A 57671-nucleotide genomic window follows, 5' to 3' on the forward strand; every position below is an offset into this window, starting at 1 on the left:
GCTTTCGCGGCTTCGAGCGCTCGACGAGCAGATCACACGGATCGAGCAGCGCATTCTCGAATGGCGTCGCAACGATGAGGCATGCAGACGCATCTCCGAAATTCCCGGCGTCGGGGTGCTCACCGCAACAGCCGCTGTCTCCGTCATCGGACAGGCAAAGACGTTCCGCTCCGGACGGGAATTTGCTGCGTATCTGGGCCTTGTGCCACGACAGAACAGCTCGGGAGGCAAGGTAAAGCTCGGTGGCATCAGCAAACGCGGCGACGTGTATTTGCGCACGCTACTGATCCACGGCGCGCGATCGGTTATCTCGAGTTCGAAGCATTTGCCAGAGCGATTGCGCCTGCTGCTGACCCGGCGGCCAACGAACGTCGTCGCTGTCGCGCTAGCCAACAAAATGGCCCGCACGATCTGGGCACTCCTTGCGTATGGACGAACCTACCAGGCCGCACCGGCATAGCACTAGCGGTCCACGGCCTTTAACTGTTCACGGTTGCACAGGCGTATTGAACGATGGCAAGACAGGTTGGACCGCGCAAGGGCAAGCCTGAGACATTACTCGGACCTCGAGTCCGCTATTTAGATTAGGACCTTTGCGGCGAAATCCATCGGGGCCGGCGGGCACGCCCGCGATTGAGTCCGGATATAAGTCCGCAACCACCCTCCTCGCCACTCGCAATATCGCCTTGCAAATGGGAGGCGACCATATAAGTAATGTCTGGTTCTGGCTCATTAGAAATGTCCGGTTTCCTGCTTCGGGCTGGGCTGCCGTGGCGCATGCTGCGGCATCACAGCCAGCCCGGAGCCAGACCATGAACGGACGTGGATTCATCACGATCAGCATGCACGAGCTCGAGCGCGTGAAGATCATCGAGGCGGTCGTCCAGCATCGCCTGACGATCGTACTGGCGGCTGAACGGCTGGTGCTGCGCTATCGCGCGACAGCGATACTCGGCAATTGTTCTACCGTCTCAGGCGCGAACTGCTGAAACACCGAATCTCGTTCCTCCGCGTCCGGCTTATGCATCCGCTCAATGCTCCATGCCATTTGGCACGCCAAAACTACCGCCCCGCCCTCACGAATCCGCTCGACAATCACCGGTTCACGTTCATCGCCCGGAAGTATCTCGACTAGATGGTGCACCAACCAATACGCTTGGATTTCTGAGCGGATGCTGAAAAACTGGTGAAGTGCGTTTCGCGGGTCAGCAAGAAACTGATCTCCCACTTGAAAAAACGCCTGAAGACATGCCTTCGCGAACGCTGCATCAACGACCCGGAGAGGCGCCTCACGATGCACACTGCGACAAACAAGAGTGCGCAGTTCAATGAATTCGCGAAATGGCTGATGTTCAGCGGGGACGTCATCGCGGAGAACCTGCGGCACGAGCAGCGGAAGGTCATCAAGTACAACCAGCTCGTTGCAAACATGGTCGTCCTCTACAACGTGCAGTGGATGTCCAGGAAGCTCAAGGAGTTGCAGGCGAAGCGCCATCCGGTCGACGCCGATGTGCTTGACGCTCTCGCCATACCGCAGGGATCACACTAACCGGCTCGGATCCTATTTGCTCGACCTCCAGCGGAAGATACCGCCGCCCGATCCGACAATCGACTTTGATCTAGCTTTTAAATCCGCAGCTTCAGGCAATTCTGGCGAAAATTTTACGAATCCCGGCCGAACCTCAAGATCTCGCTCCGCGAGGACAGATTCTGTGCGTCGAGCGTAATGCAGTCCACGTCTTCGGACGGAAGAAGCGACTGCCTCTTCCCTGCCGCCGCATCCTCCTCGCGCGCCGCTTCGCGGCTTACCGCATACTCACGCGGCGTCATGTCGTAGCGTTTCTTGAATTCTCGACTAAAGTGGGACGGATCCCTAAAGCCGCACCGGTACGCAATTTCCAGGACCGCCCGTTCAGGTTCACTGGCGAGCAGCTGCGCTGCATGCTCAAGGCGTAATGACCACGCGTATCGCATCGCCGACATCCCGTTGGCTCGCAGCGCGCGCGTGAGGGTTCGAATTGACATGTTTAGCTCGGTGGCAATGCTTGCGACGCTCAGATCGGGGTCATCTATGCGACGTGCAATTACTTGCGTCGCACGCAGCGCGGTGGTTGAACTCGTGTGGCGCGGGGCAGGCCTGCCGCGGCCGTCGAACAGCGCGTGCATCAGATCCAGACAATAGTTGCCAAGCCGTTCGAGCACCGCGTCGCTGACGTTACCGATCTGTGAGGTCAAATAGACCACGAACTCACGTAGCGCACAGACATCCGGCGATTCCAGATCCGGACGGTAGATCAGCGGAAAGCGGTCGGGTAGCCCACGCTCACGCAATGCCGACCTTTGGACATAGAGTAACGACTGACGCGCCGACTCGCGAACAGACTCGTCGAAGCCGGACAGCGGGTCGAGCACGGCGATCTCCCCGGGTCGAAGACTCATCACTTCCCCCCGGTGTTTGATCGAGTACGTGCCACCTGTCACTATCTTCACGTACACGTGTTCGTCGTTCCAACGGTGGGCGTGCGTGAACGGCGAAACCGTCTGCCACATCGAATCAACCTTCGCGATTTCGGTTCCGCCAGCGCGAGCGGTGTACTTCGTGGACCTACCTCCTGAGGAATCGAATCGGCACCACAAGCCTTGCCTTGACATTGCCTCAATCCAGGCGTCGCGGCACATCGGCGCGCCATTCCAAATGTTCTCGTAAAGACAATCGCTCACAACCGTTCATTTCCCTTTCGAAACGTTATGCAGTGTGTCTGCTAGCAATGTTGCGACTTCGAACGTAGCTGGTCCGGCAAACATTCGCGGGACGTCGTGCTCTGTTTCGAACCACGGCCATTCCACTAGTAGTGCAAGACGGAACCTTGCTGACCTGCGCCCGACGCGAACTGGCCCTCATCTGCGCGGCCCTTAAAAACACATTACTCTATGTTTAATAAAATCTTATTAAACTTTAAAAATATCTTGCTTAGTTCTATAAATGATTCGGTTACCTATGTTAGATAGTACTGTACAACGCCGCAATTCACTTAAAGATGAGAAATCGCATTCGATCGGATGCGGTGACGAAATCTGATGTCGCTTTCCTATCCAGTCAACACAAATGACCATCTGGTCGTACGTGATTTGCGGATACTAACGGTATATTTGGTCAGCGGGCCCTGCATGTAGCAGGAGAGGCAATTTACCCGCGAGCGACGGTCTTCAAAGGGCGGCGAGTTCATTTACGGCAGGCTCGCGCATGCCTAGCGATCAGCGCGGCGGTAGATGCCTTCGGCTGAATACTGCATGCGTATTCGAGTCTTCCCGTGGTGGGAAACGGCATAGCCAAATTAGCTTTGTTCACGCGGAAAGGTCAGCCCCGCCGCAGGACCTAATGGTGGGCGTGTTACGGTGCTACAAAGTTGAAGACATATTTGCACGATGAAAAAAACTTTCCCCCTTTCTTTTTCAAGGCACCCGATGATTGCAAGCACACAATCTGCCAACGTGGCCGCCGTAGGTGGTTGTTCCGACGCGCATATTTTTATGAATAGGAAATCTTATCAAATCGCGTTGACAAAGATTCACTAAGTTAATCTCAACCATTGGAGCGTTGTTTGTTTATGTATAGGAACATAACTCGAGTTTACTCACGGAAATACCATCCGGAAGCACGAAACCCCGCATCCAAGCCGTCCGTCGACCGGTTTTCTGCCCCACGCGTTACGTAGCAGGCGCAGCCCTAGAGCTATGCCGATCTCACCTTTTCGAAGACCGCCTCCGCTGCTTGATTCATGACCCTCGTGGGGCTTTTCCATACCGCTGAAGCACTTTTTCTGCTCAACGGAGAGTCTGTCCCCGACAGGTAACCTTTCCTCCATTCTTATCATTGGGATTTCGAAACAATGAAGATAAATCTTACTACCGTCCCTCTAATCACGTTTGTAACGATGCTTTGTAATATTCCGGCTTACGCCATTACCTGTTCGACAGAAAAGAGGGACGGTGATGCGAGCACGATTGCTAGCAAGGCGAGTAGCGCAAAGTCCAACGGAGCCAGCGCAGGTAAGCAACATTCAAAAAATTGTCGCCAAGGCAAAGAGGAAAAAACACACGGCACTTCAGTCAGCGTATGGGACTACAACTGAGTGGGCTCTTCTCGCTGCAGTGTCTACGATAGCAGCATAAGCAGATAGGCGCCGCGCCTAAGTTGCTCCGAGACCAGCCTGACCTGCCCCCGGTTTTAGTCCGGACTGCAGCTAGAGTCCGAGGCTAAAGACTGCGGGGTTGCTTCATGCACCCGGGCGAACTGCTCGGGTGCAAGATAGCCGAGCGAGCTGTGAGGCCGCTCGGTGTTGTACTCGATACGCCAGTCCTCAATGAGCCGCTTGGCGTGACGCATCGAGACGAACCAGTGCTCGTTCAGGCATTCATCGCGGAACCACCCGTTGAAACTCCCGATATAAGCATTTTCCTCGGGCTTGCCAGGCCGAATGAACGAATGAACGACAGCGTGACGCCTGCTTCGTAGTCCCATGCGTCCAACGCTTTACCAGCGAACTCCGGTCCGTTGTCCACTGTAATAGACGCGGGCAAGTCTCGCATCTCCTTCAGCCGTTCAAGCACTTGCTTGACCTGTAACCCCGGAAGCGAGCTGTCAACCTCGATGGCCTGGCATTCGCGCGTGTAATCGTCGACCACGTTCAAGCATCGAAACCGCCGACCATAGGCTAGCCTGTCGGAAACGAAGTCCATCGACCAGCGCTGATTCGGGCCGGTTGGTAACGGCGGCGGCGTACGTTCGGACAGCCGCAATACGCTTGCACGCCGCTTACGAACCGCTAAGCCCTGCGTTGCTGTAGAGCCGCCAGACGAGCTTGTGGTTGGCCAGCCAGCCCTCGCGCGATGCACGTGAATTCGATGGCAGCCGTAGCGGCGCTTCTGCGCTGCGATGAGCATCATTCGCCCAGTCCACGCTTCGTCCGCAATCCGTTGAGCGATTGCAGCGCGGCCAGATTCGCGCCGCTCCTGTCAATCGTGATGGTATGGGGTTCGCCGTTGAGCCTGATGGCCCGCTCGAAGAAGCGCCGCACCGCGGCCTGGTCGCGATGCGCACGCAGCAGGAAATCGACCGTGTTGCCGTCCCGGTCCACCGCCCGGTACAGGTACTTCCACTGTGCGCCACGCCCGGCCATCATCTCTTCAAGGTTACGCAGGCTCAGCGAATACGCCGCGTACCAGTGCACCGACAGCAGGATCACCTTCAGCCGATAGTGCAGCCCCTTCAACGCGCCTTCCCAATCCCGGCCGGCAGCGTCCTGCGCGGTGTTTTCGTCGTCTCTGCCATCGGGTTCGTTCACATGTTCGGTCTTCTCAATCCTACCCAATCGCGCTAATGCGACAGAACCCATCAATTGTCTAAAGCCTGTTCTGTGCCTCACGCCTCAATGCCGCGAGCGGGCTTCGTAAGACCGACTTCGGCATCTGAATCAAAAGGCCGAACGGGCCGGGCCGCCGTCCACCCATATGGTGGCTCCGGTCACGTAGTCGGCATGCACACTCGACAAATAGGCGACGGCTGCGGCGACTTCTTCAGGGCGTCCGAGACGGCCCACATCATTGGGGACCATGTCACGCGCGCAACCGACCTCGATCTCGTCCCGCGCGTCGCCCCGTCCATATTGCGGGGCGACTTCTTCCAGAAGTTCCTTGGATCCTGGAACCAGAATTGCACCCGGCGCCACGATATTCGATGTCACGCCAGTGTTCTTCAAATCAAGCGCTAGCGAAACAGCAACGTTGTGCCGCGCGGCGACTGCTGCGCAGCTGTCCGGGTAGATGGGACCTGGACGGACCGGGCTGCCCGCGCCAATCTGAATGACGCGTCCCCAGCCACGCTCGCGCATGGCAGGGACGAACCGCTTAATCATTCGCACCGCTGATAAAACGTTAGCCTGATACGTTTTGATCCAGCTGCTGGCCGAGGCTGTCGTCCATCTCAGGTGGTGATAATCGCCCGCATGGTTGACAAGAATATCGATTGCGCCGCCTTGCCGGGCCTTTGCCGCTACGGTATCGGCGCCTGCACCGGTAGCCAGATCGCCTGGCGCGATGTCGGCTGCGCCGCCCGCCGCGATGATTGCTTCCGCGACGGCCGTCGCCCGCCCCTGGTCGCGTCCGTGCACGATCACCGTCGCGCCCTCAGAGGCCAGCAGACAGGCAATTGCCTCGCCGAGTCCCGCTGTCGAGCCCGTAACAAGCGCTCGCTTGCCCTTCAATTTCAGATCCATGGGTATTCTTGGCTTACTCAAAACATCGACATTGCTGGCCGGCGCATCGCAACGGGCCTGCGGCTTGCCCGGCGCAAGCGCCGCCCGAACGGCAGCACGATCGAGCTGTATGCCGGCACACGATGCGGCATATGAAAGCCCTGTCAGATTTTCTGAGGTTAGATCGCACACGTAGTTAAGGTTAACGGGTAAGCAGTCGGCGCAAAACCGCGCAATGCTTGTCGAAACGACCGCGCGACTGATGCGCGCGGCACCGATCGCAGGTAGGTCGCGTGCTTAAAATATCGCCGCTCGCATGCACCCTCAGCGATTTGGCTGTTCACGACTTTTCAGTGCCTGGCATGTCGCGCAGCTGCATCTGTTCACCGCGTCGCGGCGCGCCGTCTTGTGGCTTTCCATATAGTCACGGGGCGTCATGTCATAGCGTGCCTTGAACACGCGGGCGAAGTGGGCAGGGCTCGCAAACCCGCACTGATGTGCAAGGGTCTTAATGTCCCCTCGCGACGCGCCGACGAGCAACCGCGCCGCATGCTCAAGGCGCACCGACCACACATAGCGCATCGGTGACAACCCACCCGCTTGCAAGACGAACGTGAGGTTACGGGGCGTCATGTTCAGCTCGGCAGCGATACTCGCGACGCACAGATCGTGGTCACCAATGCGGCGCGCAATCAGCTGTTTCGCACGCAGCACTGTCACGGCGTTCGAGCGCTTCGGAGCGGGGCGGCTACGGTCGCTGACCAGCACATCCGCCAGATCCATGCACTGCTCAGAAAGCTGGACAAGCATTGCGTTGCTTGCCTTGCCTGCCTGCGAGGTCATGTACAGAATGAAGTCGCGTACCGCACGGACGTCGGGATTCGCCGGATCTGGACAACAGATCACGGGAAACTCGCCGTGCAGTCCGCGCTCCCGCAATGCCGACCTCGGAATGCGCAATATCGACATGGATGTCTGTGCGTGGACTGTCGCCTTGTACCAGTACAGTGGATCGACCACAGCCACGTCGCCGCAGCTGCATTTCATCCCCTGTTCACCCCGCTGCTCCATCCATCTCGTGCCGTCCCTCACGACTTGCACGATCAGAGATCCGTCGTTCCAGCGGTTCGGGATTGGCGTGGCCGTTTGCCAGGCGATATCGAGGTTCACGATAATGATCTGGCCGACGTACGCATCTTGGAGCCTTGATGCACCAGCATGAGGAGAATTGAACCGGTATTGCAGGCCTATTAACGACATCTCTTCAATCCATTGATCACAGCACATCGGTGTACCGTTCCGGATATGCTCGTAGCGATCACCCACTGCGATCTACCTCCTGTCAGAAACCAGTGCAACGCGTTTGCGTGCAACGTTCGGGACTAGTGCTGGCTGCCTACAAAGCCATTCACTGACGTCATGCGTCGCGGCAACGTGCGACTCCTGCGAGCGACGACCAGACGACCTCACTCGCATTCATCGACGGTCAACAAAACATGTGCTCTTCGAATACAAATTCCGCTTATCGATGTCACATGCATCGTCCGTGTCGATGAAATCTACGCTCAATAATGCAGGTCGTGTATGACCCGATGGCCACTTTCATTGATCAAAAAGGAAAACGACCTCAGGTATCGTCGAGTGACAAAATTATTTCATAGTGCAAAATAATAATTTGTAAGGACCAGAGAATAAATATTTCAATAATTTGGAAGCAAATTTTAATGTCGGAGCGGGCATCGAGCAGAATGGCACCAATGTTACCGGTGCGAACTCAAACGGCGTGATTACGCGACTGGGCGTGCGGCCCGACCGGACGTTCATTCGCGACGATGGTCGCAAGGTGCGACCTTATGTCACGCTGAACGGGTGGCATACGACCGCCAATAGCAGCGTCTCATTCGACCCGTTACCGATTGGCAGTCTCTATCCCGCCAACCGGTATGAGGTGAAGCTGGGACTTAACACGGACCTCGGCAAGGACTGGACCGGCTGGGCCAACGTAGCCGGGACATCGGGCGAGCAAAGCTGTCACGACTACACTGCCCGCGTCGGCACGAAATACACCTGGTAACGCGCGAGTACGGTGATGTTCGTGCCCGGGTTGTCCGCGGCGTCGGCCAGCCAGTCTCGGTGGCCGCCAGATCTCCGATGGTCACCCAGCTTGTCGCACCTGCGGTATACCCCGCTTGAATTTAACTAACTCGACAATTAGACTGCGGCCGGTGAACAGGAAACGTCCCTTCGCCAAGCCGCGCGGCCGCCGCCCTGTCGTCGAGAATTTCGACGTCCGCGAGCATCTGCTCGACAACGCCACGCGCCTCTTCTCCGAGCGCGGCATCGCGGCCACCACCGTCGCGCAGATCGCCGCGGGCGCGGGTGTTACGTCCGCGCTCGTGCATTACTACTTCACCAATCGCGAGACGCTCCTCGATGCAATTGTCGACGAACGGCTTGCGCCATCGGTAGGATTTGTGTGGAGCGCCGCCGGGGACGAGTCGAACGACGACCCGTTCGTTATGGTCGGCGAGTTCGTCGCGCGGCTGTTCGACGTGACGGGCCGCATGCCTTGGCTTGCGCCGCTGTGGCTGCGCGAAGTCGTCAACGAAGGAGGCATGCTGCGCGACAGGATGATCACGCGCATCCCGTTCGACAACATCAAGCGTTTCGGCACCCGCATCAGGGACGCGCAGCACGCGGACGCGGTGAATCCCGAACTCGATCCGCTTCTGATGTTCAACTCGATCATCGCGCTCGTGATGCTGCCGCAGGCGTCCGCCACGTTGTGGAACAGCATCCGCGGCTTCGAACCGGTCGAGCGCGACACGTTGCGGCGGCACGTCACGGCGCTACTGCTGGGCGGCATGAATCCGCCGGCGGCGCGCAAGACCACGCGCCGCTCACGCACAAGGCCCAGTTCATGAAGCGCTCCCGTTTCCTGGCGTACGCCATGCGGCTCGCCATCCCGCTCGTCGCATGCGGCGCGCTCGGCGCATGCTCCGACCGCGCCGCTCCTACGTGGCAAGGCTATGTCGAAGGCGAATTCGTGTATCTCAGTTCGTCGCAATCGGGCAAGCTGGAGCAACTTGACGTCGCGCGCGGCCAGGAAATCACGGCGAATGCGCCCGTGTTCGCGCTCGAATCGGTCTATGAAGCAGCGGCGCTGCAACAGGCTCAGCAACAGCTTGCCGCTGCCCGCGCGCAACTCGCGGACATCCGGACGGGCAAGCGCCCGCCCGAAATCGACGTGACGAAGGCGCAGCTTGCACAGGCCGTTGCGAATGCACGCAAGGCCGCGCAGCAACTAACGCGCGACGAGATGCAGTATCGCGTGGGCGGCATTCCCAAGGGGCAGCTCGACGATTCGCGCGCCGCCGCCGATGCCGCCAACGCGCAGGTGCGTGAACTCACGCACGAGGTCGACGTCGCCCGCTTGCCGGGCCGTTCGCAACAGTTGCTCGCGCAGGCCGCGCAGGTCGAAGCGGCGCAGGCCGCAGTCGCTCAGGCGCAATGGAGGCTCGACCAGAAGCGCGTGAACGCGCCCGCCAACGGGCGCGTCTACGACACGCTGTTCCGGGTCGGCGAATGGGTGCAGGCGGGCAGTCCCGTCGTGCAGATGCTGCCGCCGCAAAACATCAAGGTGCGCTTTTTCGTGCCGGAGACGGCCGTCGGCTCGCTCGCGCCGGGCCGCTCGCTGACGATTCATTGCGATGGCTGCGCGTCGGACGTGAAGGCGAAGATCACTTACCTATCAGTCTCGGCGGAATACACGCCGCCCGTCATCTACAGCAACGAGAGCCGCGCGAAGCTCGTGTTCATGATCGAAGCGCATCCTTCCGTCGACGACGCGCCGCGCTTGCATCCCGGCCAGCCGGTCTCGGTGACGCTGCAATGACTACGCGAAACACCTCACGCGGCGGCAAGCCGCAAGACACGCCGGATGGTTCGCCGGAAAGCCCGCTCGCAATCGACGTGCACCACCTCAACAAGCATTTCGGCGACAGGCACGTGGTCAACGACGTCTCGCTGCAGGTCTCGCGTGGCGAGATCTTCGGCTTCCTCGGGCCGAACGGCAGCGGCAAGACGACGTCGATCCGCCTGATGTGCGGCCTGCTCACGCCGGATTCCGGCAGCGGCACCTGCCTCGGCTACGACATCGTGCGAGACAGCGTGCAGATCAAGCGCAACGTCGGCTATATGACGCAGCGCTTCTCGTACTGGGAAGACATGACGATCCGCGAGAACCTCGATTTCGTCGCGCGCATCTATCAGATGCGCGACCGCAAGGAGAAGGTGGAACGCGCGCTCGAGAATCTCGGATTGCAGACGCGCGCGGGCCAGATGACGGGCGCGTTGTCGGGTGGCTGGAAGCAGCGGCTCGCGCTCGCCGCGTGCATGCTGCACGAGCCGAAGCTGCTGCTGCTCGACGAGCCGACAGCGGGCGTCGATCCCACCGCGCGCCGCGACTTCTGGGAAGAGCTGCATCGGCTCGCGGCGCAAGGCATTTCGGTGCTGGTCAGCACGCACTACATGGACGAAGCGGAGCGCTGCCACAAGCTCGCGTACATCGCATACGGCAAGCTGCTCGCGCAGGGCACCGCGCAGCAGGTCATCGATTCGCAGGCGCTCGCCACGTGGTCAATACACGGCAACCGTCTGACCGATCTGTCCGAACAGCTACGCAAGACGCCCGGGGTAGATCAGACCGTCGTGTTTGGCTCTGCACTGCACGCGAGCGGCCACGATCACGCCGCGCTCGAACAAGCAATCAGAGAGGTGACCTCCGGCCTGCCTGTGCGGACCGAGCCGATCGAAACCGGGCTCGAAGACGTCTTTATCTACATGATGAGCCGCTCGACCGACAACTACGGGAAACCATTGTGAATCGGTTCTTTTCCCGATTTTTTTCCGTTGAGCGCTGGTGGGGCATTGTCCTCAAGGAGTTCATCCAGTTGCGCCGGGACCGCATCACATTCGGCATGATCGTCGGCTTGCCGATCGTTCAGCTCGCGCTGTTCGGCTTCGCGATCAACACTGATCCAAAGCACTTGCGCACCGCCGTCGTGATCAGCGATCAAAGCCCGTTCTCGCGCAGCTTTATCGCCGCGATGAAGAACTCCGAGTACTTTCATATCGTCGAGACCCTGCCCGACGACGAAGCGGGACGCCGCGCGCTCGCGCGCGGTGACGTAACGTTCGTCGTGTCGATTCCCGTCGATTTTTCGCGGCGGCTATTGCGCGGCGAACGGCCCGCGCTGCTCGTCGAAGCCGACGCGACCGATCCGACCGCGACGCAGGCGCCGCTCGCCGCGCTGCCGGGCATCGCGCAGGCGGTCGCAGACAAGGACATCACGGGACCGCTTGCGCATCTGAATGGCACGCCGGCCGCTTTCGACGTGCAGATCCACAAGTTGTACAACCCCGAGGGCATTACGCAATACAACGTCGTGCCGGGTCTGATGGGCACGATCCTGACGCTGACGATGGTGATGATGACGGGCCTCGCGATGACGCGCGAACGTGAGCGCGGCACGATGGAGAATCTGCTCGCCACCCCCGTGCTGCCGCTCGAGGTGATCGCGGGAAAGCTGGTGCCGTATATCGCGATCGGGCTCGTGCAGTCGTCGATCATTCTGGGCGCGGCGCTACGTCTTCCAGGTGCCGTTCGTCGGCAGTCTGATCGCCCTGTATATCGCCGCGCTGCTTTTCATCGCGGCGAACCTGACTGTCGGCATCACGTTGTCGTCGATCGCGCAGAACCAGCTGCAGGCGATGCAGCTCACCATCTTCTATTTTCTGCCGAGCCTGTTGCTGTCGGGCTTCATGTTTCCGTTCGCGGGCATGCCTGTCTGGGCACAATGGATCGGCAACCTGCTGCCGCTCACCTACTTCAACCGGCTCGTACGCGGCATACTTCTGAAGGGCAACGGCTGGGTGGACCTGTGGCCATCGGTGTGGCCCGTCGCGATCTTTACCGTCGTCGTCATGGCCGTTGCCGTGCGCTTCTACCGGCGCACGCTGGATTAGAAGGGAGTGACGATGAAACGCTTCGTTCCGCTGTTCGCATTCATTCTATGCGGCTGCGCGGTGGGCCCCGAATTTCGCTCGCCCGCTGCGCCCGACGCGTCGTCTTACACGCGCGAAACCTTGCCCGCCACGACGCACGCCGCAGGCGCCACGCAAACGCTTGCCGCTGCGGACAATGCGCTGCCGGCGTGGTGGACACAGTTTCGCTCCGACGCGTTGAACCGTCTGGTCGACACGGCACTGCAACAGAGCCCGACGCTCGCCGAAGCTCGCGCGAAACTCATTGAAGCGCGCGAAAACTATGTCGCGCAAGCGGGCGCGACAGCGTTCCCCGCCATCGACGCGAAGCTCTCGGGTACGCGGCAGAAGGTCAATCCCGCCGCGTTCGGCGTTCCGAACGTGCCGAACCCGGGGCCGTTCACACTGCTCAATGCGTCGGTGAGCGTTTCGTATGCGCTCGATGTGTTTGGCGGCAACCGGCGCGCGCTCGAAGCACTGCTTGCACAAGTCGATTACCAGACCTACGAACTCGACGCCGGGCGCCTCACGTTGGCGGGCAATGTCGTCTCTATCGCGATCCGGCGCGCGTCGCTGCAACAGCAGCTTGCGCTGACGCAGCAACTCGCCGACGCGCAGGCGCGGCAACTGGCGATCATCGAAGGACGCCATGCGGCGGGCGGCGTCGCGCAACTCGACGTGCGCACGCAGCGAACGCTGCTCGCGCAGACCCGGGCACAATTGCCGCCGCTGACGACGCAACTATCGCAGGCCGATCATCAGTTTGCGATACTGCTCGGCGTCGAGCCATCGAAAGCGGACTTCAGCGACGTCACGCTCGACGCGCTGCATCTACCCGATACCGTGCCCGTCACGCTGCCGTCGACGCTCGCTCGTGAACGCCCCGACATCCGTGCATCGGAGGCGCTGCTGCATCAGGCGAGCGCGAATGTCGGCGTCGCGACGGCGAACCTCTATCCGCAGTTTGTGGTATCAGCGGGTATCGGTTCGCAGCGCACGCGCATCGAGGATGTCGTCAATGGCCTGAACATCTGGAATATCGGCCTGAATCTGACGCAACCGCTCTTTCATGGCGGTGAACTGCGCGCGAAGAAGCGCGCCGCGCAGGCCGCTTATGACGCCGCGTTCGCATCGTATCGGCAAACTGTGCTGCAAGCGCTCCAGCAGGTCGCCGATACGCTGCACGCATTGAACGACGACGCGCGCGAATTGCAGGCGCGTGAGGATGCGGCCTCGGAAGCGCAGGCGAGCGTGCAGATCGCTCAGGCGCAATATGCGGCCGGCGGCGTCAGTCAGTTCGGCCTGATCGACTCGCAGCGACAGGTGTTACAGACGGCCATCGACAGGACGCGCGCGCAGGCCGATCGCCTCGCGGATACGGCGGCTCTGTTTCAGGCGTTGGGCGGGATGACGCCCGCCGAGTCGGTGGAGCAGACAGTGAAGCGGTAAGGTCCGCTGCAAAGCGGCGGACGAAAACGACAAACCAGGCCGTGGCCGCGTTTGTCTCGCCGTTCCCAGGCTTGTTCTGACGCGAAGAACCGGATTCGCCCACGCCACCGGTCTCCTTCACCGCCCTCTCCGTCCGCCGTTCCAAGTACGGTGGGTCGCAGGCGCGCTTAACGTCACCACCGAGTTGAGCGCGCCTGATCACAACGCATCGACTTGACGTATCAGCGCGCGGATTTCGACAGCCGGTGTGCGAGCCCAAGGTCGGTCACGATCTGCCAGACATAGACACGCGAATAGTGCACGCCGAAACGCGCACCGATGAGTTCTCTCAGACGTCCGTTGGTCCATGCTTCGCTCGGGAAGCCATGGTCTTTGGCGGAGCCTCGTAATGCCTGCGCGATCCATTCTCGCGCCGAGTTGTCGAGTAATGACGTACGTCCACCGATGCTGATGCACCGTAGCGCATTAAGACCGCCGTCATCGACAATGCTCTTATAGCGCCGCACCGTAAACGCCGATAAATGCAAGGCGTCCGCGACGGCGCTAATCGTTGCCCCTTCAGTCAGCATCCTGCCCGCGAGCATTCTCCGGGCAACGCTCGGTAGATCGTCTGTGCCGGTGCGCATTTTTTGTCTCTTCCAGGGTAAATCCGGGGCGGCAGATGCGCCGCATACCGGGACCGCGTTTTTATGATCGCCGCATAAAGCAGCGCCCCTCGGTTAAACGCAATGCCGATCGGCGCACTGCGCAACCACTCTTTAACGAGTACGGTGGCTAACCTTTCTATACTATTAGCGCTTTTTACCGGTCCGAAAGAATTGGTAATAAATATAATGGTTAGAGTATTGCAATGCATTTTTACTATTAAACAATATTCAATCTGCATGTGGAAAACCAGCGACGCGCATATTCACCGTTTATCCAATAAAAGATTTCGCGCGGTGCATTTACCTCACTCGCCGATTTCGTCAGATTAATGAATTAAAAAGCAAATCAATAAAAGCCTAGCCGGTGCCTCGAGGTTTGCGTACGGGAATGGAGATCGTATCGCCAACGCGCTTATCACCAGAAATATGCATTCAGCATTGCGGGCCGCTGGTGGCTACCTCTATTCGCCGAGACCGCGGCGCCTTTACTGCCATGCCGGATTTGAGCCCGAACAAGCGTTGCCGCGATAATCAAGAGGGCCTTTAGTTCCAGATCATTTGTCTGCGACAAGCAGCCACATCTGCCGCTCCGGCGCCATCCGTGAACGTTTGCCCATTCAGCGAACATTTACTCTGGTTCTACCCGGTTATATACGAGCTAAAGCAAACTACTATCGTCGTTGTCGGATTATGAAACGACACAACGTTCGTTGCAGACGACGCGGAGCCAAAACCGGTCAGACGCGAGATGCAGCGAGTACGTAATGCTGTTTATATCGGATGTGCGGGGCTAACGGAGAGATGAAATGAGCGCCACGGCGCTTAAGCTTAAATACCGGCTGGTAGCTCGCGAAATGGCCAGGGAAATGGGCCTGCCATGTACCTACTGGCAGGACACGCAGTTACTACTCTTCTATGCAGAGAAACTGATTTCTGGCAATTACTAGGCATGCTCACCTGATCACAACCGAATAGATGTTCAGGTATCGCGCAGGTTAGCTGGGGTCATGGCGCGATCCGAATGAATCCTGCAGCGCCCGAAGGATGGCAACGGCGCCTTAAGCCAATCGCATGGAGTTTCACTATCAGCGTTACCGATGTCGTCGTGCAAACCATCCCGGCATGCGACGCGTATGTTGACAATATCTACCGCGCCTCGCAATTAATATGCAATACGAACAATCATGAGTTCACCCGCCAGTCCTGCCGAACGGCAGGCCTCTACCCTGCTAACCCGTCCTGCCAGTACGTCACGGCTAAAATGGGCCTTGCCCGCGATCGCCCTCATGGTGATGCTGAATCTGGTCATGACCATCTGGCAGACGTGCCACGATTTCAGTGCCCTCAATGAACGAACCGGTCACCGGCTCGACGCGCTGGCCTCATCAATCGCTCTGCGCGTTCAGGACCGCGCCGAGATGGTTGACGAGACTTTGTCGCTGGTCGGCGATGCCATCGATAGAGGGACGCTCAGCGACAGGGAACTCCAGGGAATAGCGTTGCTGAGCAAGGAGACGCTGGGCGATGTGACTATCGCTGTATTTGATAAGGGCGGCCAGACGTTTGCGACCTCGACCTCGGTGACCAATCATCCCAGGGCGTGGTTCGGGGCGTTACCCGGCGACGTGACCGCCGAATCTTCCACCAACGTACGACCCATATACCATGACTCCCGTTGGGGCTTGCTCTTCCTGAGAGACCATCGCAGCGAAGCGGGTGCGGTCAACGCGCGCATCGCCATGATCGTGCCCGTCGACCAGAAGATGATGAGGGGCATCGCATTCGATCCGGGTAGCGCTGCCCTATTGCTCAATCACGATGACAGGGTCATTGCCCGCTACCCCTTAATTCCCGTCATCGAAACAGGATCGGTTTTCCACGGCCAGGAATTGAAGCGCAAGGGTCCCACGCCCTCGACGTATTACACGCTTTCTCCGCTGGATAAGCGCGAGCGTCTCGCGACTACCCGCATTATTCCCATCGGCACCGCCGGCGACAGCTGGACGCTTGATCTTGGCTTTGCGGTCGACGAGTACCGGCTTCCCTGGTTGCAAGGCGTGTATATCAACGTGGCAAGTATGGCGATCGAATTCGCGCTGCTGCTTGCGGGAATCGTTTTGGTGCGTCGCGAAAACCGGCTGCACAAACAGGTCGAAACATGGGCCGGGTTCGTGTCGACGATTATCAGCAACATCCCAACCCCGATTGCACTGGTGGACCTCGGGACCGGGAAGATCGCGCAGACCAACGAGGTGCTCGAAAGCATGTTTGGCGCGCGGGCCACCGTCGGCAAATCCTTTTCGGCCCTGTTCGCCGATCCGGAGAATCGGAACAACATGGGCGCGAAGGTCATCAACGAACCCGTTGTCATGTGCACGCGTGCGGGATCCGTCCACATGATCGTGCGGTGTACGCCTCTTCACGGTTACCCCAGCCGGTCCGAAGATAAAGGACTCGTCCTGGTCACCCTGGTCGATGTCAGCCATCAATGCGAACAGATCCGGCAACTGCGTACCGAAGCGGAAGTCGACGCGCTGACAAAACTCCCCAACCGGCGCCATTTCGACCGTGTATCCAGGCTCGCGGTGGCCCACGCGCAGCAAGGTCAGAGTCCGCTGACCGTCCTCGCAATGGACCTTGACCACTTCAAGCGGGTCAACGACACGTGGGGGCACGCAGCGGGCGACCGCGTGCTGGAGGTCGTGGCAGAGCGGTTCAACGCGGCGCTTCGTGGCCAGGACTTGCCGGCGCGAGTAGGTGGCGAGGAATTCGCGGCCATCCTGCAAGACGCTTCGCCCGAACAGGCGCGAGCGATTGCAGAGCGTATCCGCCTAGCCGTGGCTAGCACGCCAATCGTCACCCGCGACGGACAGATCATCGCCGTAACGGTGAGCATCGGGATGGCGACGTACCAGCATGGAGAGGCCGATCTCTCGGCGGCGTCAGCACGGGCCGATGCCGCGCTGTATCGTGCGAAGCACGGCGGGCGCAATCGCGTCGAGACGTGCGACGTCGGCCTTGCCGAATCGGCAGCTGAGGCTCCCTGAATACAGGAATGTCCTTGCCTTGCTTTCAGCCGTAGCCGCCAGGATGTTCCGTCACTGCGATGAGCGCTTTTTGAGTCACTACGGAAGGGCGGGCCTCCACCTGACGGCTTACGCGGGTCTCACTTACGAATGGTGCCGCCGCGATTTGAGTTGCCCGGGGACTGGGGTAATGTTTCGCCGGACTGCCGCTCCGCCGTCAGCGGCTCATTGAGCACGCGCGGGTCCGACGGTACAGCGAGACCCGATCTGCGTCGGGCCGTACCGCCTGCATCCATGTTTTGCGCGCTCCCGGTCTGGGCATAATCATCCGCCTTCGACCATAGGCTACGTTCCTCCGATGACGTGTGTAACTGCATTTGCGGAACGGGTATCTCGATTCCTGCCTCGTCCATCTTGTGCTTGAGTCGTGCATTAAAAGCACGCGATACGCTCCACTGCTGCAGCGGCTGTGTCTTGATCTGCCCTTTCACGACCATCCAGTTGGCATCGAACCGATCGAGTCCCCACACTTCGACGGGGCCCAGTATTTCAGCGCGGAAGTGAGGATCGTCCATCAGATCGGTGCCCACTTCTACAATCAGGCGGTTCACTTCGTCTATGTCAGCTGAGAACGGCACCCGCACTTCAAATACCGCGTTGGCGAAATCGCGCGACAGGTTCTTCACGATCTTGATCTGCGAGAAAGGAATCGTATGAACTGCGCCCTGACCGTCGCGTAACCGTACCGTGCGGATCGTGAGGTCCATGACGGTGCCCGCATGACCGCCGTCGACATCGATCCAGTCTCCCACTGAAATCGTTTCTTCAACAATGATGAAGAGCCCCGTGATCAGATCGGTGACAAGCGATTTCGCGCCAAACCCGACCGCAAGACCAATCACACCCGCACCCGCTAGCAGCGGTGTCAGATTGATGCCGAGACTCGCGGCAGCGATGACGGCCGCCAGGCTTGCAACCGTCACAAAGACTATGTTGCGCACGAGCGGCAACATGGTGCGCGCGCGTACGCCGGGATTGAGTGCCTTGCTACGCGAGCCGCTCGGACCCAGTGCTTCGACAATGGCCGTGTCAATGAGAATCCACACGAACCAGGCGCCGAAGACCGTCACGATGACAGCGACCATCGCATGCCTGAAACCTGGCGTCATCGAACTATTTTTGATCAGCCGTGCGACCGGGCCGCTCCACAATTCCAGTTCGAATCGCAGATATCCAAGCCACATCATGAAAATGAAGAGCGTACCGGCGAAGCGCAAAATGCGCATCAGATGCGGCGTGCGGCGCTGCGCGCGAGTATCCCTTCGCCGCGTCAGATTCAGCAGCAGCGCGGACACGAACAACGTGAGAACGAGTAATAGCGCACTGAGAACTGACGACTGCAATACGTCTCCCTGCGCGCCGCGCCCGTCGAGAATCGCGATGACCGATGCGATCGCGATCAGCAATATCGGAATGTGCCAGAGCGATGCGAGGATATCGAGCGCTTCCGTGGCGAACTTGTAGTCCCGCCTTTGGGCATAAGAGCGATTGCGGATCAGATGGGTGACCGGGCGCCGGAATGCGAGCGCGAAGTAGGCGCTTAGGACTGCTGCGGCCAAATTGGCGAAGGTGGACACGAACCCCGCCAGACTCACCCCCATCTGACGCGTGACCTCCGGATTGGCTGTCGCGTCGCCAAGCGCGCCACAGGCGCCGATCGCGAACAGCGGCCAGAGGCTGCGCGCGAGCAGTTGCCGTATGGCGACGCGCCGATGCGCTGTGCCGAACACCGAGAAAACGATCATGCAGATCGCCGAGAAGACCGCGCCCGTGACCGTCGCATAGGCGATCACCATCCCCAACGTGAGGCCAAGCGCCTCGGGCATCCGCTGAACGAGCATCAGCACGATAACGAATGCGACGATCCATGGCCCCGTCTGCTGCAACGCGAACGTTAACAGGTCGACCGATGTCGGATTCGGTCGCAGCACAACAGCCCAGCCATGGCGCACAAAGACGCGCCTCTGTAGATAGATCAGCAAGCTGGCGCACGCCCCCCATCCAGCAAGCGTCGCAATCATGCCAATCAGGATCCGGCCCAACGATTCAGCACGTCCTCCCGTGAGAATGGTTCGCAATTCGCGGGCTGCGTCGTTGGAGCGCGCCGTCCAGAATTGCAACAGGGTCTTGCCTTCATTCAGGTTGGTCTCGACAGACGCAATGCTGGACGCAATTGCTCCAAGCACGTCGCCATTGGCCTGTTTGGGTACAGGCGGCGACGCTTGCTGGACATTTTGCGCGGCGTCCCGTAGTTGTTTCAACTGGTTGACCAGCGCTCTGCGCTGCGCGTCGCTGTCGAGCGTGGTGATCAGATTGTTCAGCGAGCGCGCCAGTTCCGCCTGACTGGCGGGCGAAGGAGACGACGCTTCTTGTGCCGCGGAGGCTGGCACGCCCCCTCCCGTCGCGGTGTTGAGGAAGCTCTGCAGCCCGGCGGGCAAAGGGGTCGCGGCTGCCGCATGGATGCATGCCGTAGACGCAGAGAGTACGCACGCTTGGGTCAGCTTCGTACAGGAGCGCCGCACGGCGTACTTCACATGAACACGCGCTTGGCGCACCCGACCGCCAGCATGCAGTAGAGCGAGGATCCGCCGGCAGGCAAAGGCCCGAACACGACTGGCCTTGCGCCGCATGAACGCTTTCATTGACCCTCCCCATCGCAAAGGCAACGCCACTTCTGGATATATTCTTTACCCGATCGGCCTATCCCGGTAAGCGCTGAAGCGCAGTGTTCAGGAGAACAACATTGACTACATGATATTTAACATCCAATTCGATGATCAGAGTGGCCTCTATTTCACCTTTTCCGGCTCGTGCGTAATAGATGGCAAGCGGTTATTAAACCTTTCAGATAGGCCATTCCCGTCATAAAGTGGTATTGCCCGGTTTGAAGGTACGGCCAGTAAGTTGACCAGGAATCGCAAGAGTCTTAAACCCGTCTTCTGGCGGTGCTGCGACGGCCACCAGCATTGAACAAGGGGAGCTTCATGGCATTTGTGCTGCTGGCCGCGATTTTTCTCACGTCGTCGGGATTTCTTGTCAGCAGTTTGCCGTCGCCGGCTCCGGCGACCGCGATTGCACCTGCCCCGACAGAGGCGATAGCACCTGTCTCAGCCCCCAGCCTTGGCGAAGGCACAGATGCGTGGTCTCGCGACTAAGCCGCGAATCTCATGGACGCATTCCGCGCAAAACACAAACGAAGCTCGCGATTCATCGCTTTTGTAGCGTCCAGTCCGTCGGGTTCGTACCGCAAAACATTGGGTGAAGATTCATCGACTGCCCTTTCGCATTCAGCATGACGGAAACACGACGGCAGGTCTTTTCCCCTTCGTGACTTGTACTTTCCGGGATCATCGTCGCGTCGATCGATACGCTGTTACCGGTGCCTTCGTTTGTCCATCGAGTTGTCTCGCCATCCTTTTTGTTGTTGAGCACGTCGGTCAGCGCAAGTTTGATCGAATCCACGTCGGGCTTTTTTATGTATGACATGGGCGTGTCATTGAGGAAGTTAAGGTTACTGGCCTGTGCGGCCGCCGTGGCAGCCAGCAGCGACGCCAGCAACGTCACACGCACGCGACAATTCAAGCGCGGGAAGTTCAGTTCTGGAATTGACATATAACACCTCTCCTTTTGTCACCCGGCCGTTACCGTACCAAGGACTGAAGGCTGCCGGTCATAAGAAATTCGACACCGCCTGAAACGCATACGGACGAATACGACGCCGTTCGACTTTATCCGCGCGGAAGCCGGATGCTGCACCTGCGACAAGCGCTCAGCGTCCCATACGTCGATCGTAGCTGCGCGAGATGCGCGCGAGCAGGGTGGGATCGCGCGCGTCGCTTGAATTGAACTGCACGACCACACTGCCATCGGCTTGCTGGCTCACGCTCGCCGTCACGGTGCTGCCGTCGAGGCCGCCAACGACCGTGCCGCTGCCCGGGTCCTGCACGGTAATGGCCAGGCCCTCATCGCGCATTGCGCCCGACGCGGCCGCGAAGGACTGGTTGAAGCTGGCCGGCGTCATCACGACGGTGCCAGCAGGAGGTGCCGCATAGTATGGACATCCTGCCAGAGCCAGCAAAGACGCACAGATGGCCACGAGCAGAAGGCTGTTGCATTGCGGCTTATCCCACCGGTTCATCGTCGTTCCCCTCGTCTCTCCCGGCCCTGGAAATATGGCGTCGACCCAGCCGCTCGCGCCCCGGAACAGGCCCGCTCAAAAAACTGCTCGGTACACCGGAATATGTTTCAGCAGATGAGAGCGGCAGGATTTCCCATCGAATCGCCTGCGTCGATCACCCGCCCAGCGCAATGATTGCCATCGTCAGCAGAACGCCAAGTCCGGTCATCGCGATGCCCGCTTTCATTGCACCCGCGCCCGTGTAGCGTCCCAGCGCAAAGCCCGCGATGAAAAGAATCACGAGTGTCAGCACGCGCGAGGCGATCAGCGCCGCCTTGATATCCTCGATGACTAGAAACGGCAGCGCGACCGGGAAGGTTCCCAGCACAACCAGTAGAAAAATGCCCAGCGCGCCGACGAAGTCATCAAGCACGAGATTCGCTCGTGGAGGCAACGTAGGCACGGCCGCGACGCGCGCACGAATCCGTTCCAGGTCAGTGTCTTCGACGAGCTGTTCCAGCCTCTCAGGCAACGCGTCACGCAGCGCGCGCACGGCGACCGCCTGGTCCTGCTCCCGCTGCACGGTCAGCGCGAGTTTCAGGCGCTGTCCTCGATCTGCGAGCGTGCGGACGAGATACATCACGGCGTCGGCAAGGCCCCACGCGAGATTGCATCCGAGTGCGGTGAGGAACATCTTGTACCCGGCGTCTTCTCCGGCGGTGACGGCCTTGACGGCGCCGACGAACGTCAGGGCCATGAACAGACCAAAACACAGCTCGCAGACGCGGTCCACGGTGTTGAGAATCGGTACGCGCTGTTCAGGTCCGGTGTGTCCGGCCGGTGTGATGGTATTCATTTCGCCTCGACTCCAGAGAGACAACGCGACATTGCGCTAGATGCCCACGTGGACTGCTACGAGCAGTATATGAAAGCGACGCCAGATCGGCACCCTTATTTTGGTCCACTGAGGCAGGCGGGGGGAATTAGCGGACGGTGCCCGGCATCGACCAACGATAGCGTCGGTTCGATTTCCCGGAAGCCGGGCATTCAGAATTAGCCAAATACTGAAGGACGCGAACGACCGTAATGACCGACAAGCCACCGTTGACGGTCGCGTGGCCGAAAGGCGGCCTCGCGCCGCGCTGCGTTCCTGTGCCGATACCCGCTACTTTCTGAATCTGTAGCGCAGGCAAAATCGAAGTTCGGCTCATTCGCCTGCGATACTTGCCCCGCCACTTCGCCCCACCACGGCGTCCAGCCCGCGAAAGAAACCGTGCAGCGCTTGATGATAGACGCCGGGCTGTGAGTCCCGCGTCGGCAGCGCCAGTACGCAAGAGACTTCCGCGGTATCCGGTCAGGCCGCTGATCGCGTTCGCCCGACGGCGATCAACTATCGCCGTCTGACCGGTTCGCCTCGGAATCCTCTTCATCTATCCTTGCCGGCCTTGGAGCGGCAACAAAATCTTCGAGATCCGGAGTGACTGGACGTTCGGATCGCAATGACATGCGCCGGCCAACATCTGCAACGCTGAAGCGCCTTGGATGTTGCACAGACGCCCTGCGCGCTTCCGGTTCCACTGGTTTTTCCTTGATCACAACGGGTAGCTTTGCATGCATCTCTTTAGATATCTTACGTACTGTGACTTCATTCGGGTGCCTCAAATCGTACAGGGTACCGCCTTCAGCACGGTCGAACGCCTTGTCGCTAGACAACCCTTCGCCAGGAAACTCGCCCTTTACTAATTTTTCGGAAAGCAACATTCCCTTACTTAACACCAATGCTGCTTCACTATCGTTCCTGATCTTGCTGCGTTCCACGGACTCGTTACGTCCAGCGAAGGCACTGGTGTCCGGATTCCAGCCAAATCGGACAGGAACCCCCTTGTCGACTCCCTTTACGCGATCCTCACCCTTCTTGCCCAGCCGGAAAGCAGTTTGAAGATACGCGGGATCGCTCACGTCATGATCGGAGAGACCACTGTCTTTCAGCTGCTCGTCGGTTAGTACCGGCATGAGTTGAGACTCACTCGTTCCATGTGCAATGGTTACCGTTTTTCCCTTTTCAGCATGGGATTTCAAACCCTCTAGCATTTTGTTTCCGGAATGTGTTTGACCTATTTTGGTCAAGGCGCTTTCAGTCTTTATGAGAAACTCACTGTTGCCTCTGTCGCGTTCGATCTTGATGTGAGGATAGCTAGTGCTATTTGTATCCATGGATGTCTTCAATTTTATCTCCAGAGTAAGACAACGTGATGCTCACCTTCGAACGATTCAGGAGCGCGACGACCGCGAGTTCTGGCATCGAGTTGACGCATCGCATTCACAAGCTCAGCTCGATTTCGCGAAGCGTGCCTCAAGAGCATCGTTGCACCCGAAAACCCTCAATCGGCTTACCTATATGCACCCGAGCCGGAGACCACCGGGCGTGTCAGGTCGTTCATTCCGTTGGCTCGTTGCTTCGTCGGTCATTTGATGGACCGCCTGGTTCCGTCGCGCGTTCATCTTCCGAACTGATACCAATCTCGCTCGCACCATACCAGTCGGAGTACTCGCCATAGTTACGGAGGTATTTTTTGCTACGTTCTCCTGACCCGTCAGGATGTCCTGGAATTCAGTTTCCGGTAGATGGTGCGGTTCGTTCCGCACATATTTGACGCTCGCCACGAAACCTGGCATTTCCTGGGTCTTCAAACACGCGATCTGCGCTCTTCGTTTTTCAACGTCGTTGCTTCGCCAGTAATGCACGCCTCGCAAAGCAGTGGCAAATTCACCTCCTCAGCGCCTCAACATGCAACAGCAATCAGCGCGCCCTAAACCGAAACGGTCGAGCGCGCACGATTTCAGCACGGCCACGTTACGCGAGACAGTATTACACTGCCTACATGACCACACTTCCGTCAGCCGTAACAGTTAATGAATGATGGGGAGGTTGAAGTTGCATGTTGTTGCTGCCAAGGTTGAACCTACACTCATCCATGCACTCAGAAAGCTGATCTCTGAACATTTGCTGAGAGAATGGCGAGTCATTGGCCAGTCCGAATCCGACTACGAGGCGATGATCGCTTCCCTTGCGACGATTTACCGCGTCCATAAACGCGACCCTGGCGGTTGAGGGGCTGCCGCTGCGGGCGTCGGCACTGCTGCTGCCCATATCACTGCCATTGACGTGAAGCATCGTGCGATCGCGGTAAATGTGTGATAACGGGTCGCGGTTCGTCATAAAGACAACGGCCGAACAGTCGTTAATCCCGGAAGTATGCAGAGTCTCGTCGCCCGTCGCGATACTGTGCTGAGAAACGCCGACGGTCAGCACCTCGGCCCTGGCTGCATTCGCGCTGCCGAACGTCGTTGCCGCCCTTTGACTGGACGCGGATGCGTTTCTCGCGCCCGGCAGTCGAGGATTTGTAGTCTGTGTCCGTGCGTGCTGCTGGTTCCCTTCAGTTTGTGTCCTTGGGATAGCGGGCATCGGATATAGGTCCTCCTGAACGACGGCGGCGTTGGATCTTCTTGAGCAACTGGAACCCATTTTCACCTCAAAAAATTGATAAGGAATAGAAACCGTACCGCGTTCCGCGGCGCCAAAAAAAGAACGAAACGATTGTGTGAGTCGCGAAGCTCATGCGAGCTAGCTGCGCCAGCCTACTCAACCGCATCGATGCACAGCAGCACGACCACGATCTAACAACCGAACAGGTGACGACTCAACAATCCCCCACCCTAGCGAACGTTGGACGCATCCTTGATCGCAACCTCCGATCGTTGCCCCCCAGTCGTCTTATCCCCTTCCGGTCTCAAGACATGCCAACGCCGTAAAATTCCCTCGATCTGATGCGCGTACTGGTCACGCAAGGCCGGCGTAGCGGAATGATACGAACCCACCGCCGTCCAGGTATTCCCATAAGTGTTGATCTGCTGACGCAACAGCCAGGCCGCGATATACACATTCTTGCAAGGCGACATCAGCGCATCCTTGCCGATCCCGTAGCGGGAAAGCGCCGGCAAATGCACCGTGTTGATCTGCATCAGCCCGTAATCAACCGATCCGTTCGTATTCAGGTTTCTCGCATCACCGTGATAATGCGACTCCTGCCAGGCAATGGCGCGAAGCACAAACGGGTTGACATGCTGCCATGCGGCAGCCTTATCGAAGCAATCGGCGTTAGCCGAAGTCCACGCAACGCAACCGAGGACCAGTGCGCACAGTCGCCATCTGGCGGAAACTGCTCCGCTGCGCGAGAAATCTCGATGGGTGTTCATCTCGAATAGGCCCTAGCTTGAGCGTACCGTGTTCAAACATCGTTGAACTCTGCCATGGTGAAACGTAGGCTACTCTGCTTCACGCGAAGCATTACCTACTTCTGCCGAAAGCGGCAAACCATCGAATCCAGTGAAGTGGTGCTAAGCACGTTCGTCACAAGCAACTCGCTCAGCCCCTGAATCAAATTCGTGACACGTCACAGTATTGCGTGTCAAGACGGGACGATGTAGCGAGCCCACGTTAAGGTCATGAACCGACGTCAAAGAAATTCAGAGGCTCCAGGCGATGACAATCAAAACTTCTGAGCTCAATTCAAGCTCATATCACTCGACCATCGAGGCCACATCCACCGAAACAGCGAAAAAAGCGACACAGCCTCTCAGTCAAGCACGGGCGAGTTCTGCTCTGAACGGCCTGAAGCCCAGAAAGGCAGATAGCGAGTCAGGCACCGACCGGGGTTATCTCTCCCCGAAGCAGGCCGCTCTCGTTAACAGCGCTGGCAATCGAGCCTCATTTTCAACGAAAGAAATCGATCGTGCAGACGATGAAGCGCTAGCCATGGCGATCGAGGAAAGCAAGAAGACCGCCATGGCTGGCCCGATGACCGACTTCCAGGCCAGGATCGCCGCCGCAAAGGAGCACAGGTTTAATGTCAAATCAACCGCGATCGGAGAGGCCAACGACGAGGCAATGGCTGCGGCAATAAAACTGAGCGAGGCGTCTTCAACGCCGATATCGCCTTCGACGCAGCGCGCGAATCATGTCAAACATCCGACCGTCCAATCCACGCCGCGGCCAACTGTAGCGGATCTGTTCAAGGCGTCGAACGCACCGATGCAAACGATCAGGAATCGTCTTTTCTCCATGTTCCGCAATGCTTCTCTTTTCAAAGCGTTCAACGAAAGGCCACAAGCGATGAGCAAGCCGACAACACCTGGCGAAAAGACTCGCACGGATATCGTCGGCCAGCGCGAGCGAACGACCAACGTACCCGGACAGAAGGCGTGAGGTCGCCGGCACGCAACACTCGTTCGACTCCCACGATGGACCACGCATTCCGTTTATCCACACCCCATGTCGCTACATCCGAACTTCCGCGAGCTGCTGGACCGCCTGAAGCATAAAAAATCACCGATAGGCACGCTGCCAGTCGCGCTCGCCCGGCAGTATTTCGACTTCTACACACCGCTGTGCGACATCGACCCTCCGCCGCTACCGCATGTGGAAGACATTGAAGTGCCTGCCCGCGATGGCACCAGCCTGAAGGCCCGCCTTTACTGTTACGAGCAGCCCAACTGGTGGTCTCCCCTGCCCGTTTTGCTGTATTTCCATTCGGGCGGGTTCGTGTTCGGCCGCATCGAAACAGCCGAAGCACAATGCCGTTCGCTAGCCCTTGAAGCGCGCTGCGCCGTGCTTTCCATCGATTATCGACTGGCTCCCGAATTCCGGTTTCCCACCGCGATCGATGATGCGCTCGATTCGCTGATCTGGGTGCAGCGCAACGCGCACGCGCTGGGTCTCGATCCGCATCGCATCGCCGTCGGAGGCGAAAGCGCGGGCGCAAACCTCGCGGCTGTGACGGCCGTCAATGCACGCGACCTGCACATCCGGCTCGCGATGCAATTGCTCGTGTACCCAGGGCTTTCTCGCCGACACGACCTCGACTCCCATCTCTCGTACGGCGAAGGATACTCTTTGACCATCGGCCTCATTCGACGGCTGCAGAAGCTCTATCTGCGCAACGCACAGGACACCGACGACTGGCGCTTTGCACCGCTCGATGCCGCGTTGCAGCCTGCGAACGGTTACGGGAATCTCGCGCCGGCGTTGTTTCTGTCCGCACAGTACGATCCGCTGATCGACGAGCAGTTTCTATACGCGAACAAACTTCTGGATGCGGGAAACTCGGTCCATATGTGCTGCTATCCGGGCATGATTCATGGCTTCTTTTCGATGAGCCGGTTCGTGGAAGCCGCGGCGCAAGCACGCGCCGAGGCCGGCCAGTCATTGCGCCGAGCATTCCGCGCGATCGACGGTTAGCCAGCAAGCGTCGCTTCGCTATACCGGGCATGCGTTCTCGCATCACGCGTCAAGCGTAGCCGTGAAAGTATTTAATCGAATGACATTTAGACTTTGCTGACAGGGCGGCAACATCGGGCTACATCGCCTGCTGCCGTAACCGACCGGCAAGCGTTTTTCTATTGGACATCCGCTTCAAAGGAGATCGACACCATGAGCAGCATCGATGCAGCAGGCAACTACGGCATGAGCGTTCCACCCGACATGGGTTCGTGGTCGGATTCAACGCAGACCCTGATCAACGATCCGGTCACAGCCTTCGGGTCGACATCTGGCATGGGCGGCACATTCGGCGCCGGCATGACAGGCGATATGAAATCGGCTAGCGGTAACAATGGCACCCCTCCGGACACCAACGACCTCGGGATGTCGATGTACGAAATCCAACAGAAGGATCCCACGCTTTTCAACCAGATTGACCAGGACGACCAGAATGGCGACAGTGACGCGCTGACCGCGGACTTTCAGAAGGCGGCTCAGGAAGGCGATATTTCCCAGGGCGACGAACAAAAAATCCTCGCAGGTCTGCAGCAGGACCCCAACTTGAGCAGCGATGCAAAACTGCAGAACGATCCCGACATGCTCAACAAGATGCAATCGGACGCCAGCAATGGTGACGGCAACGCGCTAGTCGAAGACATCCTGAACGCTTACCAGAAAGGCGATATTTCCAAGAGCGACGCGGAATCCATGCTGGGCGACGCGCAGGAGACGGCGAACCAGAACGGTGGCGGCAGAATCAACCAGCAGGAACGCGATAAAGCCGAATCGGTGTTGGGAGAAAGTAGCGATCTCATTTCGAGGGGCGAGACGCGCGGCGAACTCGTGCTCGATGATCTGGGCGGAGGCATTCTCGGCAAAGCGCTCAGCGGTATTTTCTGATTCGGGTAGCACTAGCAGGGCAACGTTCGTGGTCCTGCTAGTGCATCGTTTGACCGACCGTCCCGCGGCCGGACATACAGACTCTCCTGGTTTTCCTGACCGTCTCCCCGACCGTCTCTAATCGGTCACAGCCCTTCATCCAGGAAGTTCTGCGCATACTGTACGCGATTGCCCATTTGCGGATCGGTCGCCTCTTCGTAGTCCTCATCCCAAACCTTGGCTGCGTCGGACACATTGTTCGTCTTCTTGATGTCGGTGATCGTCTTGCTATAGGCGCCGTCCAGTTCCTGATTCATGAAGCCGATGTTCGCCTGCAGGCTGCCCGGATCGAGACCATGCTCATTCGCATAGTCGATCTCACCCTGCTTACGCGTACCGCCCCATTGTGCGAGACCCCATCCGTGGCCGTTGTCGTCCGCATCGTTGCTGGAAGGTGCGCCGGTTGCACCGCCCTGATTCACGTCGCCCTGCAGGCCGCTTTCCTGCTGCAGATTGCCGAGCACGCCCGCCGCCTGGGTCGCCGTCAAGCCGTAGCGCTGCTCGAGATCCTCGGCGATCGCCTTGGCCGGGTCGCTCGTTGAAATATTCGGTACCGTGCTATCCGAACCTTTGCTGCCGCTCGTACTGCCACCGGTACTGCTGCTTGTGCCGCCACCCGAGCTGCCGCTTGTGCTGCCCGACGATGAAGAGGGGTTGGCCGGCGGAGCGTTTTCGGCAGGATCATCGGTTCCCGATCCACCATCGGCGGGCAAGCCACCCGAGCCGGACACTGCAGGGCCGGCCATCAATCCGCCTTCGGCTGCCCACTGGAAGTTGCCGATACCTGAAATGCCATCCGCCCCGGCGACGTCATGAGTCTCGATCTGCTCGTAGATGTCCGGGTTCTCGAGCATATAGTTCGCCGCCTCCGATACGCCCGGTGGCATATTGGGTGGGGGATTGTTCGCGAGTTGATAGAGCGCGTTCGGGTCGAGCGCGCCGATATTGTTTTGCGACATGTAACTGGCAAGCGCGCCCGCCGCCGCCTGCGCTTCCAGAGGATCACTGCCGAACAGGGAGGACATATCACCAAATGACGACATGTCACCCAACGACGACATTCCGCCCATGCTGGACATCCCGCCAAACGACGTCATACCGCCCATCGAAGGCATCCCGCCAAACGACGTCATACCGCCCATCGAAGGCATCCCGCCAAACGCAGTGATCCCGCCCATCGAAGGCATTCCGCCAAACGGCGACATTCCGCCGAAACCCGAACCCGAGCCCATCTGAAACGGGGATGCCGACGACAGACCGCCTTCCGACGCCCACTGGAAGTTGCCCACACCAGACAGACCATCCGCGCCGGACGAATCGTGCGTCTCGATCTGCTCGTACGCACTCGAGTTCTTCAACATGTACGCGGCCGCCGCGGAAACACCAGGTGGCGTGCCCGACGGAGGATTGTTCGCGAGCGCATATAGCTGGTTCGGATCCAGCGTGCCGATATTGTCCTGCGTCATGTAGCTCGCCAGATCCCCCGCCGCGGCCTGCGTTTTAAGCGTGCCCGCACCTTGCTGGATAAACTGCTGGGCCAACTGCATGTACTGCTGTTCCAGCTGCTGAAGATTCGGCGAATCCGAACCGCTATCGACAGGCGTGGACAGCATGTCTGTGTTGAACGACGGAAAGACGTCGACCGTGCTCATGGCTTAACCCGTGTGAAGAGTGACACGTAAGCGTCGTAGGAACGCACCCGATGAATTGTCCGATCTTTGTCGGACGGCGCGCTGCCCATCCGCGAAGCGCGCCACACCGACGCGAACCGTGCACAACGCAACGCATCTTCGTAGCATCGCGCGTGACCACTAGCTCTTCTGATGCGTGATATTCAATCCCGTAAACGTCACTGAGCTTCCTCCAGCGGGATCCTGACAGTAGTTGCCGGCCTTGCAATACATATCGCTTTTCTGGAACGACGGATCGAGCGAAACGGTCTTGCTTTGTCCCGCGGCTGAAATATCAAGTTGGCCATTGGGCTGCAACTTCATGCTGTATGAAAACGATTGCCCCGGCTTGACGCCGGTCGCAATCGTCACGTCGTGCCGGCCCGCGTTCGGCGAATTCGAATCCATGATGCTCGCCACGATGTTCCCGTTGTCGTAGTGCAGTTCAACTGGCGGACGCGGCTTTGCGCCATCAACGGACTTCTGGTGAATCTGTCCGATCACGATGTCGCCGTTCGGCGGTAGCTTGTCGACCGAAAGCGTCGCGCTTAACGTCGTGGTGCCATCGGACATATGCCACGAACCGTTTTCCTCCAGTTCGCTGCGCGGAAAACTGGAGTTCGCGGTATGCGCGCCACCGCCCGACGGCACGTTGAAGGTAATCGAACCGTTGCTGTTCTGCTGAAAATACTGACTCGAATAGCTCGACAGCTTATTGCCGCTGATCGTATCGACATTGCCATTGCTGCCGCTTGGCAATTGAAGTTGTCCGAATTCAGACAGATTCACCTTCGTCGGACCGGCACCGCTAGTCGACCCGCTGGCCGGCGGGCTGGCTGGAGACGGCGTAATGTCAGGTGACCCTGTCGCCGTCGTCAGCACACCTGGCGACCCTTGCATGCCCGGCGACGACCCGCCGGCGTCAGCGCCCGCACCCGCGCCGCGCAGAAACATCGACAGCTCGCTGATAAGCTGCTTCAGCAACTGCTCGAATCCCGCGATACAGGATGAACCTGTCGCGCCAGTCGAACTCATCGACAACGCGTCGAGGGGCATGCTCGAAAATGGCGAGTCCATGTTGATGGGCATATTCAGGCTCCGTCTAAGTGGCGCAAGATGGCAAGCGCCCAATCGCCCGAATACACGGATTCCCGTGCATCGCGCTAGCGCCCTACTACTCTATAAAAGGCATTGCATGTTCTGAATCGAACACAGCACCCAGGTCGCCAAATCCGAAGCTTGCTTCCCGACAACACGTCAGCGATTGCGATGCATGCGACCTCGCGATCGCATGTTGCGCTCAACTGCTACGCAACCATACGTCCGCGTAGCCATGAACCACCCCGCCCTGATACCGTCTCAATCGTTCGAAATCCAGCACGGCTGCCGGCATCGTGTCGAGCAGCGCATGCCATACCGCCTCCACGCCTATCATGCCCAGCGCACGTCCAATGCAGGCGTGTGCGCCTGCGCCGAACGACAGATTGTCCGCGGCCGACCGAGTCAGATCGATCGTCTCCGGATGCACAAATGCGTGAGGGTCACGATTCGCGGAGGCTAGCAGCAAAAGCATTGGATCACCGCGCCCAATTCGCTGGCCACCCAATTCGATATCGCGCGACGGGTAACGAAGCACGCCATGCGCGACCCCATCGAGCCGCATCAACTCTCTCACCACTTTCGATACCGCGCCGCGATCCTTGACGCACGCTTCCCATATGCAGCGCTGCTGCAGCGCCAGCACGACGGTGCCGCACATTGCTCGCGCCGTCGTGCCAAAGCCCGCCACGAACAGAACGACGAGATTGTCCAGCAGTTCGTCGCGGCTCAGCACGCCTTGCGCCTCGAACTCCAGCAATGGACGGATCGGATGATCAGGCGCGCCATGCCGCTCGACGTCGTCGACGAAATTTCGCACGAGCGCCATAAAGCGATCGAGGCCTGGCATCAGCTCCGCACACATCGCGTCGGTCACCACCGGTTCGACAAGGAAGCTCGACGCCGATACGCATGCGCCAAGCCATGTCGCCGCATCCCGTCGCGCGATGCCGAGCAGACCGCACACGGTCTGCACAGCCAGCACCAGTGCAATAGCCGACAGTTCGAATTCGCCCGCCGCGGCGGACATGCGAATCAGGCTCGATGCCTCGCGGTTGATCGATGAACGCAGCGACTCGATCGGAGCGCGCCTGAATAGCGGTGCCATCGCATCGCGCAGGCGCGCATGCTCGCCACCGCTATGGCGCTGGAACGATCCACGCGCGCAGACGAATTCATCGCCCAGCGGCTGAGTCAGGAAAATGCCGTCGCGATCGCGCAGCACCTGCATCACAAGCGCGTGCCCCGCCACCAGCCAGGTCCCTTGCGGGTCCCGATAGACGCCACCCGATTCCCGCAACGCGTCGTATAGCGGGTAAGGATCCCCCTCCCCGCTCCCGAGAATCGATGGAATCATGCTGCCGTTTGCCAGTTTCGCGTCATCCATCATGGTCACCGTTTTCGCTTTGCCGCTGCGGCCAATCCCGATCAGTCGCTTAGGTCAAAGGTCGAGCACCTTTGGCGAAACCAGAAAGAGCCTTTGCATATGCGACTTGCTGTTCGACGAACTGCGGAACAGCGCGCCCAGCAATGGAATCCTGGACAGACCCGGTACACCGGTGACTCCATTCGCGTCGCTATCGGCGCTATAGCCTCCGATCAGCAAACTCTGCCCCGGGTGGACAAATGCCTGGGTATTGATCTCGCTGTTCGTCACGACCGGAATGTTGTCGACCTGTTGTCCGGTCAGTTGACCATCCTGAACATTCACAACGAGTTTGATGCGTGTCAGGTCGCCGTCGTCCACCACCATCGGCAACACGCGCAGCGACACGCCTGTCGAAACCGCATAAAGGTCCGCGGACGCGAAGCCCGATACGCGCACATAGAACTTCGTCTTGTTGTTCATGATCGCCTCGACGTTATCGAGCGTCGCCACGGTCGGCGTCGCTTCGATCTTCGCCTTCGCGGTCGCCGCCAGCGCGTTGATGCGGGCGATGAAATGGTCGCTGTCGCCGACTACGGCCTGCAGGCCGCCCGGCAAAGTCTGCCCCGGAGCGCCTCGGCTCGCTACGAGGAAATTGTCTCCTCGCGCACTCCAGCTCACGCCCAGTTGATTGAGCTCATCCGAGTCGATCTCGAGGATGCTGGCCTGAATCTCGATCAGCTTCGGCTTGCGGTCCAGCTTCGCGATCAGCGGATCGTACTGATCGATGCGCGCAGGCGTGTCTCTGACCAGCACCGAGTTTGTCCCCGGGTCCGCCTGAATGATCGGCAAACCCGACCGTCCGTTCGTGACCGAATACCCATCGCCTTGCGTCTGCCCGCCGTCCTGCGACCCGGACGAAACGCCATTGTCGCCGCCTCTGCCTGCGAGACGCGCAATCAACGCACTGCCGGCGCCGGGCGCCGTGCCGATCGACGCATCGTCGCCCGCCGGCATATTAGGCGGCAGCGGCGGATACAGCGACGACGGACGGCCGCCCTCGGTGCTGCCGCTCACGTCCGCGCTCGGCGCCACCCGCTCGACGCCGGGCGCCATGCTGGCGGTACGCGTTGCGCCGTTGTCGGGGCCGCCCTGCCTCGGGTGATAGATGCCGGTCAGGATCGACGCGACGCCCGGAATCGTCACGTCCTTGCCGTCCACCTGCATCGTATGATCGGCCGCCCAACCGTTTCGCAACTGGAACACCCTCACCACCGTGCCGATCGACTGCAACGCATTGTCCTCGACTTGCTGCGCAATCTGCGCCACCAGCTTCACATACTGCGGCGGACCGTTGACCAGCGCGGTATTCGAATCGGCATCGTAGATGACGGGAAAACGCGAGTCGACCAGCCCGAGGTTTTCCAACGCCGTGCGTAAATCCTGCGGGGGCGCGTGCGAGAAATGCAGGATCTGATACTTGACCTCGTTCGCGCTCGAAATCCACAAGACCCGGCCGTCGTAAAACCAGACAAAGCCGAACGACGACGCCAGCGTGTCGAGGAACCGCTGCGGCGATACGTCGAAGTTGCCGGTCACGGACCCTTGCACGTTGTCCGCCACCGACGCGACCACCCCCTGGCTTGCCGTGAAATCGCGCAGTACGTCCTTGAGATTCTTGCCGTCGACGGCCACATGAACCACCGAGCTGCGCCAGTGAACAGGCGCCGCATATCCGGCAAGACTATGACCCAGGAGCACCAGCATGATGGCGCACGAACCGAAAAACACTTTCATTTTTCTTTAGGCGACGATGGAATGAATCGGTTGACGACGCATCGAATTGATCTTTACCCCGGCTATGCCGCCTTATGCCGCACATCTCATTGCGATCATTCTCCAGGTGCAGTCGACTGAATTATCCGGAAGCGGCCAGTCTATATTGCTTAGATGACCGATCCGATATCGCAGCGAAGCCTCGCCCGCCTCCGCGAAGCCGTCTGATGAATCTTCGCCGGTACGCGCGAAGTCACGAACACTGCGTGTCTAACGTTGCGTGGCATCTGGATGAACCAGCAACTGCATCTGTTTCGACAGATCGCGCAGCGTAATCTGATCCTTGACCTGATCGATAAACAAGCCTGCAAAAAGCGCGAGCAGCAAGACGGTCACGGCTCCTTTAACGGGCTGGCTGAGCGACATCAGGTCGAGCTTCGCCGCCGACCGCGTCGCGAGCGCGAACGCGAGGTCGATCAGGACCAGCGCGAAGACAATCGGCGCCGCGAGCTTCACCACGCCCTGCATCAACGAATCCGTCTGCCGGATCACGAACGATTCGATGATGCTCGACATGTCGGGATGCGCGGATGCCAAAGGCCACCACTGATATGACTGATAAAGCGCGCCAAGCAGAAACGTCATGCCCCCGAGGCTCCAGAACGCCATGATCGCAATCTGCTCGAGCAGCGTCGAAGTCGGCGTCGACTGTTCGCTGCTCAGCGGATGGGTCAACTGCACATTGTTATAGCCGGCCAGATCGTCGATATACGCACCGGCCGCCGTCGCCACCCAGAAAACGATTGACGCCGAAAAACCCAGCACGAGTCCGATCAGTCCCTCGCGCACGGCGAGTTCGAACAGCACGACACCATGCAGCGTATCGAGCAACGCAGCCGGCTGGCCGTACGCGACATACGAGCTGAACAGAATCACGATCGCGTTCTTGACCACGCCTTGCAAGACGCCGTCGGCAGTGGGAGGCAACATGACCATCATCACATAGAGGCGCAACGAGCACACGCCGATCAAGGTCAGATAGCCGTCCAGCACGCTGGACACCTGCGGAAGGGTCGCCAGCGCGTTCATGCGATACCCCGTTGCCGGGTCAAACGCGCGACCGCGGCCTCCAGCGCTTCATCGTCGGCGGCGTCTTGCGCGCCCGCGTCGAGTTCCTGTGCAATCCTCGTCGAACGCTTGCCCAGCAGATCCTGCCGCACGTGATTCGCGCTGATCTTGCGCTGCGTCTGCGCGATCGCTTGCGCGCATGCATCGAGCGCCTGTTGCTGTTGCTCGAGCTGCGCCAGGCAGGCGCGATGGCGTTCAGCCAGTGTTTCAATGTACTGGCGGCACATATTGAATGCTTCGAGTGAAAAGGCCTCGGACCCGCAGACCATCGCCTCCATTCTCGCGTGATGCGCCTGAAGGGCCGCAGCCTCGACGGCCACCGCGTTCGCGCATGCATCGGTTCGCGTCCGTTGCGCGGCATATTCGCCGCGCTGCCCGTCAAGCACGCGGCGCAACGACGTATCGAGACGTTCGCGGCGCTGCCTCGACAGCCGCAATGCATGGAGGCGCCGGTCTGTCATGCCTGGCTCGCGACGACGCTAAAGAGATGCGCCCAGGTCTCGTTCACGTCGACGCGCTGATCGGTCGGTTGCGACAGAAACGCCCGGATCGCATCATGCCGGTCGATCGCTTCATCCGCGGTCGGGTTGCTGCCCGGCTGATATTCGCCCATCTGCAGCAGCATTTCGATCTCGCGATACTTCGCCATCAGCTCTCTCAGACGCGCGGCGGCACGCGCATACTCGGGCGGCACCACGCGCGACATCACGCGTGACAGGCTACCCAGCACGTCGATTGCCGGATACTGGTTGCGTGCGGCGATTTCGCGCGACAGGATCATGTGGCCATCGAGAATGCCGCGCACTTCTTCCGCCACCGGGTCCGCGGCGCTCTCGTCTTCGGCCAGCACCGTGTACAACGCGGTGATGGAGCCGTGCGGTTCATCGGATGCCCCCATGCCGGCGCGCTCCAGGAGGCGCGGCAACTCGGCGAAGATCGACGGCGGAAAACCGCGCCTTGCCGGTGGTTCGCCAGCCGCGAGTGCGATTTCGCGAGCGGCGCGCGCAAAGCGCGTCAACGAATCCATCATCAGCAGCACGCGCCGGCCTTCCGACCTGAAGTGCTCGGCAATCGCGGTTGCCGCGTAGGCCGCTTTCATCCGTTCCATCGACGAGCGGTCGGAGGTCGCGCAAACCACCACCGAGCGCGCCATCCCATCGGGGCCGAGAATCTCGTCGACGAATTCGCGCACTTCGCGGCCGCGTTCGCCGATCAACGCGATCACATTGACGTCGCATTCCGTTCCGCGCGCGAACATGCCCATCAAGGTGCTCTTGCCGACGCCGGCCGGCGCGAAGATGCCCATCCGCTGTCCTTCGGCGAGCGTCATTAACGCGTCGACCGCGCGCACGCCGGTCGGCATCGCGGCATCGATCGGCCGTCGCTTCATCGCATCCGGCGCCGACGCGAATACCGGCCTGCTCGCTGTTGTCACGACTGGCGCGCCGCCATCGATCGGCCTGCCAAGGCTATCCACCACGCGACCCAGCAACGCGTCGCCGACGCCGATTTCAAGCGGACGCCCCAGCGACATCACACGCGTCGAGCGTGAAATACCCGTGAGCGCCGAAAATGGCGAAAGAAGCGCGAGATCGCGTGTGAAGCCAACCACTTCCGCATGCTGAACTTCGGGGCTCGCCGGGTTGGTCAGCTCGCACTGCTCGCCAAGCGAGGCGTCGAGACCCGCCACCTTCACGAGCGTGCCCACCACTTCGACCACCTTGCCGGTGCGCACGCGCGTCGAGGTCGACAACAACTCGCGTTCGATGTTGTCGGTAAAGCCGTCGAAATCCGCCGCTGCCTGGGAGCGGCCCTGCGTCGTGCGAACGTCACTCATCGGGCGTTACCGATTGATCGACGATCGATTCGCCATCTTCCTCCGGCGCGGCACGATCATGCGGGTTCTCGTGGCTCGCGGCCACCTTGCCTGCGCGCTTTAGCGCGCGCGTCACCGCGTCGCGCATCGCGCGCAACTGCGTGTCGAGGCTCGCGTCGATCGTGCCGAAATCGGACTCGCAAATACAGCTGCCCGGCTGCAGCCCGGGATCGGCGTTCACATAGAGCGGAAACGCCTGTCCCAGTTCACGCCAGCGCGCGCCAAGCCGGGAAAACGTCAGCTGTGCACCGGCCAGATCATCCGGATGCACAGTGACGCGTACATAGGCCGCGCCGTCCGCGATGCGATCGATGTCCGACAACGCCCGCTCGAACAGCAATTCGCGCTTCTCCACCTTGACGATCTGCTCGACTGCGGACGCCACCACGCCGGCAAGCCGCGCGCGCATGCGCTCCTGCACCTCCGCGTGTGCGCTTTCGGCCTGCGCGAGGCGTTCGAACCATTCGGCAAGCGCGCGTTCGGTGCCGGCTCGATAGCCGCGTTCCGCCGCCTCCGCGTGGAGGCGCCGCGCCTCCTCGAGCAACGCACGCGCCTGCGTCTTGCCGCTCGCGATCACGCGTGCCGCTTCGGCGCGTGCGGCATCCAGAAGCGTTTCGCGGTGTGCCTCGAGCTGCTGGTAACACTGATCGACGTCCACCAGCGCGGCAAACTCTTCGGCGCGCACGATGTCCGCTGCGGCGCCCACGCGCGCGCCGAGCGTGCCGTCTTGGCCGTCGGTGTCCGCGAGGCGCGGATGTCTTAGCCAAATAGCCATGCCCACTCCGGCAGCCACTGCGCCAATCCTTCAAAGACTCGCGCCGTGCCGCGCTTATCCGCTTGCGGGTTCGCGGCGCTCAACCAGTGTGGCACGGTTAGCGCATGCGGCAACGCGTACCTCAGCACCTGCAACACTTCGCCCGCCGCCGCGCCGACATCACGCTCGATTAGCGCGAGGCCTTCCGCGCATAGCGCCTGCGCGTCGAGATCGGCTAGTGCTGGCGCGCCGAAGCGCATCTGCAGTTCCGCCATGTCAGGCGAATCCGACGCATAAGGACTATTCAGCAACATGTCGAGACGCACACCGGCCCACTCCGATAGTTGCACGCGCACCCGCTTGTCGATGATCCGGCGCGTTTCGGTCCGCCGGAACCACAACGCGCGCATGCGCAGGATCTGCAAACCCGTGGGCGGCGCGCAAACGTCGAGCAGTCCCGCATTGAGTCGCACGCCTTCCGCTCCGGTCTGCGATACGGGTTCCGTCCATGTGTGCGCCGAGGATGGGTTCACGATCCCCGCATAGCGACACAACGCCAGCGAAACGTTGCGCACGGCCTGGTTCGACGCGCGGGAAATTGATGTTGTCCACCGGTCGAACTGTGCGTCGTCGAGTTCGAGCAACGCCTGTATGTGCGACGGGTGCATCCAGTGCACCGCGTTAGACAGGTTACGCGCGTGCGCCTGAAGCGCGGACGCCATGCGCATGAACGGCAGATCGGCCGGAACGCTCGTGACGGGCATACGGGCAGCGTATCGCAAGGATTCAACCGCGCGGACGCCGCATCACGCGGCCGGCGAGTTACGCCGCAAACGGCGCAACTGCGCTGTCAGCAATGTCTTGACCCGCACCCAGCCATGCACGGGGCCGTCGGCCTCGCCGCCCGCGCGCAACCTACGCTGCGCGAACACAGTCAGCACAAGCGCCACGCCAACGCACACGGCTGCGATCAGCGCGGCCAGCCACGACGGAAAACCGCGTGTCTCACGATCGAGCGCCACCACGTTGACCGGGTCGGCCGGCACGGCCGTCACGCTGACCTGGTCGTAGGTGAGCCCCTCGACGCTGTGCATGACGAGCGTCTTGATTTGCGGGACCAGCGCGCCGATGTCCGAGTCCGGCCGGTACTTGATAAAGACCGCCGCGGACGAAGGCTTCGCGGTCTGCGCAAGCGGATCATTGTTGGGCAGAACGATCTGCACGCGCGCGACCAGTACGCCATCGATCTTGGAGAGCGTCGCCGACAGTTCCTGACTCATGCCGTAAATGAAGCGCACACGCTCTTCGGTCGGCGTGGAAACCAGGCTGTCCTTTTTGAACAGCTCGCCGAGGTCTTCGAAGTTCGCATGCGGCAAGCCCGCGCTGCGCAGAACCTGCATCGCCTGCACCATGTCGCCGTTCTCTACCTCGAGCGACCAGGTCTTGCCGTCATCCGGCGTTTCCTTCGACGCGCTCACGCCGTGTTCGAGCAGCGCGACCACCATTTCGTTCGCGTCCTGCTCGGACAGTTTTCCGTAGAGTTCTTTTTTGCAGCCGCCCAACAACGAGCAGACCGCGAACACGCAAACGATCGAAGCGCACCGCTGACGAGACAGCATGGTCCGGACCCCGTGAAGTTCCGCATTGGCGCGCGCCATACCGGCGCGGCTATTGATTCTTCATTAGCGTTTCGACCGCGGATTTCGACGATTCGACAACGCCCATTTTGCCCTGCAAATTGAGTTGCGCGCTCGACAACTCCATCATCATCTTCATCGTTCCCGCCGATATTTCACCCAGCGATAGCGTCGGCGCCGCCTGAATGAAGTCCTGCATGTCGGTCACGGTCTTCTGCAGCTCGGCGTCCTGGACCGCAAGCGCCTTCGACACGGTTTGCATGCCGTCGCCGGCCGGTTCCACTGACGCAGCCGTCGGCGACTTGTCCATCATCGCCTGAAACTTGTCCGCGAGTTCCGTGCTCGTCCCCGACGAAGCTTGGCCGGAATCTTTCGATAGCGATTCCATCAGCGCATGGAGCTGTTTCGCATCAACGTTGACCGTCATAAGTCCTCCCCTGATGGACATTGCTTTTGCGCGGCGCCGGCATCGGCGCCGCGCACGCCGCGTCTCCTTCGCACGTGTCAGACACGAATGAATGCGTGCTGCTGCGCCGTCAACGCATCCTGAACAGCGGTGCTGCCGGATTTCGATGCGCGCGCCGGCTCGTCAGGTTGATCGTCAGTCATCGCTTGCAGCGCCGTTAACGACTCAGGCGTAACGAAGTCGCCGCCCAGCTTGCTCGAGCGCACCGCGGCCAACATGTCATTGCGCGCCACAACAGCGAGCACCAGCGACTTCACGCTTCGGCTCGATGCGCTTGCGAGCACTTCATCTGCGTAGTTGCGCCAGCTCGGGTCGCCCGTCGACGAAAGACTGAATGTCAACAGAGCCTTCGCGTAACTGAAATTCGGCACCCGCTCGACCACCGAGTGCAACACGCGGACGGCTTCGGGCCACTGACCGCGCACGACGTGCAGGAGACCGTCCAGCGTTTCGAGTTCCACCGTGTCGGGACGCAACACATGCAGCGCTTCGAGTATCAACTCAAGATCTTCCTGATTGACCGTGGTCTTCGGAAAATCTTCCATCAGCGCCGTCGTTGCCGTTTCGATCATGCCGCCGATGACATCGGGGCTGCAATTCAAGTAATCAGGATGCGTGCTCGCCATCGATGCGGCTCCTGCGTAAGAGAGTGGTTAGCGCTTTGCCTCGCAGGCTCAATTCGCTCATTGCCCACAACATAGCGCCGCTCAATACGATGCGCGGGCGACGATACGAAGCGACTCCATTCCAGCCGAAGAAGCGCTCTGACTTTCGTCGGTGTTTCAGCTACCTTCGCCTTACCGACCTGATGTCATCGAGCATGTTCGCTAAACATTCATCATCCGGCCAAACACCATGAGCGACGACAAGACCGAAGCACCAACTGAAAAGAAACTCAGGGATGCGCGCGAAGAGGGGCAAGTCTCGCACAGCGCTGATTTCACAAGCGCGGTCTCGATGGCAGTACTCGTCCTTCTTCTTGCAATCGGGTCAAGCACACTCATCGCGCTGATGAAGCAACTCGTCAGCAGTCCACTCTCTTTCGCGGCCGGAGACCGGTCGGGCGCTGATCTCGCATCGCATCTATACGATATAGGCATCGACACCGCGGAATGCATCCTCCCGGTCGCCTGCGCCGCCGCGCTCGGCGGCATGCTCGCGTCGATCGGCCAGGTGGGATTCCAGATTACGATGAAGCCGGTTGCGCCGAACCTGTCGAACATCAGTCCTGCTACCGGGTTCAAGCGGATCTTCGCCACACGGTCGGTGATCGAGCTGGCAAAAATGATCCTTAAGGCCGCAATCGTGACAACGGTGATGTGGTTCACCATCAAGTCGCTCATCCCGCTGATGGTCGCATCGCTGTACCAACCACCGCAGGAACTTGCGACGTCGTTCTGGTCGCTGCTGCTCAAGTTGCTGATATTCGCGACGATCGTGTTCTTCCTGATCGGCGCGGCCGATGTCGGCATTCAGAAGTTCTTCTTCCTCAAACGCTTGAGAATGAGCAAAGACGAAGTCAAGCGCGAGTACAAGCAGAGTGAGGGCGACCCTCGCCTCAAGGCGGAACGCAAACGCCTCGCGCGCGAGCTCATCAACTCCCCTCCGCCGGCCTCGAAGGTCGCCCGTGCCGACATGGTCGTCGTCAATCCGACGCACTACGCGGTAGCCGTGCGTTATGCGCCCGATGAGCATCCGCTGCCACGCGTGATCGCGAAGGGCACGGCCGAACAGGCTGCGATCTTGCGCCGCGCCGCACGTGACGCGCAGGTGCCGATCATCGGCAATCCACCTGTGGCCCGCGCGCTCTATCAGGTCGGCGTCGATCAGCCCATTCCGGAGGAACTGTTCGAAGCCGTCGCGGCGATATTGCGCTGGGTCCAATCGATTGGCATGAAAAAAAACCCTTCGAACGAATCGGCCCATTGAAGCGAGTTGCCGCCATGTCTCCACTGAAAACCCTGAAACTTCCCGCCGGCGGCGAAATCGGCGTTGCCGTGCTGATCGTCGCGATCATCTCGCTGATGATCCTGCCGCTGCCGACTCTAGTGATCGATGCGCTGCTCGCCATCAACATCGCGATCAGCGTCACGCTGCTGATGATTACCCTATATGTACCGAGCGTGCTGTCGCTTTCGGCATTCCCGGCGTTGCTTCTTTTCACGACGCTATACCGGCTTTCGCTGAACATTGCTTCCACCAAGTCGATCCTGCTTCACGCCGAAGCCGGGCACATCATCGATAGCTTCGGGCAACTGGTGGTGGGTGGCAACCTCGTCGTCGGCCTCGTCGTTTTCGCGATCATCACCACGGTCCAGTTCGTGGTGATCGCGAAGGGCTCGGAGCGGGTCGCGGAGGTCAGCGCGCGTTTCACGCTCGACGCGATGCCCGGCAAGCAGATGAGTATCGACGCGGACCTTCGCGCGAATCTGCTAACGGGCGAGCAGGCCCGCCTCAAGCGCGCTACGCTGGCCATCGAAAGTCAGTTGCACGGCAGCATGGATGGCGCGATGAAATTCGTGAAGGGCGACGCCGTTGCCGGCCTCATCATCACGATGATCAATATAGTGGGCGGCATCGCGGTGGGCGTTGCCTATCACGGCATGAGCGCCGGCGAAGCGGCGAACCGGTTTTCGGTGCTCTCGGTCGGCGACGCGATGGTGTCGCAGATCCCTTCACTGCTGTTATCGGTGGCGGCCGGCGTGATGATCACACGTGTCTCGGACGAACGTCAAAGCAAGCAGAGTTCGCTTGGCGACGAAATTGGCCGCCAGCTGGGTTCGAGCACGCGTGCGCTGTACTTCGCCGCGGCGCTGCTGGTCGCGTTCGCCGCCGTGCCCGGCTTCCCGGTCCTGTTGTTCCTGCTGCTTTCCGCCACGCTCGCGTTTTCCGCGTACCGGCTCAGCCGCACGGGGGGAGCCGAACGGCAAGGTCAGGAAGGCGAGACGCTGCGCGCGATGCAGCGCTCGGGCGCGAAGGTCGACGTTCCGGCGATTCTTCCGCAGGCTCCGCAGTTTACGTGTCCGCTCGGCGTGCGCATCGCGCCCGACCTCGTCTCACGCCTGACGATGATTGCGCTCGACAGGGCGTTCCAGCACGAACGCGCGCAGCTTCAGGAAGAGCTCGGCCTGCCGTTTCCGGGCATCACGATGTGGAGCCACGCGATGCTCGAGCCCGGATCATGCGAAATTCTCGTCCACGATGTGCCGCAGTTCCGCATTGCGTTTCCGGCCGGTAAAGTGATGTTGCCTCTCGCGCCCATCGCTTCGCCTTCGACCGGCGCGGCGCAGGACGAAGCGCTCGCCACACTGATCGAACGCAGCGAGGCCGGTCCACCGATCGACACGAGCGGACGCGCGACCCACTGGATCAATGAGCGCGAAGCGACGCCGAAAGCCACCGTATGGCGTGCCGAGCAGATCATCGCGTACGCGTCGATCAGCCAGTTGCGCCGCCATGCTGCGCTCTTCCTCGGCATCCAGGACGTGCAATGGATTCTCGATCAGCTCGGCAGCGAGTTTCCAGGGCTCGTCGCTGAAGTCCAGAAGGCATTGCCCGTGCAGCGGATCGCCGATGTATTGCGCCGGCTGCTCGAAGAGAATATTTCGATCCGCAATGTGCAATCGATCATGGAAAGCCTGATGACGTGGGGCCCGAAAGAAAAGGACCCGTTGATGCTGACCGAGTATGTGCGCGGCGACCTCGCGCGCTTCCTCGCGCATCGTGCGACCAACGGAAGTGGCACGCTTGCGGCAGTGCTGTTCGATCTGCCCGTCGAACAGCACATCCGGCAGGCGATCAAACAGACGCCGACCGGCAACTATCTCGCGCTGCCGCCCGAGGACGTCGCGATACTCACCGACAAGATCCTGTCGTTTGTCGGCACGGCGCCGCGCAGCGGCGTCGCGGTGATCACGTCGATGGATATCCGCCGCTACGTGTGCCGCATGATTGAAAGCCGGATCGGCTGGTTGCCGGTGTACTCGTACCAGGAACTGGGTGGGCACGTCGAGTTGCAGCCGCTCGGTCGGGTTGCCATCTAGTTGAATCGATGACGTCCGGCTCAGGTCACAAGTTGCGCGTCGCGTCGATCCTCCCCACCGCTGGCGACGCGTATGGGAGTGGCAGCCCGGCGGCCAAACGCACACGCGGGTTCGATTATGAACGTCTGCTGCGCGGGCCCGCACCGGTGCACCGGCCGCTGCAGCGGATCGAACGCCGCACCGACTTCGACCCACTCCCGCACGCCGCAGGCGACGCACCCGCCGACGAAACGCCCGAACCTCGCGCGCTCTCACCGGATGCCGCGTCCCCGCAACCGGAGGACGCCTCCGCGGCGGCCCGGCACAGCGCCGAGCTTGCGCAGCACACGCTGCTCGGCAAGCGGATCGCGGATGCGGCCGCGCCGCTGATGTCGGCGTTGGTCACACACGATCAGCAGGCGGTCGAACTCGTCGGCAGGCTTGCACGTGGCATCGCCGCCTTTTGCGGCGATGCCGCGGTGGTGGAGGCTGGCCATTGGTACGCACAGGTCCCGCTCGACGCGAGTGTCTTGCCGAACACGACGCTGTATCTGGCGCTTTCGCCGTTCGTTCTCGAACTTCGGTTCGATGCGGATTCAATCGAAGCGAAACAATTAATCTTGAGCCATAGTGCAATGCTGGAAGCAGAACTGAATGCTGTGTTGCGCGCGTGGGGTGAACCCCGCATTGTCGAACTCACGGTGTCGTAACACACAAACACCCCACGCATGGCAGCCGACCCTGCTTGTCGCGCAAACATAGCGCGCCCGAGCCACCCAGATCCCGATCCGACTTCCGTCATGCTCTCCCGCCCGGATGATGCGCTGCATGCGAGCGCGCAACCGGAGCGCGGTCTTGACGCTATTGTCGGTGGTGTTTCGACGCTCCAGCCAGGTTCCGCGCGCCCGGCAAAAGATAGTCGCGCAATCGCGACCTATCGACCGCACGCGATCGATTCGGGGGCCGCAAAACTTTCCCAGTTCATCTGCGATGAACGGATTGCTCGACGCGCACGCGAATCGGGTGTGCAGTTGTCGCTGCTCACGTCTTCCTCGATCAGTCCGGATCCGATGCCGTTCATCGGCGACCCGGCATGGCTCAAGATCTCTTTCCTGCAGGCGCGCAGTCCCTCGCAACGGGCCTATGCATGGGTCGGGGTCGATCTCGAGCGCCATCTCGAGCTGTCCATCGCACTGCAAACGCTGACGCGAGCGCCTTGCATCGCCGCAACCGGTGCGCGCACGGCGGCGGCCCGCAACGCATTGATTGACGCCGTTGCCAACGTACTGCTCGAGCCGTTTCTCGTCGGGCTGCGCGAATTCGGCTTCGCGGATGCGCGACTCGATCACATCGAGCCTGGCCGGCTCGCATCATCCGGCGCCATCTCGCCCTGCGCACTCGCCGTATCGATCGAACAGCATGACGACGACATGCCGCTGCGCCATGAGGTTCAGCTCGCCCTGTCGCGCGATGCGTGGCGATGCGTCGAAACGATCGCGTCGAGTGAGCCGCCGGCGCGTGCTTTTGCCGATCTGCGACTGCCTGGGCGCATGGTGATCGGCACGAAGCGAATCGCCATTCAAGCGCTACACGAACTCAAGTCGGGGGACGTGCTGCTGCGCGCGTTGTTTCCATCGTTCAACGCCGGCTCACTGAGCCGCCCTGCTGACGATGCCGACGCCGACCCACGCGCTCGCCACGACGCTCGTGCGGTCGCCGCGTGGGGCACGCCGGGCCTCAAACAGTTTATCGCCGCCGTCGCAGTCAACCCTCATTCGCTGGTGATCGAGAAGGAGCCGCACGTGTCAGAAGAATTCCCGCCCGCGCAGGCCAGCGCGGACGTCGCCGGCGAGGCCGCCGGGGAACCGGTCGCCATCGACGAATTCGAATTGCCGGTGCAGTTCGAGATCGATACGGTCGCGATGTCGATCGGGCAACTGTCGTCGCTGCGCGCGGGCTACGTGATCGAATTGCCCATACCGTTCGCCGATGCCCAGTTGCGCCTGGTCGCGCATGGCCAGACGATCGGCTATGGTGAACTCGTGACAGTAGGCGAGTACCTCGGGGTACGCATCGTGCGGATGGCGCATAGCCCGGGCCATGCGCGAGAGGATGGCGATGGTTCAATTCAGTGATCTGACCGGGCTGCTGATCATCATCGTTTCGATCAGCCTGCTGCCCTTTGTCGCGATGGTCGTCACCTCGTACGCGAAGATCGTCGTGGTGCTGGGCCTGCTGCGTAACGCCCTCGGCGTGCAGCAGGTGCCGCCGAACATGGTGCTGAACGGCATTGCCATTCTCGTGTCGGTGTACGTGATGGCGCCGGTCGGTCTGGAAGCGGCGAAAGCCCTCGAAAACCAGCAACTTTCGTCGCAATCGTCGCAGGCGTTATTGCAGGCGTTCGGCGCCGCACGCGAACCGTTCCGCGCATTTTTGATGAAACATGCGCAGGAGCGCGAGAAACGCTTCTTCCTGCTGTCGGCATCGCGCGTATGGCCCAAGGAAGAAGCGGACCAGTTAAGGGAGAACGATCTGATGGTGCTCGCGCCGGCCTTTACGCTGACCGAGCTGACCGACGCATTCAAGATCGGTTTCATGCTGTATATCGTGTTTATCGTGATCGACCTGATCATCGCAAACGTGCTGCTCGCGATGGGTCTGAATCAGGTCACACCGACCAACGTCGCGATCCCGTTCAAGCTATTGCTGTTTGTCGTGATGGACGGCTGGTCGACGCTGATTCATGGACTCGTGATCACCTATCGTTGAAGGACGCTTATGTCGATCGACACACTGATCCAGTTTGCAACGCGTGGCATGCTGCTTTGTCTGAGCGTGTCGCTGCCCGCGGTGATGGTCGCCGCACTGGTCGGGCTGGCCGTTTCGTTCCTGCAAGCCATCACGTCGATGCAGGATCAAACCCTGCCGCATGCGGCGAAACTGATCGCTGTGACGGTCACCATCATGATCGTGGCGCCGGTCTCGTGCGCGGCCGTACTGCGCTTCGCAAGCGACATGATGAACCAGGCGCTGCCGCAATAGCGCTTTTTTTCAACCGCAATCTCCCCTATCGGGAAGGCGTATTCCGATGAGCCGGATCGACTCGAATCAAGCCGCCGCGCAAGCAGCTGAAGCGCAACAAGCCGAACAGGCGCAACGCGAACGCGCCGCGCATGCGCATCACGGCGAAAAATCCGCGGCGCTCTATCGCGGCACGACGCTGTTTGCGCACGGCAGCGACGCGGCGCATGCGGAGATCCAACATTCGCTCAAGGCCAAGAAGATGCTCGCGAGGCTGTTCCGCCGACGCGCGATGCTGCGCAACGAGTTGAAAGCGGCCGCAGCGGGCAAGCTGCGTCCAGCGGCGCTCGCGCCACATCATGACGAGCGGCCGCGCGTGGCGCGGCCGCCCGGATCTCGTTTCGCGGGGCTGAACAACGAACATGCTGACCGGCGCGTCAGCCCGGGCGACGGTGAAGAGCACGACGAGCAGGACGAGCAAGGCGGCGGCGGACAGCAACGCGACGGTGGTGGAAACAGTGGTGGGAACAACGGCGGTAGCAGCGGCGGTAGCGGCAGTTCGGGTGGCGGCCAGGGACGGGACGGACAGCACGGCGGACAGCAACGTGATTCGCACAGCGACGATCGGTCTGCCGTGACCTTTGCCGTGGCGAAAGGGGTGCGTGGCGGCGGACGCGGCGCGGCGGCGCCTTCGCGCCTCGGCGAGGTGGCCGCACAGTTCAGCGTCGCGGGGACGGAGAAATCTCGCGCCGATGCGGTACGGTTGGAGTCGATCGACAATGTGCTGGATCTTGCCGATGCGTTGCGGGCCAATCCGCGGGCGCGCGTTGACGTGGCCATGATCGACCACTCGATCGCGCTGCGGTCGATCGAGCGGGATATCGGCCGCTTGCCGCCGGCTGGGCTCGGTGCATTCGTCGAGCGTGACAAGGCACGCCGCGCCGGACCGAAGCAATCCGTCGGGGGTTTCACTCATGCCGCACCGCCCGGCGCAAACAACGACGAAGAGCGGGCGTCAAGGGTGTTCGCCCTGCTCCCGTTACTCGCACTGAACGGCGACCGGCCATCCCCTCCTTCGCAACTCGACAGCTCAATCGCCGCCTCCCGCTCAACGCGTGCCGCCCTGCAGCAACGGCAGTCAGCGGATGCAACGGCCCCAACCGAGACTGCCGCGGCGCCGCGGTATCCCCACGTGAGCGGCCCCGGGGCACTGTGAGCGCACTGTTGCACGTTGCATCGGCAACCAGGTCGGTTCGCGCAGGTGGAATCGTGTTCGGCTCATCATATGAATGCGCTGCACAGCGCTCTATAGTGTGGCGTTGCTTGCAAGCGATACAAACACTCCGCGAAACCGGCGAATAAGCTACGACCTCGGCACGGCCTTACCAGCCCAATCCAATGAAAAGCCTTCGAATACTGACCGGCCATCATGCCGGCGCTCAAGTTCGGCTTACTCCGGGTGTGCATCGCATCGGCACGGATGAAGACGCCGATATCCGTCTGACGGACTGGCTCGAATCGGACGCGCTGCTCGAAGTGGATGATGCCGCCGTCGTACGCATCAGACGCGCCGATGCGCAAGCGCATCCGGCTGCGGATGGCGCACAGGACGATGGCATGGACGAAGCGGTGATTCTCACCGATTTTGTCCCTATGCAATTCGGCGAGATGGTGCTCTGCGTTGGACCGGACGCGGCAGTCTGGCCATCGGACGTGGAAATGCTGTCGACACTGCTGGCGAGTCCGGTGCGACAGGAACTCGCGTCGGTCCGGCAAAAGCAGCGACAGTGGCGCAAGCTCGTGATCGTTGCCGGCATTGCCGCGCTCGGTGCCGTGGTGGTGGGCGGCACTCTGTTGAGCACGATGCAGTTGAGCAAAGCGGCCAATCCGCACAACCCTGCTGAGCGCGCGCAGCAGGTTGCGCAAGCGCTGTCGCAAGCGCATTACACCGGTTTGCACGCGCAAGCGATCGGCAACGCGGTCATTGTGACGGGCATCGTAGGCACACCTGCCGATGATGAAGCGGTCCGTGCGTTGCTCGCGCGCAGCGCGCCATTCCGCGTCGATCGACGCTACGACGTTGCACTGTTTGACGAGCGCAGCATCGAGGATTCGTTGGGAATTTCCGGCGTTCACGCGAAATATATCGGTGACGGTCGATTTGCGATCACCGGGGAAGTCGCGGCAAAAGGCGAGCTCGAATCGGCACTCGCAAGAGTTCGCTCGGACCTGAGCCCGAACGTCCGGCAGATCGAAGTGCGTGCGACCGAAACCGCACATGCGGCGCGCGGCGACTCGCAAAAATACTCGGAGATGGTCTCGGCTGACGACGTCGAATACGCCGAGACGCCGGACGGCGTTAAACACATCTTTGCGTTCGAGCCGGCCACGGAGGCTTCGGGGCCGGAGGCAGCGTCGGTGCCTGTGGACGCTTCGGCACCGCTGCAGGCGTCGGCGGCTGCGCCAGCTTCGGCGGCGCGGGTCGCCGGCGCGTCCCTCCCCGTCGCGCCGTCTCCCGCGTCCACCGCATCGACACCTGGCGCGGCGATGTCCAAACGCGGCATGCCGGGCAACACGCAGACAAACGCACAGGCTACGAATGCGGACGGAACCCTGCCGGACGGAACGCTGCCTCTGCCGCACTGACGCGCCGGCCGGGCATCGCCATCCATTCCGAATTCAACTTTTTACCCGTGGAGGACACCACTATGTACGAGGACATCGAAAAACACGCGGCTGCGTTCGACAACCTGCGCAAGACGCTCGCCAGTCCTGATGGAGACGCGGGCGTGATGGCGATCCGCAAGGCACTGGAGGCAACGGCGACGAAAATCGCCGAAACGCGCGGCGCGACAGAAGTCGACCGCGACAAGCTATCGAAGCTCTATCGGGGATTTCACGCCGCATCACGCGTCATCGCTCATCTGCACGAGCGACAGTCGATGCTCATCTAGACGACGAACGAAGCGCCACGAGGCCGCACGGGCGGCGCCTCGTGGCGTTTTTGCCTTGGCGACGATAGACACGTGCCTGGTCACGCGTGTCGGCACGACCAGGCACGTGCGATTGAAGTTGCGCCGCGAGACCGGCGCAATGTGTCAGCGGGACGGCGTTTCGTCCCGCGCGGGTATAAGACCGCCTAGTGATCTGAACCGTTACTTTGCGGCCGACTTGATGTTGTCGCAGCAACTATTCGAGAACTGTGCCGCCGCATTCGTGCAAGAGTTCTCGAGGTTCAATTGCTGCTCCTGCATCTGGAACTGCTGGGATTGCGCCTGCATCGACTGCATCATCATCATCTGTCCTGCCATCTCACCTGACATCGCCATGGGAATCTCCTCTCCATCGAATCGCCCAGGTCACCGTCATGTTGGCAACCGTTTCGCACATCTGCGTATCGCCTATCGTACGTGACATCGTTCGACCACTCTGTGACAACGCGAATGGGTGCGTTTCACTACGAAACCGGCTACCGGGTTGCATCGCTGGGCATCGATGTCGAGCAACCGGAAATCGCGATCATGGTCAGGCGCGAATCCATGAATAGTCGCCGCTGAGGATGCCCTCGAACATCTCGTCGCTGGACTCGATGATGTTCTGCCGCCAGTAGCGGCCATGGTCCGCGTAGTGTGCAAGCAGGTCCGCGATCACCTCGCCGTTGAGCTCGTTCGTGATCGGCAGCCGCAAGACCAGCACGATGCCGCCGGTGTCCGTGTCGAGACCCAGTTGAGCCTGATCCTGCGCGTAGATCAGCAGATTCGCTTCGAGCATCAGCCGGAAGATGACGAGCGTGCGTCCAGCTGTGACCGTTCCGAAATGAAAATTCGTATAGATCGCGTCGAGATCGTTTTCGAAATAGTCGATACGCACCTCGAACCCGTCGACCTGGATCGTTCTGGTTCGCAATACATGATCGACATCAGGAAGGCCGATTACGTTGCAAAGGTCTGTAACAATGCGAGAAAAATGCTCGTCGTTCATAAACCGGTGGTATCACCGTGCCGGATGGCCGGTGGCAGATGGGGGCAAACACTGGAATCGCGGCGGCCTGTGCCGTTCGGCGCAACGGCCGGCGCGAGCGGTTCCGTCGCGGCCTGATGGTTAGCGCGCCGCCTTTTCGATGGATTCGGCGATGTTATGCATCAGGTCATTGACGGCATCGGCCTGCTTTTGCTCCATCTGCAGCAATTGCGTGTTCAGTTGCTCCAACGCCTGCGACAGCCTCATGTCTTTCTGTTGTGCCTGCTGCTCCTTCATGCTCTGTCGCTGGTCCGTTTCCGACCTCGCCCGATCCTGATGATCAAACTGCCCACGCCCCGGCAGACGGCCATTCAACCGGAAGGGCGACTGCGCGAGCCGATCGTGAGCCGGCGGACTTGCGCCGGGTATCATCCGCGATAGCACAGAGGGCTTGCGAGCGTCCTCTGTCGATGCCACAGGTCTGTTGCGCGGGTTCATCGTGCTCAGGACGTCGAGCCTGCTATTCGACGTTGCGACCGTCGGCCTGGCAAGTGCGTGCTGCCCAATCTGCCTTCCTGGCTTGAGCTTCGCCTCTTTCGCGGGCTGCAGCGCTTCAAGACTGGAGAGAGTGCTCTTCACGATTGCGCGCATGCGCGGCTCCTCGAAATCAGGACTGACCCACTGGCGGCGTGCAGGATGCACCCGCCTCTCTTCATTGAAGATAGCAGCCGGCCGTTGTGCGGCGAAACGATGCGCGACGCCGGGTATGATCAGGCGAAAGCCATAGGGGTATCGTCTGGCCGCAATCCGCTGGTCGACTATTCAAAAGCCAGGTTGGGTGCGGGCCGTGTCATCGCGTAGAGGTAACTGTCCGCCGCTAGCAGGCCCCGGTTCGGGCGGGCTTCGTAATTGACGAGCAGCGCTTCCCGCTTGAACCCAAGTCGCTCCATACTGCTATAGGCCAGCCCATCGACTGCGCAATACGCGCAGATCCGGTACACACCGGGCTGTTCGAGCACGCGCCTTAACAACTCGCGAAGCGCGGCAATGCCCGTGCGCCTGCGCCGATACCCGCCTTTGCGACTGATCACGACACCGATTGTGATCTGCGGCAGTCGCGGCGTCAGCTCGATGAGTGCTGTCAGCGTGCCGTTTTCCTTGCCTACCAGCGCGTATCGATAGACAGCGCCGACCTTCCACCCGACGAGCGCCTCCGTGATGTACTCGTGAGTCATCGACGCATCGGTGTGGCGAACGATATCGATATCCTGGACCGTGTCCGGATCGCTGAGCATCTGCTCGAACACCATCTGTGTATCGCCGGGCTCGAGCGGGCGCAACAGCAATGTCGCCGTTTCCATGCGCAAAATCGGTTCGTACGGCATTGTCGTTAGCTGCGGCTATTGTGTCTTTGCGCCAAGTCGAACTTCGCGACACCAAACGGCTTCGTCACGAGGCACTTCTGGAGATCAGATATAAGCGCCTCAGGTTTGCCCCGTGGTCGCAAAGCCGCGACACTATCCGTTGCTCAAGGCGACGTTCACCAGAGCGCGGGACTGCCGCGCCGCGTTAACACGGAATCCGCACGCGGGCCGATCTGACCGTGCGCATTCCGCGTCTTCTGGACTGTTGGCAAATGCGCATTAGTTAAAGATACGGCGTCTGTTCGGTTCAGTCGACCCACCGACGAAGATTGTGCGCAGGAAGCGAATGACCGCGCCGCAGATTCCAGGCACAGGCCGTTCGGGCAGCATGTAGGGATTTCGCATTAAAGCCCGTTCGAACCCGACCGACGTTGAATACTCGATCCGTAAGTGTCGACTACTGGGTTAAACGGTGTTCGGCCGTTTTTCCGGAACCAGTAACGTTTCTTAGAATCGCTGCGACAAGGAGCATTTATGTCATCAAGTCCTATCAACACACGTGACCCACTTAATGCAGGACCTGGTTCTTCGAGCACTCCGCACGAAGCTGCGCCTGCCGCAGAGACAAGCAACCTGCCCAGCCCACGCAGCGTTATCCGTCCGTTGGCCGGTCTCAGGGTGCGCGGCGAACAGCTGCCCGGTAGCGGCGACTCCGCGCAGCACGCTGGCAAGTCGGCACCCGAGATGTTTCACGTTCACGAAATGTGGGACCGGCCAACGTTGAATCGTGTGTCGGCAGGCAGCGACGCCAAGTTTCGAGAAGGGTTGGCCACCGCGTACTTGACGCTGGTTGATGGAATTTCAGATTCGAAGGCAAACGTGGACGCCCACTTGTGGACAGAACAAACCAGCCTCCACGCTTTGTACCGGAATGACTCAGAAGTTGAGATTCCTCATTCCATGCTAGCAAGAGCGCCGGTCACTGTTCATCTGAAGGGTGAGATTCCCGCTTTGGTAGATAAATTTCCAGCCGATTTCAGGAAGGCGATTACGTCGCTCTACAATCATCCTGCTGGAGAAAATATTGGGGCGCGCGCCGACATCAATAGAGCGATCTATACAGGCCTCTACAAGCAATCAGCGATGGCCAAAGAGCTGAATGTTCACATTGACACCGATACGCTCGCAGCAACTCGCATTTTGGCAAAGTCCCCGTCTGCGGCGAAAGCGATCGGCAACGATACCGTTCTGTTTAGCGATGTCAGCAACAGAGAAAATCAGATGAAGCGGCTAAAAAGTATACAAAAGCAACTTAATCAGATCAAGTTGAGTGAAGAACCAAAGCCATTGACCAAGGAGGATGTGGCACGGCTTGCCGACATGCCACAAAAGTCATGGTCAGGTCAAAAGTCTTCGTCGTATGGCCCGACACGTCAAGGGGTCTCGGCGGAAGAACAGGAAAATATCGATCAGCTTCGGAAACTTGGCTTTTCGTCCCACGCCGTTACGCCTGACGAAAGCGAAAACGATGTGCTCGTGGTTTCGCCATTTAGCAGAGATTCCGGTATCGTTTTGAGCAGAATGGCTCAAAACTTAGACAACAACCGGCCATTAAATTTACAAAGCGCTTGGGGTCAGATAGGCATCCAACCGTGGACGAAATATCTGATGGAATTAAATCGAGACCCACGTGCAGGCGAAACCGCGATGAAAAAATCAGATATCCTTGACTATTTCAATCTGGCAGAGAAGATACGGAAAAACGGGCCGGCAATTGACGCAAAAATTAATGCGTTAAACGAGCGAATTCAAAACAGTCCTATTGGAAGCAAAGAACGCGCAGACGCCGAACACGAACTGGGGGCGCTCCGATATATCAAGTTTGGGTGTAATACGCTAGTCGAGTCCTTTGTGAACGAGAACACGTTCTTTCCGCAAATCCGCGATGCTACTTCGGCACATATGGAGGCGGTAGACAAGCTTACTTCCAAGACCTTGTTTGGCGCACGGGCACCCTCCATCGTAAGTAATAGCTGGCACGACAATGAGGAATCCGTACTAATGTCGTACTCCTCCTCTGATGAAGTCGCGAGACGAGTGTTCGCCGAGCTCAAGGGAATGATACGCGCATCGACGGCAGAGGATCGCTATTAGAGGGGCTCATCTGTGGGCCCGTCGTTCGCGATGCGACAGCGGGGCCCACGTTATCCCGTCTGGGGCGATGAATACAAGGCGGCATTGATCAATCACGCTTTTCCGGCTAGCCGACGGCGGCGTAACTATCACCGACCGGCTAAACGTTGCGGCCGCTGATTGAACGGCGACGAAATGATCATCGACCATCGCATCGAACACCGAAGCCGCGCGTATGGGGCCATCAGGACAAGCGGGGGTACGCCAGCTCAGCAGCGCTTCCCCGCCCCCGCTCCGTACCGCGCGTTCTGACGTTCGCGGAAAAACTCGTCGTAGGTCATCACGGCACGCCCGGGATGCGTTGCGCGCATGACCCACAGGGATCCCTTTAACGCACAAACACGACCGGCCTCTTTAGCGAACACGCGCGTCGCCACGTTTGGCTGGTCCAGTTCAAAAATCCTCACTTCACGCATGACATGCCTCGAGCTCGCTGGTGCGATGTTCTCCATGGAGACGAGCCGCGACGCGTTCCGCTACCGACGCAGTAACAAACAGCGCACTTGCGATCGGCACGCGAGCATGCGCGGGTGGCCCGACAAACCACAGATTGCCTTGCCCGGCTGGCCGCGCCGGTGCTGCCGTTAAGCTGTGGGTAACGCCTACCGCATGCTGTGCGCGCTCGCTATAGTGATCAAGTTCGGCCCTGCCGGGTCCGTTTGCGACGACGCGCGGCAAGTGAAATCCGGCCGCCACTACAACGGCCCCGAAGTTTTTCTGTCCGTCTCCCCAGTCGACACACCAGCTTGCAGACGTATTGCCTGGCGAAATGACCTCCTTTAACTGGCCCGTCGCCACGGACAGCAGGCCAATGTCCATAAAGTGAAGCAGTTTCCTGGCGTTGGGTAACGCCAGCGATGTCAGATACGGCTCTATGCTGTGCATGATGGCCGGATGGATACCGCCTGGGAATGGCCGCTCGCTGCGCGCATAGACTTCATTTACGGCATCGACCAGATCAACGAGCAGGTCTTGCCATTGATTTTGACCGCTCTCGGCCAGACGAATCTGTTCCCGCAGACGCTGATCGGGTACGCCGAGCGCCGCAAACTGGTTTCGCCACGATTTCCCAACGAATGCAGACAGGTGGCGCGCAACATACTTCAGATACGCGTGCCGTAGCCCCTTCGGGAACGAGGCACCATCGTTACCCGGCGTCCATCGCCTCAGAATCGAATCCAATGACTCGCGGTCGAGGCGAAACGCTCCGATTCGAATGGAGCGGCTGCGAACCGCGGGCAGCGAACCGGACGGCGACACCATCGTGACGCGGCAGCCCTGTCGGCAGAGCAGGATCGCTGCATCGACGGCGGAAAGTTTGCTGCCAATCACCAGCACGCGCGAGCCTGCCGCAACCCGTTCCAGCATGCTCCGCTCCGGATAGGGACTGCGGATCAGCAGGGCATGATCCCGGTAAGGCTTCAGCGCTTCGGGAAGCCGTGGCGCGCCTAGGCCCGTGCAAAAAATCGCATCGGTCACGTCGAGGGTCTGCGTAGCATGACCATCGGTTAGCGACAGACGATAACCGCACGGGTCGATTGTCTGCGCCGACAGGAAGCGAAGCGGCAGATGAACAACCGTTATTCCGCGCTCGCGCGCGATTTTCACGTATTCATGAAACCGATCTGCGAGATAAGCCCCCACCCACGAGCGCGGCACAAAGTCCTCTGCGCTCACAACGGATCCTCGATCACGTTGGTAGCGTATGAAATCGGCCGGGTCATCGGTCATCACCGACATCAACTCCGCCGAAGTATTGCAAAGGAGCGCGTCGTCGCTGGTTAGAAAGACCATGCCCGGACCGATCTGACCGGGGGCAACCACGTAGAGTGTCTTCGCCGCGCGTCGCTTCACGAGCGCAATGAAAGTCGCAACGCAAGCGGCGCCGCCGCCAATCAACGCTACTGTCTTATTGTCTTGCATCATCATTCGCTTTCCCACGTTTACCATCACAACAGCGTGCGAGACGTGATAGATATCGACCGATCTTTTCGAGCCGATCGTTCACCACGACTCACGCGCTTCACCATGTCCTTCAGAAGAACAATATTCGTGGTGAGGTAACGTGTATTGAAGAATCCTGCGAGACCGGATATAGCCAGATTGAAATCGTCGGCCATGGATTCAGGCGGGACGCCGCCGCGCGTTCCCGATCAGACGATGTAGCAGGCGTAAGCAGAGCTGAATACCCGTGGCAATTGTCTCGCGCGACTCATCGCGAGTGACAGGGCATCGCGTATCGAGGACCGGATGGGGTTCTCACGCTAGCCCGCGTGAGACGCAGTCCGATATTGGCCCGGCGTCATACCCATGATGGCCTTGAAGGTGCGGGTCAGGTGAGCCTGGTCGGCAAAACCCGTCGTGGCCGCTATATCAGCAAGCGGCTGCTGCTCGCGGAGCAGTCGGCGCGCCTCGCGTACCCGCGCCTGGGTCTGAAAAGCGTGAGGGGTCAGCCCTACGTTTTGCTGGAATGCACGTAACAGC

The 57671-nt window shown here is 60.2% G+C and carries 54 protein-coding genes and 3 pseudogenes (1 of these 57 running past the window's edge); 24 read left to right on the top strand and 33 right to left on the bottom strand.

Annotated features, from left to right (window positions below; genetic code table 11):
* From HV796_RS23680 to HV796_RS23690, 3 genes and pseudogenes are all read left to right on the top strand, one after another.
* Positions 1–460 (top strand): IS110 family RNA-guided transposase (locus tag HV796_RS23680; RefSeq protein WP_175228941.1); only part of this gene is annotated, 460 nt, incomplete at its 5' end.
* Between the two features lie 352 nt (positions 461–812).
* The gene (locus HV796_RS23685; protein ID WP_175228942.1) at positions 813–989 is read left to right on the top strand and encodes a hypothetical protein; all 177 of its coding nucleotides are present in this window, start codon (positions 813–815) and stop codon (positions 987–989) included.
* A 272-nt stretch (positions 990–1261) separates the two neighbouring features.
* Positions 1262–1640, top strand: a pseudogene (locus tag HV796_RS23690) (Tn3 family transposase); the annotation flags it as partial.
* A gap of 22 nt (positions 1641–1662) precedes the next feature.
* Here the strand turns inward: HV796_RS23690 and HV796_RS23695 are convergent.
* From HV796_RS23695 to HV796_RS23720, 6 genes and pseudogenes are all read right to left on the bottom strand, one after another.
* Positions 1663–2679: an AraC family transcriptional regulator gene (locus HV796_RS23695; RefSeq protein ID WP_343052972.1), complete on the bottom strand. Its 1017-nt coding sequence runs from the start codon at positions 2677–2679 to the stop codon at positions 1663–1665.
* 1549 nt (positions 2680–4228) lie between these two features.
* Entirely contained in the window at positions 4229–4522 is a 294-nt protein-coding gene (locus HV796_RS45865; RefSeq protein ID WP_175228944.1) for an integrase core domain-containing protein, read from the bottom strand.
* Positions 4408–4947 (bottom strand): DDE-type integrase/transposase/recombinase, encoded by a 540-nt coding sequence (locus HV796_RS23705; RefSeq protein ID WP_175228945.1) that lies wholly within the window; start codon positions 4945–4947, stop codon positions 4408–4410. The genes HV796_RS45865 and HV796_RS23705 overlap by 115 nt, the downstream gene beginning before the upstream one ends.
* 20 nt (positions 4948–4967) lie before the next feature.
* Positions 4968–5332: pseudogene (locus HV796_RS23710) on the bottom strand (DDE-type integrase/transposase/recombinase); the annotation flags it as partial.
* A gap of 142 nt (positions 5333–5474) precedes the next feature.
* On the bottom strand, positions 5475–6275 hold the full coding sequence (locus HV796_RS23715) for an SDR family NAD(P)-dependent oxidoreductase (protein WP_246356006.1): 801 nt from the start codon (positions 6273–6275) through the stop codon (positions 5475–5477).
* 303 nt (positions 6276–6578) lie between these two features.
* Positions 6579–7514, bottom strand: a complete 936-nt coding sequence (locus HV796_RS23720) for a helix-turn-helix domain-containing protein (protein ID WP_175228946.1) — start codon at positions 7512–7514, stop codon at positions 6579–6581.
* 448 nt (positions 7515–7962) lie between these two features.
* On the opposite strand from HV796_RS23720, the gene HV796_RS23725 reads away from it, so the two are divergent.
* The 6 genes and pseudogenes from HV796_RS23725 (at position 7963) to HV796_RS23750 (ending at position 13748) form a co-directional block, all read left to right on the top strand.
* The gene (locus HV796_RS23725; protein ID WP_175228947.1) at positions 7963–8328 is read left to right on the top strand and encodes an autotransporter outer membrane beta-barrel domain-containing protein; all 366 of its coding nucleotides are present in this window, start codon (positions 7963–7965) and stop codon (positions 8326–8328) included.
* A gap of 151 nt (positions 8329–8479) precedes the next feature.
* On the top strand, positions 8480–9178 hold the full coding sequence (locus HV796_RS23730) for a TetR/AcrR family transcriptional regulator (RefSeq protein WP_175228948.1): 699 nt from the start codon (positions 8480–8482) through the stop codon (positions 9176–9178).
* A complete protein-coding gene (locus HV796_RS23735) occupies positions 9175–10149 on the top strand; it encodes an HlyD family secretion protein (RefSeq protein WP_175228949.1) in 975 nt (324 codons plus the stop codon). The genes HV796_RS23730 and HV796_RS23735 overlap by 4 nt, the downstream gene beginning before the upstream one ends.
* The gene (locus HV796_RS23740; RefSeq protein ID WP_246356007.1) at positions 10146–11138 is read left to right on the top strand and encodes an ABC transporter ATP-binding protein; all 993 of its coding nucleotides are present in this window, start codon (positions 10146–10148) and stop codon (positions 11136–11138) included. The genes HV796_RS23735 and HV796_RS23740 overlap by 4 nt, the downstream gene beginning before the upstream one ends.
* Positions 11135–12281: pseudogene (locus HV796_RS23745) on the top strand (ABC transporter permease). Before HV796_RS23740 ends, HV796_RS23745 begins: the two are co-directional and overlap by 4 nt.
* Before the next feature lie 12 nt (positions 12282–12293).
* A complete protein-coding gene (locus HV796_RS23750; protein ID WP_175228950.1) occupies positions 12294–13748 on the top strand; it encodes an efflux transporter outer membrane subunit in 1455 nt (484 codons plus the stop codon).
* A 221-nt stretch (positions 13749–13969) separates the two neighbouring features.
* On the opposite strand, the gene HV796_RS23755 is transcribed toward HV796_RS23750, so the two are convergent.
* Positions 13970–14374, bottom strand: a complete 405-nt coding sequence (locus tag HV796_RS23755; RefSeq protein WP_175228951.1) for a helix-turn-helix domain-containing protein — start codon at positions 14372–14374, stop codon at positions 13970–13972.
* Between the two features lie 827 nt (positions 14375–15201).
* Between HV796_RS23755 and HV796_RS43440 the strand changes: the two genes are divergently transcribed.
* Both HV796_RS43440 and HV796_RS23760 read left to right on the top strand, forming a co-directional pair.
* Complete coding sequence (locus HV796_RS43440; RefSeq protein WP_217477991.1) at positions 15202–15342, top strand: hypothetical protein; 141 nt, start codon at positions 15202–15204, stop codon at positions 15340–15342.
* Between the two features lie 339 nt (positions 15343–15681).
* Positions 15682–17442, top strand: coding sequence for a diguanylate cyclase (locus HV796_RS23760; protein WP_175228952.1), 1761 nt, complete (start codon positions 15682–15684; stop codon positions 17440–17442).
* Between the two features lie 119 nt (positions 17443–17561).
* Here HV796_RS23760 and HV796_RS23765 read toward each other — a convergent pair whose 3' ends face one another.
* The 7 genes from HV796_RS23765 to HV796_RS23795 form a co-directional block, all read right to left on the bottom strand.
* Entirely contained in the window at positions 17562–20123 is a 2562-nt protein-coding gene (locus HV796_RS23765) for a mechanosensitive ion channel family protein (RefSeq protein WP_175228953.1), read from the bottom strand.
* Positions 20124–20688: 565 nt separating this feature from the next.
* A complete protein-coding gene (locus tag HV796_RS23770) occupies positions 20689–21093 on the bottom strand; it encodes a hypothetical protein (protein WP_175228954.1) in 405 nt (134 codons plus the stop codon).
* A 157-nt stretch (positions 21094–21250) separates the two neighbouring features.
* The gene (locus tag HV796_RS23775) at positions 21251–21619 is read right to left on the bottom strand and encodes a hypothetical protein (RefSeq protein WP_175228955.1); all 369 of its coding nucleotides are present in this window, start codon (positions 21617–21619) and stop codon (positions 21251–21253) included.
* 154 nt (positions 21620–21773) lie between these two features.
* Positions 21774–22454 (bottom strand): VIT1/CCC1 transporter family protein, encoded by a 681-nt coding sequence (locus HV796_RS23780; protein WP_175228956.1) that lies wholly within the window; start codon positions 22452–22454, stop codon positions 21774–21776.
* 530 nt (positions 22455–22984) lie between these two features.
* Positions 22985–23824 carry a M91 family zinc metallopeptidase gene (locus tag HV796_RS23785; RefSeq protein WP_217477992.1) on the bottom strand — a complete coding sequence of 280 codons (840 nt, stop codon included), beginning with the start codon at positions 23822–23824 and terminating at the stop codon, positions 22985–22987.
* A gap of 652 nt (positions 23825–24476) precedes the next feature.
* Complete coding sequence (locus tag HV796_RS23790) at positions 24477–24911, bottom strand: hypothetical protein (RefSeq protein WP_175228958.1); 435 nt, start codon at positions 24909–24911, stop codon at positions 24477–24479.
* A gap of 404 nt (positions 24912–25315) precedes the next feature.
* Positions 25316–25855 (bottom strand): lytic transglycosylase domain-containing protein, encoded by a 540-nt coding sequence (locus HV796_RS23795; protein WP_175228959.1) that lies wholly within the window; start codon positions 25853–25855, stop codon positions 25316–25318.
* Between the two features lie 286 nt (positions 25856–26141).
* Between HV796_RS23795 and HV796_RS23800 the strand changes: the two genes are divergently transcribed.
* From HV796_RS23800 to HV796_RS23810, 3 genes are all read left to right on the top strand, one after another.
* The gene (locus tag HV796_RS23800) at positions 26142–26864 is read left to right on the top strand and encodes a hypothetical protein (protein ID WP_175228960.1); all 723 of its coding nucleotides are present in this window, start codon (positions 26142–26144) and stop codon (positions 26862–26864) included.
* Positions 26865–26930: 66 nt separating this feature from the next.
* Positions 26931–27896, top strand: coding sequence for an alpha/beta hydrolase (locus HV796_RS23805; protein ID WP_175228961.1), 966 nt, complete (start codon positions 26931–26933; stop codon positions 27894–27896).
* A gap of 192 nt (positions 27897–28088) precedes the next feature.
* On the top strand, positions 28089–28817 hold the full coding sequence (locus HV796_RS23810; RefSeq protein ID WP_175228962.1) for a hypothetical protein: 729 nt from the start codon (positions 28089–28091) through the stop codon (positions 28815–28817).
* A 125-nt stretch (positions 28818–28942) separates the two neighbouring features.
* On the opposite strand, the gene HV796_RS44240 is transcribed toward HV796_RS23810, so the two are convergent.
* The 12 genes from HV796_RS44240 to HV796_RS23870 form a co-directional block, all read right to left on the bottom strand.
* Complete coding sequence (locus HV796_RS44240) at positions 28943–30508, bottom strand: phage tail tip lysozyme (protein WP_246356008.1); 1566 nt, start codon at positions 30506–30508, stop codon at positions 28943–28945.
* A 159-nt stretch (positions 30509–30667) separates the two neighbouring features.
* Entirely contained in the window at positions 30668–31615 is a 948-nt protein-coding gene (locus tag HV796_RS23820; RefSeq protein WP_175228963.1) for a polysaccharide lyase family 7 protein, read from the bottom strand.
* Positions 31616–31826: 211 nt separating this feature from the next.
* Positions 31827–33014 (bottom strand): cytochrome P450, encoded by a 1188-nt coding sequence (locus HV796_RS23825; RefSeq protein WP_246356015.1) that lies wholly within the window; start codon positions 33012–33014, stop codon positions 31827–31829.
* A gap of 51 nt (positions 33015–33065) precedes the next feature.
* Complete coding sequence (gene sctC / locus HV796_RS23830) at positions 33066–34757, bottom strand: type III secretion system outer membrane ring subunit SctC (protein WP_175228965.1); 1692 nt, start codon at positions 34755–34757, stop codon at positions 33066–33068.
* 279 nt (positions 34758–35036) lie between these two features.
* On the bottom strand, positions 35037–35855 hold the full coding sequence (gene sctT, locus HV796_RS23835) for a type III secretion system export apparatus subunit SctT (protein ID WP_175228966.1): 819 nt from the start codon (positions 35853–35855) through the stop codon (positions 35037–35039).
* Positions 35852–36355 (bottom strand): hypothetical protein, encoded by a 504-nt coding sequence (locus HV796_RS23840; RefSeq protein WP_175228967.1) that lies wholly within the window; start codon positions 36353–36355, stop codon positions 35852–35854. The genes sctT and HV796_RS23840 overlap by 4 nt, the downstream gene beginning before the upstream one ends.
* Positions 36352–37731, bottom strand: coding sequence for a type III secretion system ATPase SctN (gene sctN / locus HV796_RS23845; protein WP_175228968.1), 1380 nt, complete (start codon positions 37729–37731; stop codon positions 36352–36354). Before sctN ends, HV796_RS23840 begins: the two co-directional genes overlap by 4 nt.
* Positions 37724–38545 carry a type III secretion system stator protein SctL gene (gene sctL, locus HV796_RS23850; protein WP_175228969.1) on the bottom strand — a complete coding sequence of 274 codons (822 nt, stop codon included), beginning with the start codon at positions 38543–38545 and terminating at the stop codon, positions 37724–37726. The genes sctN and sctL overlap by 8 nt, the downstream gene beginning before the upstream one ends.
* Positions 38530–39288 (bottom strand): type III secretion protein HrpB4, encoded by a 759-nt coding sequence (locus HV796_RS23855; protein ID WP_175228970.1) that lies wholly within the window; start codon positions 39286–39288, stop codon positions 38530–38532. The genes sctL and HV796_RS23855 overlap by 16 nt, the downstream gene beginning before the upstream one ends.
* Before the next feature lie 42 nt (positions 39289–39330).
* A complete protein-coding gene (sctJ, locus tag HV796_RS23860; RefSeq protein ID WP_175228971.1) occupies positions 39331–40143 on the bottom strand; it encodes a type III secretion system inner membrane ring lipoprotein SctJ in 813 nt (270 codons plus the stop codon).
* Between the two features lie 49 nt (positions 40144–40192).
* The gene (locus HV796_RS23865) at positions 40193–40588 is read right to left on the bottom strand and encodes a type III secretion protein HrpB2 (protein WP_175228972.1); all 396 of its coding nucleotides are present in this window, start codon (positions 40586–40588) and stop codon (positions 40193–40195) included.
* 77 nt (positions 40589–40665) lie between these two features.
* Entirely contained in the window at positions 40666–41253 is a 588-nt protein-coding gene (locus tag HV796_RS23870) for an HrpB1 family type III secretion system apparatus protein (protein WP_175228973.1), read from the bottom strand.
* Between the two features lie 229 nt (positions 41254–41482).
* Here HV796_RS23870 and sctU point away from each other — a divergent pair, with 229 nt between their 5' ends.
* The 9 genes from sctU (at position 41483) to HV796_RS23915 (ending at position 50624) form a co-directional block, all read left to right on the top strand.
* Entirely contained in the window at positions 41483–42556 is a 1074-nt protein-coding gene (sctU, locus tag HV796_RS23875; RefSeq protein WP_175228974.1) for a type III secretion system export apparatus subunit SctU, read from the top strand.
* 14 nt (positions 42557–42570) lie between these two features.
* Positions 42571–44670 carry a type III secretion system export apparatus subunit SctV gene (sctV, locus tag HV796_RS23880; protein WP_175228975.1) on the top strand — a complete coding sequence of 700 codons (2100 nt, stop codon included), beginning with the start codon at positions 42571–42573 and terminating at the stop codon, positions 44668–44670.
* Between the two features lie 8 nt (positions 44671–44678).
* Positions 44679–45359, top strand: coding sequence for a type III secretion system protein SctP (gene sctP / locus HV796_RS23885; RefSeq protein ID WP_175228976.1), 681 nt, complete (start codon positions 44679–44681; stop codon positions 45357–45359).
* 90 nt (positions 45360–45449) lie between these two features.
* A complete protein-coding gene (gene sctQ, locus HV796_RS23890; protein ID WP_175228977.1) occupies positions 45450–46784 on the top strand; it encodes a type III secretion system cytoplasmic ring protein SctQ in 1335 nt (444 codons plus the stop codon).
* Positions 46768–47418, top strand: a complete 651-nt coding sequence (sctR, locus tag HV796_RS23895) for a type III secretion system export apparatus subunit SctR (RefSeq protein WP_175228978.1) — start codon at positions 46768–46770, stop codon at positions 47416–47418. The genes sctQ and sctR overlap by 17 nt, the downstream gene beginning before the upstream one ends.
* A gap of 9 nt (positions 47419–47427) precedes the next feature.
* Complete coding sequence (gene sctS / locus HV796_RS23900) at positions 47428–47691, top strand: type III secretion system export apparatus subunit SctS (RefSeq protein WP_175228979.1); 264 nt, start codon at positions 47428–47430, stop codon at positions 47689–47691.
* A 46-nt stretch (positions 47692–47737) separates the two neighbouring features.
* Positions 47738–48886: a hypothetical protein gene (locus HV796_RS23905; RefSeq protein ID WP_175228980.1), complete on the top strand. Its 1149-nt coding sequence runs from the start codon at positions 47738–47740 to the stop codon at positions 48884–48886.
* Between the two features lie 182 nt (positions 48887–49068).
* Complete coding sequence (locus HV796_RS23910; protein WP_175228981.1) at positions 49069–50316, top strand: type III secretion protein; 1248 nt, start codon at positions 49069–49071, stop codon at positions 50314–50316.
* Between the two features lie 62 nt (positions 50317–50378).
* Complete coding sequence (locus HV796_RS23915; protein ID WP_175228982.1) at positions 50379–50624, top strand: type III secretion protein; 246 nt, start codon at positions 50379–50381, stop codon at positions 50622–50624.
* Positions 50625–50825: 201 nt separating this feature from the next.
* Here HV796_RS23915 and HV796_RS23920 read toward each other — a convergent pair whose 3' ends face one another.
* The 4 genes from HV796_RS23920 to HV796_RS23935 all read right to left on the bottom strand — a co-directional run bounded on the left by HV796_RS23920 (position 50826) and on the right by HV796_RS23935 (position 52991).
* Positions 50826–50999 (bottom strand): hypothetical protein, encoded by a 174-nt coding sequence (locus HV796_RS23920; RefSeq protein WP_175228983.1) that lies wholly within the window; start codon positions 50997–50999, stop codon positions 50826–50828.
* A gap of 196 nt (positions 51000–51195) precedes the next feature.
* On the bottom strand, positions 51196–51651 hold the full coding sequence (locus HV796_RS23925; protein WP_175228984.1) for a CesT family type III secretion system chaperone: 456 nt from the start codon (positions 51649–51651) through the stop codon (positions 51196–51198).
* Positions 51652–51771: 120 nt separating this feature from the next.
* On the bottom strand, positions 51772–52281 hold the full coding sequence (locus HV796_RS23930) for a hypothetical protein (protein WP_175228985.1): 510 nt from the start codon (positions 52279–52281) through the stop codon (positions 51772–51774).
* 167 nt (positions 52282–52448) lie between these two features.
* The gene (locus HV796_RS23935; protein WP_175228986.1) at positions 52449–52991 is read right to left on the bottom strand and encodes a GNAT family N-acetyltransferase; all 543 of its coding nucleotides are present in this window, start codon (positions 52989–52991) and stop codon (positions 52449–52451) included.
* A gap of 537 nt (positions 52992–53528) precedes the next feature.
* Here HV796_RS23935 and HV796_RS23940 point away from each other — a divergent pair.
* Positions 53529–55148: a hypothetical protein gene (locus HV796_RS23940; RefSeq protein ID WP_175228987.1), complete on the top strand. Its 1620-nt coding sequence runs from the start codon at positions 53529–53531 to the stop codon at positions 55146–55148.
* A 248-nt stretch (positions 55149–55396) separates the two neighbouring features.
* Here HV796_RS23940 and HV796_RS45870 read toward each other — a convergent pair whose 3' ends face one another.
* The 3 genes from HV796_RS45870 to HV796_RS23955 all read right to left on the bottom strand — a co-directional run.
* Positions 55397–55603 (bottom strand): CstA-like transporter-associated (seleno)protein, encoded by a 207-nt coding sequence (locus HV796_RS45870; RefSeq protein ID WP_175228988.1) that lies wholly within the window; start codon positions 55601–55603, stop codon positions 55397–55399.
* Positions 55596–57116 carry an FAD/NAD(P)-binding protein gene (locus tag HV796_RS23950; protein WP_175228989.1) on the bottom strand — a complete coding sequence of 507 codons (1521 nt, stop codon included), beginning with the start codon at positions 57114–57116 and terminating at the stop codon, positions 55596–55598. Before HV796_RS23950 ends, HV796_RS45870 begins: the two co-directional genes overlap by 8 nt.
* Positions 57117–57451: 335 nt before the next feature.
* Positions 57452–57671 carry the 3' end of an AraC family transcriptional regulator gene (locus tag HV796_RS23955; RefSeq protein ID WP_175228990.1) on the bottom strand. Its footprint extends 614 nt past the window's final position, so only the last 220 of its 834 coding nucleotides appear in the window; its start codon lies off the right edge, out of view — the gene reads right to left on this strand; the stop codon is at positions 57452–57454.

It is taken from the genome of Paraburkholderia humisilvae, from assembly GCF_902859855.1.
GTDB classification, from domain to species: Bacteria; Pseudomonadota; Gammaproteobacteria; order Burkholderiales; family Burkholderiaceae; genus Paraburkholderia; species Paraburkholderia humisilvae.

Bases quoted from the DNA above. Each gene is read 5' to 3' on its own strand.
- HV796_RS23705 (WP_175228945.1), bottom strand. From the start codon at position 4,947: ATGATGCTCATCGCAGCGCAGAAGCGCCGCTACGGCTGCCATCGAATT.
- HV796_RS23775 (WP_175228955.1), bottom strand. From the start codon at position 21,619: ATGAACCGGTGGGATAAGCCGCAATGCAACAGCCTTCTGCTCGTGGCC.
- HV796_RS23770 (WP_175228954.1), bottom strand. From the start codon at position 21,093: ATGTCAATTCCAGAACTGAACTTCCCGCGCTTGAATTGTCGCGTGCGT.
- HV796_RS23825 (WP_246356015.1), bottom strand. From the start codon at position 33,014: ATGATGGATGACGCGAAACTGGCAAACGGCAGCATGATTCCATCGATT.
- HV796_RS23840 (WP_175228967.1), bottom strand. From the start codon at position 36,355: ATGACAGACCGGCGCCTCCATGCATTGCGGCTGTCGAGGCAGCGCCGC.
- sctC (WP_175228965.1), bottom strand. From the start codon at position 34,757: ATGCTGGTGCTCCTGGGTCATAGTCTTGCCGGATATGCGGCGCCTGTT.
- HV796_RS45865 (WP_175228944.1), bottom strand. From the start codon at position 4,522: ATGGGACTACGAAGCAGGCGTCACGCTGTCGTTCATTCGTTCATTCGG.
- sctJ (WP_175228971.1), bottom strand. From the start codon at position 40,143: ATGCTGTCTCGTCAGCGGTGCGCTTCGATCGTTTGCGTGTTCGCGGTC.
- HV796_RS23910 (WP_175228981.1), top strand. From the start codon at position 49,069: ATGAAAAGCCTTCGAATACTGACCGGCCATCATGCCGGCGCTCAAGTT.
- sctP (WP_175228976.1), top strand. From the start codon at position 44,679: ATGACGTCCGGCTCAGGTCACAAGTTGCGCGTCGCGTCGATCCTCCCC.
- HV796_RS23795 (WP_175228959.1), bottom strand. From the start codon at position 25,855: ATGAACACCCATCGAGATTTCTCGCGCAGCGGAGCAGTTTCCGCCAGA.
- HV796_RS23765 (WP_175228953.1), bottom strand. From the start codon at position 20,123: ATGAAAGCGTTCATGCGGCGCAAGGCCAGTCGTGTTCGGGCCTTTGCC.
- HV796_RS43440 (WP_217477991.1), top strand. From the start codon at position 15,202: ATGAGCGCCACGGCGCTTAAGCTTAAATACCGGCTGGTAGCTCGCGAA.
- sctV (WP_175228975.1), top strand. From the start codon at position 42,571: ATGTCTCCACTGAAAACCCTGAAACTTCCCGCCGGCGGCGAAATCGGC.
- HV796_RS23780 (WP_175228956.1), bottom strand. From the start codon at position 22,454: ATGAATACCATCACACCGGCCGGACACACCGGACCTGAACAGCGCGTA.
- HV796_RS45870 (WP_175228988.1), bottom strand. From the start codon at position 55,603: ATGCGTGAAGTGAGGATTTTTGAACTGGACCAGCCAAACGTGGCGACG.
- sctL (WP_175228969.1), bottom strand. From the start codon at position 38,545: ATGGCTATTTGGCTAAGACATCCGCGCCTCGCGGACACCGACGGCCAA.
- sctR (WP_175228978.1), top strand. From the start codon at position 46,768: ATGGTTCAATTCAGTGATCTGACCGGGCTGCTGATCATCATCGTTTCG.
- HV796_RS23920 (WP_175228983.1), bottom strand. From the start codon at position 50,999: ATGGCGATGTCAGGTGAGATGGCAGGACAGATGATGATGATGCAGTCG.
- HV796_RS23915 (WP_175228982.1), top strand. From the start codon at position 50,379: ATGTACGAGGACATCGAAAAACACGCGGCTGCGTTCGACAACCTGCGC.
- HV796_RS23735 (WP_175228949.1), top strand. From the start codon at position 9,175: ATGAAGCGCTCCCGTTTCCTGGCGTACGCCATGCGGCTCGCCATCCCG.
- HV796_RS23905 (WP_175228980.1), top strand. From the start codon at position 47,738: ATGAGCCGGATCGACTCGAATCAAGCCGCCGCGCAAGCAGCTGAAGCG.
- HV796_RS23740 (WP_246356007.1), top strand. From the start codon at position 10,146: ATGACTACGCGAAACACCTCACGCGGCGGCAAGCCGCAAGACACGCCG.
- HV796_RS23855 (WP_175228970.1), bottom strand. From the start codon at position 39,288: ATGCCCGTCACGAGCGTTCCGGCCGATCTGCCGTTCATGCGCATGGCG.
- sctS (WP_175228979.1), top strand. From the start codon at position 47,428: ATGTCGATCGACACACTGATCCAGTTTGCAACGCGTGGCATGCTGCTT.
- HV796_RS23940 (WP_175228987.1), top strand. From the start codon at position 53,529: ATGTCATCAAGTCCTATCAACACACGTGACCCACTTAATGCAGGACCT.
- HV796_RS23865 (WP_175228972.1), bottom strand. From the start codon at position 40,588: ATGACGGTCAACGTTGATGCGAAACAGCTCCATGCGCTGATGGAATCG.
- sctT (WP_175228966.1), bottom strand. From the start codon at position 35,855: ATGAACGCGCTGGCGACCCTTCCGCAGGTGTCCAGCGTGCTGGACGGC.
- HV796_RS23685 (WP_175228942.1), top strand. From the start codon at position 813: ATGAACGGACGTGGATTCATCACGATCAGCATGCACGAGCTCGAGCGC.
- HV796_RS23925 (WP_175228984.1), bottom strand. From the start codon at position 51,651: ATGAACGACGAGCATTTTTCTCGCATTGTTACAGACCTTTGCAACGTA.
- HV796_RS44240 (WP_246356008.1), bottom strand. From the start codon at position 30,508: ATGAGCACGGTCGACGTCTTTCCGTCGTTCAACACAGACATGCTGTCC.
- HV796_RS23800 (WP_175228960.1), top strand. From the start codon at position 26,142: ATGACAATCAAAACTTCTGAGCTCAATTCAAGCTCATATCACTCGACC.
- HV796_RS23755 (WP_175228951.1), bottom strand. From the start codon at position 14,374: ATGCGCACCGGCACAGACGATCTACCGAGCGTTGCCCGGAGAATGCTC.
- HV796_RS23720 (WP_175228946.1), bottom strand. From the start codon at position 7,514: ATGTCGTTAATAGGCCTGCAATACCGGTTCAATTCTCCTCATGCTGGT.
- HV796_RS23930 (WP_175228985.1), bottom strand. From the start codon at position 52,281: ATGCGCGCAATCGTGAAGAGCACTCTCTCCAGTCTTGAAGCGCTGCAG.
- HV796_RS23695 (WP_343052972.1), bottom strand. From the start codon at position 2,679: ATGTGCCGCGACGCCTGGATTGAGGCAATGTCAAGGCAAGGCTTGTGG.
- sctU (WP_175228974.1), top strand. From the start codon at position 41,483: ATGAGCGACGACAAGACCGAAGCACCAACTGAAAAGAAACTCAGGGAT.
- HV796_RS23950 (WP_175228989.1), bottom strand. From the start codon at position 57,116: ATGATGATGCAAGACAATAAGACAGTAGCGTTGATTGGCGGCGGCGCC.
- HV796_RS23760 (WP_175228952.1), top strand. From the start codon at position 15,682: ATGGTGATGCTGAATCTGGTCATGACCATCTGGCAGACGTGCCACGAT.
- HV796_RS23935 (WP_175228986.1), bottom strand. From the start codon at position 52,991: ATGGAAACGGCGACATTGCTGTTGCGCCCGCTCGAGCCCGGCGATACA.
- HV796_RS23805 (WP_175228961.1), top strand. From the start codon at position 26,931: ATGTCGCTACATCCGAACTTCCGCGAGCTGCTGGACCGCCTGAAGCAT.
- HV796_RS23870 (WP_175228973.1), bottom strand. From the start codon at position 41,253: ATGGCGAGCACGCATCCTGATTACTTGAATTGCAGCCCCGATGTCATC.
- HV796_RS23715 (WP_246356006.1), bottom strand. From the start codon at position 6,275: ATGGATCTGAAATTGAAGGGCAAGCGAGCGCTTGTTACGGGCTCGACA.
- HV796_RS23750 (WP_175228950.1), top strand. From the start codon at position 12,294: ATGAAACGCTTCGTTCCGCTGTTCGCATTCATTCTATGCGGCTGCGCG.
- sctQ (WP_175228977.1), top strand. From the start codon at position 45,450: ATGCTCTCCCGCCCGGATGATGCGCTGCATGCGAGCGCGCAACCGGAG.
- HV796_RS23820 (WP_175228963.1), bottom strand. From the start codon at position 31,615: ATGCCCATCAACATGGACTCGCCATTTTCGAGCATGCCCCTCGACGCG.
- HV796_RS23810 (WP_175228962.1), top strand. From the start codon at position 28,089: ATGAGCAGCATCGATGCAGCAGGCAACTACGGCATGAGCGTTCCACCC.
- sctN (WP_175228968.1), bottom strand. From the start codon at position 37,731: ATGAGTGACGTTCGCACGACGCAGGGCCGCTCCCAGGCAGCGGCGGAT.